The 57,671-nt window shown below is 47.6% G+C and carries 54 protein-coding genes (2 of these 54 cut by a window edge); 38 read left to right on the forward strand and 16 right to left on the reverse strand.

Annotated features, from left to right (window positions below; translation table 11 throughout):
- From alr to BGM27_RS07375, 6 genes are all read right to left on the reverse strand, one after another.
- Positions 1-586: the start of an alanine racemase gene (gene alr, locus BGM27_RS07350; RefSeq protein WP_007408361.1), read on the reverse strand. 596 nt of this gene lie to the left of the window's left edge; only the first 586 of its 1,182 coding nucleotides appear in the window; its start codon is at positions 584-586; the stop codon falls past the left edge of the window.
- A 176-nt stretch (positions 587-762) separates the two neighbouring features.
- Positions 763-975, reverse strand: coding sequence for a spore germination protein (locus tag BGM27_RS07355; protein ID WP_003153181.1), 213 nt, complete (start codon positions 973-975; stop codon positions 763-765).
- 125 nt (positions 976-1,100) lie between these two features.
- Positions 1,101-1,313: a spore germination protein gene (locus BGM27_RS07360; protein WP_007408362.1), complete on the reverse strand. Its 213-nt coding sequence runs from the start codon at positions 1,311-1,313 to the stop codon at positions 1,101-1,103.
- Between the two features lie 127 nt (positions 1,314-1,440).
- Positions 1,441-2,559, reverse strand: a complete 1,119-nt coding sequence (locus tag BGM27_RS07365; protein WP_032863662.1) for an NADH-dependent flavin oxidoreductase — start codon at positions 2,557-2,559, stop codon at positions 1,441-1,443.
- A gap of 93 nt (positions 2,560-2,652) precedes the next feature.
- Positions 2,653-2,790, reverse strand: coding sequence for a hypothetical protein (locus BGM27_RS07370; protein ID WP_162839613.1), 138 nt, complete (start codon positions 2,788-2,790; stop codon positions 2,653-2,655).
- Positions 2,791-3,086: 296 nt separating this feature from the next.
- A complete protein-coding gene (locus BGM27_RS07375) occupies positions 3,087-3,719 on the reverse strand; it encodes a helix-turn-helix domain-containing protein (protein WP_007408365.1) in 633 nt (210 codons plus the stop codon).
- A gap of 146 nt (positions 3,720-3,865) precedes the next feature.
- Here BGM27_RS07375 and ytaF point away from each other — a divergent pair, with 146 nt between their 5' ends.
- The 10 genes from ytaF (at position 3,866) to prpB (ending at position 13,439) form a co-directional block, all read left to right on the forward strand.
- Positions 3,866-4,489, forward strand: coding sequence for a sporulation membrane protein YtaF (gene ytaF, locus BGM27_RS07380; protein ID WP_007408366.1), 624 nt, complete (start codon positions 3,866-3,868; stop codon positions 4,487-4,489).
- A 308-nt stretch (positions 4,490-4,797) separates the two neighbouring features.
- Positions 4,798-5,115 carry a hypothetical protein gene (locus BGM27_RS07385; protein WP_014721488.1) on the forward strand — a complete coding sequence of 106 codons (318 nt, stop codon included), beginning with the start codon at positions 4,798-4,800 and terminating at the stop codon, positions 5,113-5,115.
- Between the two features lie 18 nt (positions 5,116-5,133).
- Positions 5,134-5,760 carry an N-acetylmuramoyl-L-alanine amidase family protein gene (locus tag BGM27_RS07390; RefSeq protein ID WP_007408369.1) on the forward strand — a complete coding sequence of 209 codons (627 nt, stop codon included), beginning with the start codon at positions 5,134-5,136 and terminating at the stop codon, positions 5,758-5,760.
- An 87-nt stretch (positions 5,761-5,847) separates the two neighbouring features.
- Complete coding sequence (locus BGM27_RS07395; protein ID WP_007408370.1) at positions 5,848-6,585, forward strand: glycerophosphodiester phosphodiesterase; 738 nt, start codon at positions 5,848-5,850, stop codon at positions 6,583-6,585.
- Between the two features lie 140 nt (positions 6,586-6,725).
- Positions 6,726-7,907 carry an acetyl-CoA C-acetyltransferase gene (locus tag BGM27_RS07400; protein ID WP_007408371.1) on the forward strand — a complete coding sequence of 394 codons (1,182 nt, stop codon included), beginning with the start codon at positions 6,726-6,728 and terminating at the stop codon, positions 7,905-7,907.
- A gap of 19 nt (positions 7,908-7,926) precedes the next feature.
- Positions 7,927-8,778 carry a 3-hydroxybutyryl-CoA dehydrogenase gene (locus tag BGM27_RS07405; protein ID WP_007408372.1) on the forward strand — a complete coding sequence of 284 codons (852 nt, stop codon included), beginning with the start codon at positions 7,927-7,929 and terminating at the stop codon, positions 8,776-8,778.
- Positions 8,779-8,807: 29 nt separating this feature from the next.
- A complete protein-coding gene (locus tag BGM27_RS07410) occupies positions 8,808-9,941 on the forward strand; it encodes an acyl-CoA dehydrogenase (protein WP_007408374.1) in 1,134 nt (377 codons plus the stop codon).
- Between the two features lie 23 nt (positions 9,942-9,964).
- Positions 9,965-11,062 carry a citrate synthase gene (mmgD, locus tag BGM27_RS07415; RefSeq protein WP_007408375.1) on the forward strand — a complete coding sequence of 366 codons (1,098 nt, stop codon included), beginning with the start codon at positions 9,965-9,967 and terminating at the stop codon, positions 11,060-11,062.
- A gap of 25 nt (positions 11,063-11,087) precedes the next feature.
- Positions 11,088-12,515, forward strand: a complete 1,428-nt coding sequence (locus BGM27_RS07420) for a bifunctional 2-methylcitrate dehydratase/aconitate hydratase (RefSeq protein ID WP_023842869.1) — start codon at positions 11,088-11,090, stop codon at positions 12,513-12,515.
- 18 nt (positions 12,516-12,533) lie between these two features.
- Positions 12,534-13,439 (forward strand): methylisocitrate lyase, encoded by a 906-nt coding sequence (gene prpB / locus BGM27_RS07425; protein ID WP_007408377.1) that lies wholly within the window; start codon positions 12,534-12,536, stop codon positions 13,437-13,439.
- A gap of 28 nt (positions 13,440-13,467) precedes the next feature.
- On the opposite strand, the gene BGM27_RS07430 is transcribed toward prpB, so the two are convergent.
- Positions 13,468-13,710 carry a DUF2627 domain-containing protein gene (locus BGM27_RS07430; protein ID WP_007408378.1) on the reverse strand — a complete coding sequence of 81 codons (243 nt, stop codon included), beginning with the start codon at positions 13,708-13,710 and terminating at the stop codon, positions 13,468-13,470.
- Positions 13,711-13,863: 153 nt separating this feature from the next.
- On the opposite strand from BGM27_RS07430, the gene BGM27_RS07435 reads away from it, so the two are divergent.
- From BGM27_RS07435 to BGM27_RS07470, 8 genes are all read left to right on the forward strand, one after another.
- On the forward strand, positions 13,864-15,933 hold the full coding sequence (locus BGM27_RS07435) for a sigma-54 interaction domain-containing protein (RefSeq protein WP_007408379.1): 2,070 nt from the start codon (positions 13,864-13,866) through the stop codon (positions 15,931-15,933).
- A 122-nt stretch (positions 15,934-16,055) separates the two neighbouring features.
- Positions 16,056-16,949: a phosphate butyryltransferase gene (gene yqiS, locus BGM27_RS07440; RefSeq protein ID WP_007408380.1), complete on the forward strand. Its 894-nt coding sequence runs from the start codon at positions 16,056-16,058 to the stop codon at positions 16,947-16,949.
- Positions 16,950-16,962: 13 nt separating this feature from the next.
- Positions 16,963-18,057 carry a branched-chain amino acid dehydrogenase gene (gene bcd, locus BGM27_RS07445; RefSeq protein WP_003153209.1) on the forward strand — a complete coding sequence of 365 codons (1,095 nt, stop codon included), beginning with the start codon at positions 16,963-16,965 and terminating at the stop codon, positions 18,055-18,057.
- Between the two features lie 17 nt (positions 18,058-18,074).
- Complete coding sequence (gene buk / locus BGM27_RS07450; protein ID WP_094032254.1) at positions 18,075-19,190, forward strand: butyrate kinase; 1,116 nt, start codon at positions 18,075-18,077, stop codon at positions 19,188-19,190.
- Entirely contained in the window at positions 19,180-20,601 is a 1,422-nt protein-coding gene (gene lpdA / locus BGM27_RS07455) for a dihydrolipoyl dehydrogenase (RefSeq protein WP_007408382.1), read from the forward strand. The genes buk and lpdA overlap by 11 nt, the downstream gene beginning before the upstream one ends.
- Positions 20,602-20,623: 22 nt before the next feature.
- Entirely contained in the window at positions 20,624-21,616 is a 993-nt protein-coding gene (locus BGM27_RS07460; RefSeq protein ID WP_007408383.1) for a thiamine pyrophosphate-dependent dehydrogenase E1 component subunit alpha, read from the forward strand.
- A gap of 12 nt (positions 21,617-21,628) precedes the next feature.
- Positions 21,629-22,612: a 3-methyl-2-oxobutanoate dehydrogenase subunit beta gene (bfmBAB, locus tag BGM27_RS07465; RefSeq protein WP_003153216.1), complete on the forward strand. Its 984-nt coding sequence runs from the start codon at positions 21,629-21,631 to the stop codon at positions 22,610-22,612.
- A gap of 21 nt (positions 22,613-22,633) precedes the next feature.
- Entirely contained in the window at positions 22,634-23,896 is a 1,263-nt protein-coding gene (locus BGM27_RS07470) for a dihydrolipoamide acetyltransferase family protein (RefSeq protein WP_007408384.1), read from the forward strand.
- A gap of 44 nt (positions 23,897-23,940) precedes the next feature.
- On the opposite strand, the gene BGM27_RS07475 is transcribed toward BGM27_RS07470, so the two are convergent.
- The gene (locus tag BGM27_RS07475; protein ID WP_007408385.1) at positions 23,941-24,837 is read right to left on the reverse strand and encodes a YegS/Rv2252/BmrU family lipid kinase; all 897 of its coding nucleotides are present in this window, start codon (positions 24,835-24,837) and stop codon (positions 23,941-23,943) included.
- A 178-nt stretch (positions 24,838-25,015) separates the two neighbouring features.
- Between BGM27_RS07475 and brxB the strand changes: the two genes are divergently transcribed.
- The 6 genes from brxB to BGM27_RS07505 all read left to right on the forward strand — a co-directional run bounded on the left by brxB (position 25,016) and on the right by BGM27_RS07505 (position 29,532).
- Positions 25,016-25,453: a bacilliredoxin BrxB gene (gene brxB, locus BGM27_RS07480; protein WP_003153223.1), complete on the forward strand. Its 438-nt coding sequence runs from the start codon at positions 25,016-25,018 to the stop codon at positions 25,451-25,453.
- A gap of 245 nt (positions 25,454-25,698) precedes the next feature.
- Complete coding sequence (gene artP / locus BGM27_RS07485) at positions 25,699-26,466, forward strand: arginine ABC transporter substrate-binding protein ArtP (protein WP_007408386.1); 768 nt, start codon at positions 25,699-25,701, stop codon at positions 26,464-26,466.
- A gap of 61 nt (positions 26,467-26,527) precedes the next feature.
- Complete coding sequence (gene artQ / locus BGM27_RS07490; protein WP_003153227.1) at positions 26,528-27,187, forward strand: arginine ABC transporter permease ArtQ; 660 nt, start codon at positions 26,528-26,530, stop codon at positions 27,185-27,187.
- Positions 27,180-27,902 carry an arginine ABC transporter ATP-binding protein ArtM gene (gene artM / locus BGM27_RS07495; RefSeq protein ID WP_007408387.1) on the forward strand — a complete coding sequence of 241 codons (723 nt, stop codon included), beginning with the start codon at positions 27,180-27,182 and terminating at the stop codon, positions 27,900-27,902. Before artQ ends, artM begins: the two co-directional genes overlap by 8 nt.
- Before the next feature lie 76 nt (positions 27,903-27,978).
- On the forward strand, positions 27,979-28,932 hold the full coding sequence (locus tag BGM27_RS07500; RefSeq protein WP_007408388.1) for an aromatic acid exporter family protein: 954 nt from the start codon (positions 27,979-27,981) through the stop codon (positions 28,930-28,932).
- Between the two features lie 69 nt (positions 28,933-29,001).
- Positions 29,002-29,532 carry a L,D-transpeptidase gene (locus BGM27_RS07505; RefSeq protein ID WP_007408389.1) on the forward strand — a complete coding sequence of 177 codons (531 nt, stop codon included), beginning with the start codon at positions 29,002-29,004 and terminating at the stop codon, positions 29,530-29,532.
- Positions 29,533-29,545: 13 nt separating this feature from the next.
- Here BGM27_RS07505 and prli42 read toward each other — a convergent pair whose 3' ends face one another.
- On the reverse strand, positions 29,546-29,641 hold the full coding sequence (prli42, locus tag BGM27_RS07510) for a stressosome-associated protein Prli42 (RefSeq protein WP_007408390.1): 96 nt from the start codon (positions 29,639-29,641) through the stop codon (positions 29,546-29,548).
- Between the two features lie 93 nt (positions 29,642-29,734).
- On the opposite strand from prli42, the gene mce reads away from it, so the two are divergent.
- The 3 genes from mce to BGM27_RS07525 are packed head-to-tail and all read left to right on the forward strand — an operon-like array spanning position 29,735 to position 32,805.
- Entirely contained in the window at positions 29,735-30,163 is a 429-nt protein-coding gene (gene mce / locus BGM27_RS07515) for a methylmalonyl-CoA epimerase (RefSeq protein ID WP_007408391.1), read from the forward strand.
- Positions 30,150-31,673, forward strand: coding sequence for an acyl-CoA carboxylase subunit beta (locus tag BGM27_RS07520; RefSeq protein ID WP_007408392.1), 1,524 nt, complete (start codon positions 30,150-30,152; stop codon positions 31,671-31,673). Before mce ends, BGM27_RS07520 begins: the two co-directional genes overlap by 14 nt.
- 16 nt (positions 31,674-31,689) lie before the next feature.
- Positions 31,690-32,805, forward strand: a complete 1,116-nt coding sequence (locus tag BGM27_RS07525) for a tripeptidase T (RefSeq protein ID WP_003153237.1) — start codon at positions 31,690-31,692, stop codon at positions 32,803-32,805.
- A 113-nt stretch (positions 32,806-32,918) separates the two neighbouring features.
- Here the strand turns inward: BGM27_RS07525 and BGM27_RS07530 are convergent, their stop codons facing one another.
- Together BGM27_RS07530 and BGM27_RS07535 are read right to left on the reverse strand one after the other, a co-directional pair.
- Positions 32,919-33,755, reverse strand: a complete 837-nt coding sequence (locus tag BGM27_RS07530) for a membrane protein insertase YidC (protein WP_007408393.1) — start codon at positions 33,753-33,755, stop codon at positions 32,919-32,921.
- A gap of 32 nt (positions 33,756-33,787) precedes the next feature.
- Positions 33,788-34,069, reverse strand: a complete 282-nt coding sequence (locus BGM27_RS07535) for a hypothetical protein (RefSeq protein ID WP_003153239.1) — start codon at positions 34,067-34,069, stop codon at positions 33,788-33,790.
- A 75-nt stretch (positions 34,070-34,144) separates the two neighbouring features.
- Here BGM27_RS07535 and BGM27_RS07540 point away from each other — a divergent pair, with 75 nt between their 5' ends.
- The gene (locus BGM27_RS07540; RefSeq protein ID WP_007408394.1) at positions 34,145-35,389 is read left to right on the forward strand and encodes a DNA polymerase IV; all 1,245 of its coding nucleotides are present in this window, start codon (positions 34,145-34,147) and stop codon (positions 35,387-35,389) included.
- A gap of 108 nt (positions 35,390-35,497) precedes the next feature.
- Positions 35,498-36,907, forward strand: coding sequence for an NADP-dependent phosphogluconate dehydrogenase (gene gndA / locus BGM27_RS07545; protein ID WP_007408395.1), 1,410 nt, complete (start codon positions 35,498-35,500; stop codon positions 36,905-36,907).
- A gap of 89 nt (positions 36,908-36,996) precedes the next feature.
- Here gndA and zwf read toward each other — a convergent pair whose 3' ends face one another.
- Positions 36,997-38,466 (reverse strand): glucose-6-phosphate dehydrogenase, encoded by a 1,470-nt coding sequence (gene zwf, locus BGM27_RS07550; protein WP_003153243.1) that lies wholly within the window; start codon positions 38,464-38,466, stop codon positions 36,997-36,999.
- A gap of 208 nt (positions 38,467-38,674) precedes the next feature.
- Between zwf and rnz the strand changes: the two genes are divergently transcribed.
- Together rnz and rpmG are read left to right on the forward strand one after the other, a co-directional pair.
- On the forward strand, positions 38,675-39,601 hold the full coding sequence (rnz, locus tag BGM27_RS07555) for a ribonuclease Z (protein WP_007408396.1): 927 nt from the start codon (positions 38,675-38,677) through the stop codon (positions 39,599-39,601).
- A 75-nt stretch (positions 39,602-39,676) separates the two neighbouring features.
- On the forward strand, positions 39,677-39,826 hold the full coding sequence (gene rpmG / locus BGM27_RS07560; protein ID WP_003153246.1) for a 50S ribosomal protein L33: 150 nt from the start codon (positions 39,677-39,679) through the stop codon (positions 39,824-39,826).
- Positions 39,827-39,875: 49 nt separating this feature from the next.
- Here rpmG and BGM27_RS07565 read toward each other — a convergent pair whose 3' ends face one another.
- From BGM27_RS07565 to BGM27_RS07575, 3 genes are all read right to left on the reverse strand, one after another.
- Positions 39,876-40,649 carry an alpha/beta fold hydrolase gene (locus BGM27_RS07565; protein ID WP_007408397.1) on the reverse strand — a complete coding sequence of 258 codons (774 nt, stop codon included), beginning with the start codon at positions 40,647-40,649 and terminating at the stop codon, positions 39,876-39,878.
- A 113-nt stretch (positions 40,650-40,762) separates the two neighbouring features.
- A complete protein-coding gene (namA, locus tag BGM27_RS07570) occupies positions 40,763-41,779 on the reverse strand; it encodes an NADPH dehydrogenase NamA (RefSeq protein ID WP_003153250.1) in 1,017 nt (338 codons plus the stop codon).
- 139 nt (positions 41,780-41,918) lie between these two features.
- On the reverse strand, positions 41,919-42,242 hold the full coding sequence (locus tag BGM27_RS07575; protein WP_007408398.1) for a GlpM family protein: 324 nt from the start codon (positions 42,240-42,242) through the stop codon (positions 41,919-41,921).
- A gap of 138 nt (positions 42,243-42,380) precedes the next feature.
- Between BGM27_RS07575 and BGM27_RS07580 the strand changes: the two genes are divergently transcribed.
- Positions 42,381-43,259: a LysR family transcriptional regulator gene (locus tag BGM27_RS07580; protein WP_007408399.1), complete on the forward strand. Its 879-nt coding sequence runs from the start codon at positions 42,381-42,383 to the stop codon at positions 43,257-43,259.
- Positions 43,260-43,592: 333 nt separating this feature from the next.
- On the opposite strand, the gene loaP is transcribed toward BGM27_RS07580, so the two are convergent.
- Entirely contained in the window at positions 43,593-44,123 is a 531-nt protein-coding gene (gene loaP, locus BGM27_RS07585; RefSeq protein WP_007408401.1) for an antiterminator LoaP, read from the reverse strand.
- Between the two features lie 733 nt (positions 44,124-44,856).
- On the opposite strand from loaP, the gene fabD reads away from it, so the two are divergent.
- The 6 genes from fabD to BGM27_RS07615 form a co-directional block, all read left to right on the forward strand.
- A complete protein-coding gene (fabD, locus tag BGM27_RS07590; protein ID WP_007408402.1) occupies positions 44,857-47,115 on the forward strand; it encodes an ACP S-malonyltransferase in 2,259 nt (752 codons plus the stop codon).
- 40 nt (positions 47,116-47,155) lie between these two features.
- Positions 47,156-48,136, forward strand: a complete 981-nt coding sequence (locus BGM27_RS07595) for an LnmK family bifunctional acyltransferase/decarboxylase (protein ID WP_007408403.1) — start codon at positions 47,156-47,158, stop codon at positions 48,134-48,136.
- A 24-nt stretch (positions 48,137-48,160) separates the two neighbouring features.
- The gene (locus BGM27_RS07600) at positions 48,161-48,433 is read left to right on the forward strand and encodes an acyl carrier protein (RefSeq protein ID WP_003153264.1); all 273 of its coding nucleotides are present in this window, start codon (positions 48,161-48,163) and stop codon (positions 48,431-48,433) included.
- Complete coding sequence (locus BGM27_RS07605; RefSeq protein WP_007408404.1) at positions 48,430-49,794, forward strand: long-chain fatty acid--CoA ligase; 1,365 nt, start codon at positions 48,430-48,432, stop codon at positions 49,792-49,794. Before BGM27_RS07600 ends, BGM27_RS07605 begins: the two co-directional genes overlap by 4 nt.
- 14 nt (positions 49,795-49,808) lie before the next feature.
- On the forward strand, positions 49,809-50,546 hold the full coding sequence (locus BGM27_RS07610) for an SDR family oxidoreductase (RefSeq protein WP_007408405.1): 738 nt from the start codon (positions 49,809-49,811) through the stop codon (positions 50,544-50,546).
- 39 nt (positions 50,547-50,585) lie between these two features.
- Positions 50,586-57,671, forward strand: part of the annotated coding region (locus tag BGM27_RS07615) for an SDR family NAD(P)-dependent oxidoreductase (protein ID WP_217031218.1) (this coding region is incomplete at its 3' end). 1,308 nt of the annotated region lie beyond the right edge of the window; 7,086 of its 8,394 annotated nt are in view.

Here is a 57,671-nt window from a genome sequence, read left to right on the forward strand (position 1 = left end):
TTAAAAAGCGGAGAAAGCTGATAAACTTTTCGTGCTGCAGCATCGTCAGCTCAGTGTCCGGTTCATCCGCTGTTGAAAAATGTGTAAAGATGCCATCCCATGACAGATATGTACTCGACTTGAGCGCTTTCACCACTGCTAAAAGATCTTCTTCCGTACGCACACCCAGCCGGCCCATTCCCGTATCCACATTGATATGAATGGACAGCCGTTTCGAATCTGCTTCTTTTTCCAATATTCGATTCGCTTTTTTGATCCAGCTGACTTGAAACGCTGATAATGTTATGTTCCAAACGGCAGATTTTTTCACACAGCTGAGAGCTGTGAAGCCGAGCACAAGAATAGGTGCCGTAATTCCCGCTCTCCGTAACACAATTCCCTCTTCGACACTTGCGACAGCGAGCTCGCTCGCCCCGCTTTCCAGTGCCTGCCGCGCTACTTCCACAGACCCGTGGCCATAAGCGTTCGCTTTTACGACGGCCATAATTTTAGACGTATTCGGAATATGGCGGCGGATCGCCCGTACATTCTTTTTTATCGCATCAAGGTCAACTTCAATCCAAACTTCCCGGCAAAGTTTTTTCATCACGATTCCTTCTTTCCTTAATGAGTTTCAGTACTCATGCTTTCAATCTGCATTCTATTCACCTTGAACTGAAATCATTCAAAACAAGGGAAGGTGATCACTGATGTTTAAAAATCAAGTTTTTGGGAAATCAGTGTGTCTGCTTTATTTATGCTGAAAGGGCTGCATGGCAGCCCTTAAATTGACTTTACAATATTCTGATCTGAAAATTGATGTTCAAACATTTTGGACTGGCTTACAGCATTGTTTTGAATGACAATGCCGATATTTCCCCCTCCGGCACCGAAAACAGTTTTTGATGCAGTCAGCGGACTGATGGATATGGCGCCGCCAACATTGACAACTCCGTTTCCTGATACGTTGTTTATCGTAATCGGGCAACCGCTCATTCTATTTTTTCTCCTTTCTCTCACAGTCTACTAACTATATGTACGCTGTGATATGGAATAAGATTAAACAAAACGGCAAAAAGAATCCGGCTGCTGCCAGCCGGAAAGGGAGGGAAATACGGATGTCATAGTGTTTTCGTTACATTTTGATCAGAGTATTGAGAGCTTGAAGATTGAGATGTGCTGGATTGATTCATTTGCAGGACCATCCCTGTATTTCCCCCACCTGAGCCGTAGACGGTTTTTGATACGGTTAAAGGACTTATCGAAAACGCACCGCCGACATTGACAACCCCGTTTCCGGAAAGACTGTTAATCGTAATAGGAAAACCAGCCATCATATACGGTCTCCTTTCTATTAATCTATTTACTATATGTACGCTGTGTGTTAGAAATAGGAGTAAACAAAGCGGTAAAAACTTGTAAATCTAAAAAAACTGCCGGACATCCGGCAGTTTTTTTAGTCTACTTTTCAAACGGCACCCAGCCGCCTGTATTCTGAATCATTTCCCATAACGGTTCAGGAAGTCGGTATTTCTCAATTTCAGATGCTTGAATGGCTTTTTCGATTTCCTGTTCGCGGCCTTCTTTGACCAGCACCGCCCATTCGGGGTTAATCAAAATGACACGTCCCAGAGCCACCAGCGGAATTCCGCTTTCTAATACAGCAAGCGCTTCGTCCGCGGTATAGATGGAACCGACGGCCATCAGCGGCACTTTATGGCCGACGCGTTCGTTTAATAAATCCATCCGCGTCCGTGAAGTATCCGCTCCGCGGCGGGCTTTGGAATTGACATCCATCAGTGAAATATGCAGATAATCCAAGTTCTCTTCCGCAAGCGCGTCAGCGAGCATGAATGTTTCTTTCATTGTAAGCCCCGGTGTTTCCGGCTCTTCCGGTGACAGGCGGTAGCCGAGAACGAATGGATTTTCAGCGTGTGTATCAATTGCCTGTTTGACAGCGTCAACGACTGCAAGCGGGAACGCAAGGCGCTTTTCATCGCTTCCGCCCCAGCGGTCTGTGCGCCGGTTTGTTTTCGGTGAATAAAATTGGTGAATCAGGTACCCGTTTGCCCCGTGAATTTCAACACCGTCAAAGCCGGCTTCAATCGCTCTGCGTGTCGCTTCGCCGAATGCTTTCACGATGTGCTCAATTTCTTGTTCGGTGAGAGCCCGGGACGTTTGTCTCCCGTCTTCTTCTGAGCCGCTCGGACTGACGACGTCGTTGTTTGGCACGAGTTCAGGAGGGCATTCCAATCCTCCGTGGTGAATCTGCACAACGGCTTTCGCTCCTTGAGACTGGATCGCCTGAGCGAGTTTTTTCAAGCCGGGAATGTGAGAATCATCATAGATGCCGGGCTGGCCTGGAAACGCTTTGCCGTCTGGCGTTACGTTTGCACATGCCGTAATGACCATGCCCATTTCTTTTGAACGGGGAGTAATGTAGCTTAATTCACGATCGGAAATCGTTCCGTCATCATTTGATGAATAGTGTGTCATCGGTGCGACTGAAATACGGTTTGGTATGGTGACGCCGCTTTCGAACGTAAAAGGTTCAAACAGCGGTTTATAAGTTTGCTTCATCATTTCGCCTTCTTCCTTAGGAGTTTAACTCGTCCGTATTCTAGCTTATGTTTTAATTGTGTGCAATTATTTTGCTTGTTCTTCTTCCTGAGGTTATGACCGGCTGAACCATCTAAACGAATGAAACGGTTTTCTCCGTTCCTTTTCAGGATCTTTATATCCTCCTGAAATTTGATGGCCGATCGAGCTGAATATGACAGCGGCGGCGAAGAGGAGAATGATTTTTTTCATATGCATATCTTCTTTCTTATCTTTTACAAGGTTATTTATAAGCATACGCTTGTGCGAAAAAACCGTCAATTTGTTTTTATTTATTCTTTTTTCCACTTTCCTGCGGCGAATATCGTTCCGATCTGAATCACAACACTTAACAGAGCGCACACTGCCACAACTGTGTTGCTGTCCATAGAAGACACCCTCCTTTTTGTTAGGTTGATGTATCATATGACAGCTGTCTCTGTTTTGACAAAACCGTAATGCGGTGTTTCATATTTTTCAACACAAAAAGGGCGCTTTTTTAAGCGCCTTTACTTTTTTTTCAGCCGGTTCAAAGCGATTTGAACGGCGATGGCGTCATCCAGGTAGCCGATCGGAAACATGTAATCCGGAATGACGTCGGTCGCTAAAATATAATACAGCAGCGCGCTCCCGAGAATCGCGCGGTCTTCAGCCGGTGTTGATTCATCCATATACTGATGATGCATGTTTTTCAAATGATCAATAAAAGGGCCGACGCTTTCTTCATTGTCCATTTTCTTTTGAAACTCATCGCAAATCAGACGATGGCCCTGCTGGGTTTTGGCATATTGTTCATATCTGGTCAGTTCGCGCTCAATTTGCTCCCGGGAAAAAGGCTGATCAAACATCTCGGCCATATTCAGCATATCCTGAATCGCGTGCATCGGGTCTTGCGGCGCAGCTTCTTTTTCATGGCCGATGTCTATGCCTGACGCCTCAAGCAATTCCTCCAGCGGGGTGCGGAGATGTTTTGAAAATTCCTGAAGATGCTTTAAATTGGCCTTCTGCTTGCCGTTTATAATCCGGGAGATGGTGGCCGTATCAATGTTTGTTAAGGCGCCGAGTTTTCTCATGGAGAGCGAGTGCTTATCAAGCAGTGATTTTAAAAGGGGCCCCAGTGTCGTATTTTTATTTTCTGTCAAGGGTGTCACCTCGTTTCCGCCGGAATGATGATCATTAATCAATAATTTTTGCAGAAAAGGTACCTTTTCTGTGCTGCTGAATAGGATAGTGTAGATTCAACGGCACAACATGTTGAAAAGACATCAAAGAATGGAGAGAAACAAACATGGCTTGGTTATTGATTTTAGGTTTGGCAGTGTCCTCGAGCATTGATAATTTAGGAGTGGGGATGTCATACGGCATCAGAAAAATCAAAATATCGCATGCGTCAAATATGATGATCGCTTTTATCTGTTTTGTATTCAGTTATATCGGAATTTATTTCGGCAAATGGATTTCAGCCGTTTTACCGGGCTTTCTTCCTGTATTGCTGGCGGCGTTTATTTTATCTGTCATCGGTATCCGCATCATTCTGCTGGCTGTGCCGAGAAAAACAGCGCGTGTTGGCGCGTCAGGAAAAAAAGGCCGTTTTGCCGGTCTGCTGCAAAATCCGGAGGCAGCGGATGCTGACGGTTCGGGAGAAATCGGTATATTGGAATCCATGGTTCTCGGGGTGGCCGTATCCGCAAATGCGCTGACCAACGGATTAAGCGCGGGGTTGATCGGGCTTTCTCCCGCTGCCATTTCCATCACTGCGGCGGTCGGAAGCTTTTTGACCATATGGATCGGCTGCTCGCTTGGAAAAAAAGCCGCGTCATTGCGCATCGGTTCTTTTCACGTCGGACAGTTCAGCACGGTGCTGAGCGGAGTGATTATTCTCATCATTGCCGCCAATACGCTGCTCTTTTAAGTTGTCCCGTTCATTTTATGAAAAGCTCAAAATAAATATGAATGTTTCTATTCGGGAGAGCGCATGACGCGGCTCTCTTTTTTTGCCGATCTGATATTTTTTCAAAATGAACAGAAAGTCGTCCGTTTCCGTTAAATTCTGCATATTCGGCCTTCAGACAGAACCTTTTTCATAGACTGATCAGCTTGTTTTCTTTCTAAGTTCAGGTAAACAGCAGGTCAGATAGCCTTCATTCCAAATATGGAAAAGCGCTGGAGGAATGGAGGCTCCCTTTACAAATCGGCTATTCTGTTCAAAGATAAAGCCGAATGAGAAAACGTGAGGTGATCTGTGTGAAGTCTGTCATACTTCTGATCTTCACCGCATGGCTGTTATCAGGCTGCGAGTATACTGCGGAGGCTGATGCGGCGCCGTCATTTACACAGGAAGGAACATTTATAAAAGCGGCCGGAAACGATACGATCGCGGTCGAAATTGACGGAGAAAGGCAAGAGGTGAAGGTGCCTTTCGCTAAGCGGTTTGAATGTCAGTCTCTGCCTGAACATACGGCGGTGCAAATCACCTATAAAAAAGAGAGCAACGGACAATTACGGCTTGAGGAACTGAAAAAAGAAACAGATATGTGAAAACGGGGAGGAAAAAACGTGGGTTTACTGACAAAAAGCGCTGCTGCCTTCGGTGCCGCTCTTCTTCTGCTTGCGCCGTCTGCTTATGCAGCTGAACCTTTGCAAGGGAAAACCATTTATATCGATGCCGGACATGGCGGAGAAGACAGCGGGGCCGGCGGAAATGGACTGCTTGAGAAAAACATCAATTTAGCGGTGTCAAACAAGGTGATCGCCAAATTGGAGACAGAAGGCGCAAAACCTGTTGCTTCAAGGACTGACGATACTTTTTTACGTTTGGACGAGCGGGTGGCGAAAGCAAGCGCCAGCCAATCCGATTTATTCGTCAGCCTCCATACGAATTCAGCCGTCTCAACGGCATCGGGCACGGAAACGTATTTTAATTCGACATATGAAGGAGCAGACAGCGAAAGGCTTGCTTCCGACATCCAGCAGCAGCTTGTCACGTCTTTAGGGATGAAGGACAGAGGCGTAAAAGAAGCTCCTTTTTATGTCATTACATATTCAAAGATGCCGAGTGTGCTGGCTGAATTAGGTTTTATCACAAATCCTCAAGATGCGGACAAGCTGAAAAGCGATAACGGACAAGAGCACGCCGCGGACGCCGTTGTAAAGGGAATCGAAACCTATTACAGCGGACAGTAATTATAAAATATGTGTAAATAGCGCCCTCCTTATGTGCATAACGATTATAATAGAGAAAACCGATGACAAACACCTGAGGTGACACATATGACGAATATTTTTGCCCACCGGGGGGCGTCGGGCGACTGCCCTGAAAATACGATGCCCGCATTCAAAAAAGCGATTGAGGACGGGGCTGACGGAATCGAACTTGATGTACAGATGACAAAAGACGGCCGGATCGTGGTCATTCACGATGAAACCCTCGACCGCACGACGTCTTTGAAAGGATTTGTGAAAGATACGGCGTATGACAAAATCAGAACCGCCGATGCCGCCGGAAAATGGAAAGATGCTTTTAAAGGTGTCAGAATTCCGCTTTTGTCAGATGTGCTGCGTTTTGCGGAACGTGGTGATTTTCTGATAAACATTGAGCTGAAAAACAGTGTATTCCGTTACGAAGGAATGGAAGAAGAAGTGATTAAAAAAGTCAGATATTACGGACTGGAAAAGCGCGTTATTTTTTCTTCATTTAATCATGAGAGTCTTGCGGTTTGCCACGCCTTGGCGCCTGAAATTGAACGGGCGGTGCTGACAATGGATGTGCTGTACCGGCCTGAACGGTATCTTGCCGCCATTCCCGCTTCGGGTTATCATCCGAAGCTCGGTACGCCGGCGGTGAGCGCTGAAGTGATCAAACATCTTGCAAAACACCAAGCGGCGCTCCGTCCGTTCACCGTCAATCGTCCTGAGGATATGAAGCAGCTGATGAAAGCGGGAGCAGACGCAATTTTTACCGATTATCCAAAGCTGGCTGTTTCTATAAAAGAAGAATGCCGCAGCTGAGAAGACTGTTCAGACAGTCTTCTTTTTTTATGGGCGGGAAAAAGGCGGTGCACTCATAACTCGGTCAGCCGGTTCATATATTGTAACAGGGCGTTTTGTGTAAGCGTTATCTTTTATCTTATTGAAAGTGAGGCAAAATTGTGGGAAAAACGGTTATCGTCAGTGCGGCAAGAACGCCGTTCGGAAAATTTGGCGGCGCATTAAAAGAGGTAAAGGCAGCCGAGCTTGGCGGCATTGCCATAAAAGAAGCAATCAAGCGCGCCGCTATCAGTGAAAGCGAAGCGGAAGGAGCGGTGATGGGAATGGTCGTCCAGGCGGGTGCCGGGCAGATTCCGGCACGGCAGGCTGCAAGATATGCCGGGCTTCCGTGGTCCGTTCCGGCTGAAACCATTAATAAGGTCTGTGCATCAGGGCTCAGGGCCGTTACCATCTGTGATCAAATGATCCGGGCGAAAGATGCGGACGTGCTGATTGCAGGCGGAATGGAAAGCATGAGCAACATTCCGTACGCCATTCCGGCCGGCCGCTGGGGTGTGAGGATGGGGGACGGGGTGTTTCAGGATTTAATGGTTCATGACGGGCTGACCTGTGCGTTCGACCAGGTGCATATGGCTGTCCACGGAAGCACTGCGGCCAAAAAGTACGGCATTTCCCGGGATGAACAGGATCATTACGCTCTTTTGAGCCAGAAACGCGCGGCTGAGGCGGCCGAGGCGGGCAAATTGCGTGAAGAAATTGTCCCCGTCACCTGGACCGGCAAAAAGGGCAAACAGCATACCGTTGAAGCGGATGAGGGGCTGCGCCCTGATACGAGCCTTGAGCAGCTTGCAGCGCTCAAGCCAATTTTTACAGCCGACGGAACGGTTACAGCCGGAAACGCTCCCGGTGTAAATGACGGGGCCGGAGCATTTGTGCTGATGTCAGAGGAAAAAGCCGCGAAGCAGCATGTCAGGCCGCTCGCAGCGATACTTGGCTTTGCGTCAGTCGGACTGGAAGCGTGCGAGCTGGCAAGCGCGCCGGGAGAGGCCATCAGCCGGCTCTTGACAAAAACCGGACTGTCCGTTGACGATATTGATTTGTTTGAAGTAAATGAAGCATTTGCGTCCGTCGTGCTCGTGAGTGAAAAAATAGCCGGGTTCAGCCGGGAAAAAGTGAATGTAAACGGAGGGGCAATCGCGTTCGGCCACCCGATCGGCGCAAGCGGAGCGAGAATCATCATGAGTTTAATATACGAATTAAAGCGTCGCGGAGGGGGTTTAGGCGTAGCTGCTATATGCAGCGGAGCGGCTCAAGGAGATGCCGTCCTGCTTGAGGTGTACTGATCAAAGGAGGGAGCGCCGGATGAAGATGAAAACAATCATGGTCGCAGGTGCCGGTCAGATGGGAGCAGGCATCGCGCAGACGGCTGCAGAAGCAGGGTTTGCCGTCAAGTTATACGATTGGGAGCCGGAAACGGTAACAAAAGGTCTTCACCGCATAAAGACAAACCTGGAGAAAGAGCAGGCAAAAGGACGGAAGTCACGGCAGGAGACAGATGCCGTTTTCAGCCGTATTTCCCCGGCAGAACTCACAGAAGCGGAAGATGCTGATTTTGTAATTGAAGCCATTGCCGAAAACAAAAAAGCAAAAGCAGAATTGTTTGACACACTAGATAAAATCTGTCCCCCTCATGCCGTATTGGCAAGCAATACGTCTTCTCTTCCCATTACGGAGCTTGCCGCGGCCACAAAAAGGCCTGAAAAAGTAATCGGCATGCATTTTATGAATCCGGTTCCTGTCATGGAGCTTGTCGAAGTCATCAGAGGACTCGCCACATCGGAAGAAACGGCGGAAACAGTAAAGAAGCTTGCCGTCCGGATGAATAAAACCCCTGTCGAAGTCAATGACTTCCCGGGCTTTATATCTAATCGCATATTAATGCCGATGATTAACGAAGCCGTTTATTGCCTTTACGAAGGAGCAGCTTCAAAGGAAGCGATTGATGAGGTGATGAAGCTCGGCATGCGGCATCCGATGGGTCCTTTAACATTAGCTGACTTCATCGGGCTGGATACGTGCCTTTCCATTATGGAGGTTCTCTATGCGGGACTCGGAGATTCGAAATACCGCCCATGCCCTCTGCTCAGAAAATATGTCAGCGCCGGCTGGCTCGGCAAAAAAAGCGGGCGCGGTTTTTATGAGTACGGCAGATGACGTAAAGATCATGAGGGGAGACGGCAGCCATGCATTTTACAGAAGAGCACATCATGATGAGAAAAATGGTGCGTGATTTTGCCCGCAAGGAAATCGCGCCGATGGTTGAGCTCATGGAATCAACAGATGAATTTCCGGAGCGGCTGATTAAAAAAATGGGCGAAGCGGGATTGATGGGCATTCCCGTCCCGGAAGCTTACGGCGGGGCGGGTGCTGATACAACATCTTACATTTTAGCGATTCATGAAATATCAAAAGTCAGCGCGGCCGTCGGCGTCATTTTATCCGTCCACACATCGGTAGGGACAATCCCGATTTTGCATTTTGGGACAGAAGTCCAAAAACAAACGTATATTCCGAAGCTGGCAGCGGGCGAATATATTGGGGCTTTTGCGCTTACTGAGCCTCAATCCGGATCTGATGCGGGCAGCCTGAAAACAACGGCCGTGCGAAAAGGCGGTTCATATATTCTGAACGGTTCAAAAATCTTTATTACAAACGGCGGAGCGGCAGATCTGTATCTGACATTCGCCATAACCGATCCGGGTAAAGGGAGAAAGGGAATTTCAGCGTTTATCGTTGAAAAAAACACACCCGGTTTTTCTGTCGGAAAAAAAGAAAAAAAGCTCGGACTATTAGGTTCCAATACTGTCGAATTGCAGTTTGACCAAGCGGAAATTCCGGTTGAAAACCGGCTCGGCGAAGAGGGTGAAGGCTTTTCAATCGCCATGAAAAACCTTGACGTCGGACGGATCGGCATAGCGGCCCAGGCGCTCGGGATTATCGAAGCGGCGCTCGGCTGCTCGGTGGAGTACGCCAAAACCCGCAGCCAGTTCGGCAGACCCATTGCTTCGAATCAGGCCGTTTCATTTAAATTATCTGACATGGCGACGAATGCGGAAGCTGCCAAATTATTGGTCTATCATGCTGCTGATCTGTATCAGCGAGGGCTTCCGTGCGGAAAAGAAGCATCTATGGCGAAGCAATTCGCGTCCGATGCGGCGATGAAAGCGGCGGTGGAGGCTGTGCAGATTCACGGCGGCTACGGCTATATGAAAGAGTATCCCGCGGAGCGTTTATTTCGGGATGCGAAAGTCACGCAAATCTATGAAGGAACCAATGAGATTCAAAGGCTGATTATTTCTAAGTATCTTCTTCAATAAAAAGTGCGCAAAGGAGCGAAACCATGGAATCTTATTCTCCCGGTTTAGATGGCGTCATAGCGGTGGAAACGGGGATTTCTTTCCTGGATACACAGCAGGGCAGTATTTTAATCAAAGGCCACGATCTGATTGAGCTTTCTAAAACGGCCGGCTATATGGACATTGTTCATCTCTTATTGGAAGACAGACTTCCTGATGCGAAAGAGAAGGCGGCGCTTGAAGAAGACGTTCGGCGCGGCGGGCACCTTCCCGAGGAAATCTTGCACATATGCCGTCTGCTGCCCGAACATACTCACCCGATGGACGGACTGAGGACGGGTTTGTCCGCGCTTGGAGGCTTTGACAAGGACATCGATGACCGCTCATCTTCCGTAAATCAGCACCGCGTACGCGGACTGATAGGCAAAATGCCGAATCTGACGGTCAACAGCTATCGAGTCATCAACGGGCTGGAGCCTTTGGCGCCGGTCGGAACCTTATCATACAGCGCAAACTTTTTATATATGATTACCGGAAAAACACCGTCATCTTTGGAAGAAGAAATCTTCGACAGGTCGCTTCTTTTATACAGTGAGCATGAATTGCCGAACTCAACGTTTACGGCCCGTGTCATCGCTTCGACGCAATCGGATATTTACGGCGCGCTGACCGGAGCCGTCGCCTCGCTTAAGGGAAATCTTCACGGCGGAGCGAACGAAGCGGTTATGTACATGCTTGAGGAAGCGAAGGATACAGACGGGTTTACACAATTATTAACTCAAAAACTCGCAAACAAAGAAAAAATTATGGGCTTCGGCCACCGTGTCTACATGAAAAAAATGGACCCGAGGGCGCTCATGATGAAAGAAGCGTTAAAAAAGCTGTCTGATCTTTCAGGTGATTTCCGTCTTTATCATATGTGTGAAGCCGGCGAAACCGTCATGCGGGAGAAAAAAGGCCTTTATCCGAACTTAGATTACTACGCAGCGCCGGTCTATTACATGCTCGGCATCCCGATACCGCTGTATACGCCTATATTCTTCAGCGCACGGACGGTCGGATTGTGCGCCCACGTCATTGAACAGCACAGCCGAAACCGGCTTTTCCGCCCGCGTGTCCGTTATACCGGAGCGCGCCTGTAAACAGATGAGAAAGGAAGATGAAAACATGACAGAACCCCGCCGAATGGACGCTGTAATCGAAGAGATTTCTGACTACGTGCTCCATCAGGAGATTGACAGTTCAGAAGCTTTTACTACGGCAGGACATGTGCTTCTTGATACGATAGGCTGCGGAATTTTGGCGCTCAGCTATCCCGAATGTACAAAGCTGCTCGGCCCGATTGTCCCGGGAACCTCCGTGCCCAACGGCAGCAGAGTCCCGGGCACGCCTTTTGTTTTAGACCCGGTCACGGCTGCTTTTAATATCGGCTGTATCAACAGGTGGCTCGATTATAATGATACGTGGCTTGCGGCGGAATGGGGTCATCCGTCTGACAATCTCGGAGGCATATTGGCTTGTGCGGATTATATATCCAGAGTGCGGATTTCAGAAGGGAAAGAACCGCTTACCGTGCGCGATGTGCTTTGCGCAATGATCAAAGCGCACGAAATTCAAGGAATTCTCGCTTTGGAAAACAGCTTAAACAGAGTGGGGCTTGACCATGTGCTGTTTGTGAAAGTGGCGACTGCGGCTGTTTGCGCACAAATGCTGGGCGGCTCAAGAGAGGAAATCAATAACGCCGTATCTCACGCTTGGATTGATAATTCAAGCCTCAGAACGTATCGGCATGCGCCGAACACCGGATCACGCAAATCATGGGCGGCCGGCGACGCGACGAGCAGAGGCGTATATTTGGCCCTTATGGCGCAAAAAGGTGAAATGGGGTACCCGACGGCTCTGACCGCATCTGGGTGGGGATTTCAAGACGTATTGTTTAACCGGCAGGAGATGAAGCTTGCCCGCCCGCTTGGGTCCTATGTGATGGAGAATGTTTTGTTTAAAGTATCCTACCCGGCTGAATTCCACGCCCAGACAGCGGCGGAATGCGCGGTCCGGCTTCATCCGGAGGTGAAAGACCGCATCGAAGACATTGATAGGATCACGATTATGACCCATGAGTCGGCAATCCGGATTATCGATAAAAAAGGGCCGCTTCACAATCCGGCTGACCGGGATCACTGCCTCCAGTATATTACGGCAATCGGGCTGCTTTTCGGAGATATCACGGCGGATCATTATGAAGAGGAAACGGCGTCTGACCCGCGAATTGATACATTGCGGAGCAAAATGGAGGTGACGGAACACAAAGCGTACTCAAAAGATTACTTAGACCCGAATAAGCGATCCATATCAAATGCCGTACAGGTGCATTTTACAGACGGCACGGCTACGGGACGGATTGAATGTGAATACCCGCTCGGGCACCGGTTCCGCAGAAAAGAAGCCGTTCCGAAGATTCTTGCCAAGTTTTCAGCAAACATCAGCACTCATTTTTCATTGAAGCAGCAGCGTAAAATCGAAGAGGCCTGCGAACACTGCGGCCGAATGCAGAAGCTCAGCGTCAGTGAATTTATGGACTTATTTCTCGTATAAAATAGGAGGGTGACAAACATGACGTGGATCGTCAGCAAGCAGTCGTCTCAAGAGGAGCTTGCAGAGCGGTTCCGTACGCTGATGGCAGCGCCGGATCTATTGCAGATCCCCGGCGCTCACGATGCGATGGCCGCTCTTATCGCCAAGAAAACGGGGTTTTCGGCTCTTTATTTATCAGGCGCGGCTTACACGGCGAGCAGAGGGCTGCCCGATTTAGGGATCATCACGTCGGCGGAAATGGCTGAACGGGTTAAAGATTTGGTCCGCTCGTCTGATCTGCCCGTCCTTGTCGATATTGACACGGGTTTCGGAGGAGTGCTGAATGCCGCCCGGACGGCGAAAGAAATGTATGAAGCGCGCGCGGCCGCCGTCCAGATGGAGGATCAGCGCCTGCCGAAAAAATGCGGACATCTGAATGGGAAGCAGCTCGTGCCGATTGAAGAAATGGCGCAAAAAATCCAAGCGGTCAAGCGGGCCGCGCCGACTCTTCTTGTTGTTGCGAGAACAGACGCCAGGCAGCAGGAAGGATTGGAGGGGGCATTAAAAAGGGCGTCCGCTTATATAAAAGCGGGTGCTGACGCTGTTTTTCCGGAAGCGCTCCAATCCGAAAGTGAATTCAGAGCGTTTTCCAAACAAATCAGTGTGCCGATTCTCGCAAACATGACTGAATTCGGAAAAACGCCGTATTACAGTGCTGATGAATTTTCCGATATGGGCTGTCAGATGGCCATTTACCCGGTCACGTCACTCAGAACGGCGGCCAAGGCTTTTGAGCGCATTTTCCGCCTTCTGAAAGAAGAAGGCTCGCAAAAAGAGGGGCTTTCTGATATGCAGACGAGAAAAGAACTATATGAAACGATCGCTTACGATGACTATGAAGAACTGGATCAATCCATTGCCAAAACAATACTGCCGGACGACTGAAAAAGCCCTTTTTTTGCAAGGGCTTTTTTTACAGCTTTTTTTTCCTGAACCGCGGGCTGACTTGATTGCGTTTCCGATCTCTGTACAGAATAAATCCGGCCAGAACATAAAGGCCGAACAAAAAAAACGCCAATCCGGCCGCCCCCTGAAGAAAAAGGGACGGAAACGGGGAAAACGCATGCCCGAATAATGCATCTCTCATCAGCTTAATGCCGAGCGCCGCGACAGCGCCGGGGAGGACCAGAATTAAAAGCGCAACAAGCCGGCTCATATTCAGAAAACCCCTTTACGATATGTTTTCCTTTATTGTCCAATCGAAAAAATATTTTGTCAAGAGATCAAAACGTGGTAACATAGGGGTTGTGCAAATTATTGCAACGGGAAATACAGGTGTGCAAATTTTTTCATATAAAGGGGTATCGGGATGCAGAAGGTGCTGATTATAGGTGCTGGTAAAGGAGGCACGGCGCTCCTACAGATTTTGATGAAAACAAAGCTGATCCGGATTATTGCGGTGGTTGATCAAGATCCGGAGGCGCAAGGGCTGCAAGAAGCCCGGAGATATGGAATTGCAACCTCATCAGATTGGAAACCCTACATAACTGAAGATATAGATATTATCATCCATACAACAGGCGATAAAGCGGTCATGGATGAGCTGCTCCATGAGAAAAAAGAACAAACCATCGTCATGCCGGGAAAATTGGCGTACATGGTGTTTCAGCTGATGGAGGAAAAACAGCAGCTTATCCAAATGCTGAAGTCGCAGACGTATAAGCATGACCGGATTTTTAATTCAACGCACGACGGCATGATTTTTATAGACGTCAACGAAACGATCATTTTATTTAATCAGATGGCAGAAAAAATGGTCGGCCAAAAACGGGAGGATGTCATCGGCCGCCAAATTAAAGATGTAGTGCCGAACACAAAGCTGCCGCGGATTCTGGAAACGAGAGAGCCGGAATATAACCAGAAGCAGCTTCTCGGAAAGCACCTGCAGATTGTCACGACAAGACTGCCGATCATTGATGAAGGCGGAAAACTTCTCGGCGCGTTATGCGTGTTTAAAGATATCACCGACGCAGTTGAACTGGCGGAAGAGGTCACGAACTTAAAACAAATCCGCACCATGCTTGAAGCGATTATACAATCGTCAGATGAGGCCATTTCTGTCGTTGATGAAAACGGCATCGGAATGTTAATCAACAAAGCGTATACAAAAATGACCGGGCTGTCAGAAAGCGAAGTCATCGGAAAACCCGCTTCCACCGATATCTCAGAAGGGGAGAGCATGCACCTGAAAGTATTGGGGACAAGGCGGCCCGTGCGGGGTGTGAGAATGAAGGTCGGCCCCAATAAAAAGGATGTTATCGTAAATGTTGCCCCCGTTATTGTGGACGGTATTTTAAAAGGCAGCGTCGGCGTCATCCACGACGTGTCAGAAATTAAAACGCTGACTGCTGAGCTGAATCGGGCGCGCCAGATCATCCGCACGCTTGAAGCGAAATACACGTTTGACGACATTATCGGCACGAGTGAACAAATGCTGGTCGCCCTTGAACAGGCGAAGCTCGGGGCGAAAACGCCGGCGACGATTCTGCTGCGGGGAGAATCCGGCACAGGAAAAGAACTTTTCGCCCACGCCATCCATAATGAAAGCGACCGAAAATACAATAAGTTCATCCGGGTCAATTGTGCGGCCCTGTCTGAATCACTGCTAGAATCCGAGCTTTTCGGCTATGAGGAAGGCGCGTTTACGGGCGCGAGGCGCGGGGGCAAAAAAGGACTTTTTGAGGAAGCGAATAACGGCAGCATTTTCTTAGATGAAATCGGAGAGCTGACCCAAAGCACCCAGGCAAAGCTGCTCAGAGTTCTGCAGGAAAAAGAAATTATCAGAGTCGGCGGCGCTAAAGCGATTTCTGTCAATGTCAGAATTATCGCAGCGACAAACGTCAACATCGAAAAGGCCATGGCGGAAGGCGCGTTCCGTGAAGACCTGTATTACCGGATTAACCGCTATCCGATCTCAATCCCGCCGCTTCGGCAGCGCAAAGAAGATATTGAAGCGCTGAGCATTCGGCTCATTGAAAAAATCAATCAGGATTACGGCCGCAATGTAAAGGGGCTCACGCCGAACGCGCTGCGAGCTTTATCAGCCTACAGCTGGCCGGGAAACGTCCGGGAGCTTGAAAATGTTCTCGGACGGGCAATGATATTTTTAGAGCCGCACATGGAACGGATCGAACAGCAGCATCTGCCTGTTTTTGAATCAGAGCTGAATGAAAAAAACGGCACCCAAAGTGATTTTCCGGATGTGGAAGGGGAAAAGCTGTCTCAGGCTGTTGAAAAATTTGAAGCGCACGTCATTCAAAAAACGCTTGAAAAGCATAAATTCAACCGAACCAAAACGGCAAAAGCGCTTGGTGTCAGTATTCGGAATCTGTACTACAAAATGGATAAGTACGGCCTTGCAAATGACGGCATGCAATAAATTGCAGAGAAAGCGCAAACAGCTGCATGTTTTCTTGAAGAAAGCCGGAATAAACCCTCCCGCATATTTGGCACGGAACTTGCATTGTTAAAAGCGGATTCGCACAAGGAAGGTGGTACAAAATGAAGCTGAGAGACCTAGTTGAAAAAGCCGCGGCAAAAAACGCAAAAACCATTGCAGTGGCCCACGCAGCAGATAAAGAAGTGATCCAGGCCGTCAAAATGGCGGCAGAACACTTGTCGGCACGATTTTTACTGACGGGTGACAGCGGAAAGCTGAAAGAGCTTCTCGCAAATGAGCCGAAGTTCAATGCTGAAATCATCCACGCCGATTCATCCGAAGAATCTGCGGCAAAAGCAGTGCGCGCAGTGCGTGAACAAGAGGCGGACGTTTTAATGAAAGGGAATCTCCCGAGCTCTACTCTTCTGAAATCGGTTTTAAACCGCCATGAAGGGCTTCGTTCAAAAAGGGTGTTATCACATGTAGCTGTTTTTGAGGTGCCGGACTATGACCGGCTGATGTATGTGACTGATTCAGCGCTGAACATTGCCCCGTCTCTTGAAGAGCTCGGGCATATTCTGCAAAATGCGGTTCATGTCGCACATTCAGTAGGGAATCCTATGCCGAAAGCCGCAGTCCTTGCCGCTATTGAAACGGTTAATCCGAAAATGGAGGCGACGCTGAACGCGGCTGCGATCGTCCAGATGTGCAATAGAGGACAGATTACCGGCTGCATTGCGGACGGACCGCTTGCTTTGGATAATGCCGTATCCCAAGCGGCTGCGCTGCAAAAAGGGATTTCCGGAAGCGTAGCGGGCCAGGCGGATATTCTCTTGGTTCCTTCAATCGAGGCCGGAAATATGCTTTATAAGTCAATGATTTATTTTGCGAAAGCAAGTGTTGCTGCCGTCATCGCCGGTGCAAAAGCGCCGATCGCATTAACGAGCAGAGCGGATACCGCAGAAAATAAACTGTATTCAATTGCGCTTGCGATTTGCGCATCACAAGAACAGTAGGAGGAACGAACCAATGGAAATTTTTAAATATATGGAGACTTATGATTACGAACAATTGGTATTCTGCCAAGATGAACAATCCGGATTAAAAGCGATCATCGCGATTCATGATACGACGCTCGGCCCCGCACTCGGCGGAACAAGAATGTGGACATATGACAGTGAAGAAGCGGCGATTGAAGATGCACTAAGACTTGCAAAAGGCATGACTTATAAAAATGCGGCTGCCGGTTTAAACTTAGGCGGCGGGAAAACCGTTATTATCGGAGACCCGCGCAAAGATAAAAATGAAGAAATGTTCCGCGCGTTCGGCCGGTACATCCAAGGCTTAAACGGAAGGTATATTACGGCGGAAGACGTCGGCACGACCGTTGAAGATATGGACATCATTCATGATGAAACAGACTATGTAACCGGAATTTCTCCGGCATTCGGTTCATCAGGAAATCCGTCTCCCGTTACGGCGTACGGCGTCTACAAAGGGATGAAAGCCGCAGCGAAAGCGGCGTTTGGCACTGATTCACTGGAAGGTAAAACAATTGCCGTGCAAGGCGTGGGAAATGTGGCTTACAATCTATGCCGCCACCTTCACGAAGAAGGCGCTTCTTTAATCGTAACGGATATCAATAAAGAATCTGTTAAACGTGCCGTTGAGGATTTCGGCGCCCGCGCAGTTGATCCCGGCGACATTTACTCACAGGCGTGCGATATTTATGCCCCATGTGCTCTCGGCGCCGTCATTAACGATGACACGATTAAACAGCTGAAGGCGAAAGTCATTGCGGGAGCGGCCAATAACCAGCTGAAAGAAACACGTCACGGCGATACCATTCATGAAATGGGAATCGTGTACGCTCCGGATTATGTCATCAATGCAGGCGGCGTCATCAATGTGGCCGATGAGCTTTACGGCTACAATGCTGAGCGGGCTTTGAAAAAAGTTGAAGGCATCTATGCAAACATTGAGCGGGTGCTCGATATTTCCGCGCGTGACGGCATTCCGACATACTTAGCGGCCGACCGTCTGGCTGAGGAACGAATTGAGCGCATGCGCCGTTCAAGAAGCCAGTTTCTGCAAAACGGCCAAAGTATATTAAGCAGACGATAGGAATTTGATCTGGAGGTATGAAAATGTTCGAAAAGGAAAAACGCATTCTCATTCTGAATCCAGGCTCAACATCAACGAAAATCGGTGTCTTTCACAATGAACGCTGTATCTTTGAAAAGACGCTGCGGCATCCCGAAGAAGAGCTGAAAACATTTAACAGCATCATCGACCAATACGAATTTCGAAAAATAAGCATTCTTGAGTCTTTGCACGAACAGGGCATCAACATTTCAAAGTTCGATGCCGTTTGTGCCAGGGGCGGCCTGCTCAGACCGATTGAGGGCGGCACATATGAAGTGAATGACGCCATGATCACTGATTTGAAAAACGGCTACAACGGCCAGCATGCTTCTAATCTGGGCGGAATTATTGCCAGGGAAATAGCTGACGGATTAAATATCCCCGCGTATATCGTCGATCCGGTCGTGGTGGATGAGATGACTCCGCTCGCTAAAGTATCAGGAATGCCTGAGATCAAGCGGAAAAGCATTTTCCATGCTTTGAACCAAAAAGCTGTTGCCCGTCAGGCGGCGGCGTCCCTCGGCAAACGGTATGAACAGATGAAGATGATCGTCACTCATATGGGCGGCGGCACCACAGTCGGTGTCCATGATTGCGGACGGGTGACGGATGTCAACAACGGGCTTCACGGAGAAGGACCCTTCAGCCCGGAGCGCGCGGGAACTGTTCCGGCGGGTGATTTGGTAGAAATGTGTTTTTCCGGCAAGTATTCAAAAGCCGATATGATGAAAAAACTTGTCGGCACGGGCGGACTCTCCGGCTACCTGGGGACAACGGACGCGGTGAAGGTGGAAAAACGCATTCAGGCCGGAGATGAGCATGCGCGTCTCATTTATGACGCCATGGCTTATCAAGTAGCAAAAGAAATCGGGGCGGCAAGCGCCGTTTTAAAAGGAAAAGTAGACATTATCGTCCTGACGGGCGGATTGGCGTACGGGAAAAGTTTTGTATCTGCCATCAGATCGTACATAGATTGGATTTCGGATGTACTGGTGTACCCGGGAGAAAATGAACTGCAATCTCTCGCGCAAGGCGCGCTTCGGGTTTTAGCCGGTGAGGAGCAGTCAAAGCAATATCAGATCGGCGAAGGAGTGAAAACAAATGGCGACTGAGTATGATGTGGTCATTCTGGGCGGCGGCACGGGCGGTTATGTAGCCGCCATCAGAGCGGCCCAGCTCGGCTTAAAAACGGCCGTTGTAGAAAAAGAAAAGCTCGGCGGAACATGCCTGCATAAAGGATGTATCCCGAGTAAAGCGCTGTTAAGAAGCGCGGAAGTGTACCGAACCGCAAAGGAAGCGGCAGCATTCGGCATTGAAACGGAAGGTGTCTCCCTCAGCTTTGACAGCGTGCAAAAACGAAAGCAGGGAATCGTTGACCGGCTGGCCGGCGGTGTCGCCCACTTGATGAAAAAGGGGAAGATTGATGTATTCAACGGGTACGGACGTATGCTCGGCCCTTCCATCTTCTCACCTCTTCCCGGTACGGTTTCCGTCGAATACGCAAATGGTGAAGAAAACGACATGCTGATACCGAAACAATTGATTATCGCAACCGGTTCAAGGCCGAAAATGCTGCCGGGTTTAGAAGCAGACGGTACATATATTCTGACATCAGATGTAGCGTTAGAGCTTGAACGTCTGCCCCAATCCATGATGATCGTCGGCGGCGGTGTCATCGGAATTGAATGGGCATCCATGCTGAACGATTTCGGCGTCAATATCACTGTGATTGAATATGCGGACCGCATTTTGCCGACGGAAGACCGTGATATTTCAAGCGAGATGGAAAAACTGTTAACGAAAAAAGGAATTAAGATCGTGACGGGTGCGAAAGTGCTTCCGGATACATTGGAAAAAGCGGACGGCGTTTCAATTGCCGCTGAAAAGAATGGAAAAAAAGAAACGTATCATGCGGAACAAATGCTTGTTTCCATCGGCCGCCAGCCGAACATTGAAGGGATCGGGCTTGAAAACACGGATATTGAAGCGGAAAACGGTTCTATCATCGTGAACGAAGCCGGGCAGACGAAGGAATCGCACATTTATGCGATCGGTGATGTTGTCGGCGGGCTGCAGCTTGCGCATGTGGCCTCCCGTGAGGGCATCATTGCCGTTGAGCATATGGCGGGCCTTAATCCGGCTCCGCTTGATGCCGCTCTTGTGCCGAAATGTATTTATTCAAATCCGGAAGCGGCGAGCGTCGGTCTGACAGAAGAGGAAGCTCTTCGAAAAGGGCATGAACTGAAGATCGGGAAGTTTCCGTTCATGGCGATCGGAAAGGCTCTTGTATACGGAGAAAGCGACGGCTTTGTCAAAATCGTCGCCGATCGGAATACAGATGATATTCTCGGTGTTCATATGATCGGCCCGCACGTCACCGATATGATCTCTGAAGCGGGGCTTGCCAAGGTGCTCGACGCGACGCCTTGGGAAATCGGCCAGTCCATACATCCGCATCCGTCGCTTTCAGAGGCGATTGGAGAAGCTGCGTTAGCCGCAGACGGAAACGCGATTCATTTTTAAAAGGAAAGAAGGAGGGGTTTGAATGACTACAAACCGCCATCAAGCATTAGGGCTCTCTGACGAAGAAGCCGTTGAAATGTATAGAACCATGCTATTAGCCAGAAAAATCGACGAAAGAATGTGGCTCTTAAACCGCTCGGGCAAAATTCCGTTCGTTGTTTCATGTCAAGGACAGGAAGCGGCGCAAGTAGGCGCGGCCTATGCCTTAAACCGTGATACCGACTATGTGCTTCCGTACTACAGAGATATAGGGGTTGTGCTTGCATTCGGTATGACTGCAAAGGATTTGATGATGTCGGGTTTTGCGAAAGCAGCTGACCCGAACTCAGGCGGAAGGCAGATGCCGGGCCACTTCGGGCAAAAGGAAAACAGAATCGTAACGGGCTCATCCCCTGTTACGACGCAGGTGCCTCACGCAGTCGGAATCGCGCTTGCGGGACGCATGGATAAAAAGGATATCGTCTCTTTCGTTACCTTTGGAGAAGGATCTTCCAACCAGGGGGATTTTCACGAAGGGGCAAACTTTGCCGCCGTGTATAAACTGCCGGTCATTTTCATGTGTGAAAACAATAAGTATGCCATTTCTGTCCCGTATGACAGACAGGTGGCGTGCGAGAAAATATCCGACCGGGCGGCAGGCTACGGCATGCCGGGAGTCACTGTTGACGGAAACGACCTGCTGGAAGTTTACCGGGCCGTAAAAGAAGCGCGCGAACGGGCGTCTAAAGGCGAAGGCCCTACATTAATAGAAACGGTTTCCTACCGTTTGACGCCGCATTCCAGTGATGACGACGACAGCAGCTACAGAGAACGCGAAGAAGTAGAAGAAGCAAAGAAACAAGATCCGCTTCTTTTATACAAAGCATACTTGCAAGAAGCCGGGCTTCTAGGTGAAGAAGAAGAAAAGACCATGCTGGATGACATCATGGCTATCGTAAACGAAGCGACAGACGAAGCGGAGAAAGCGCCATACGCATCTCCTGAATCAACGCTTGATCACGTTTATGCGAAGTAGGGAGGAATACTTATGTCTGTAATGTCTTATATTGACAGTATTAATGCAGCAATGAAAGAAGAAATGGAAAGAGATCCGCGCGTGTTTGTTCTCGGGGAAGACGTCGGGAGAAAAGGCGGCGTGTTTAAAGCCACGGCGGGTCTCTATGAACAGTTTGGAGAAGAGCGGGTGATGGATACGCCGCTTGCTGAATCAGCGATTGCCGGTGTCGGCATCGGCGCCGCGATGTACGGCATGCGCCCGATTGCCGAGATGCAGTTTGCCGATTTCATTCTGCCTGCGGTCAACCAAATCATTTCAGAAGCGGCAAAAATACGCTACCGTTCAAACAATGATTGGAGCTGTCCGATGGTCATCAGAGCGCCTTACGGCGGCGGTGTACACGGCGCGTTGTATCATTCCCAATCTGTAGAGGCCATTTTTGCCAACCAGCCGGGCCTTAAAATTGTCATGCCTTCAACTCCTTATGACGCAAAAGGGCTGTTGAAAGCTGCAGTCCGTGACGAAGATCCGGTGCTGTTTTTCGAACATAAGAGAGCGTACCGTCTGATTAAAGGCGAAGTCCCTGCGGATGATTACGTCCTTCCGATCGGAAAGGCGGATGTAAAACGCGAAGGCAGCGACATTACTGTTATTACGTACGGATTATGCGTCCATTTTGCTCTGCAGGCTGCCGAGCGCCTTGAAAAAGACGGAATTTCCGCACACGTATTAGATTTGCGTACGGTTTATCCGTTAGATAAAGAAGCCATCATTGAAGCAGCGTCTAAAACAGGAAAAGTATTGCTGATCACAGAAGATACGAAAGAAGGCGGTATTATGAGCGAGGTCGCCGCCATTATTTCTGAAAACTGCTTATTTGATTTAGACGCGCCGATCAAGCGGCTTGCAGGTCCTGACGTTCCGGCAATGCCTTATGCGCCGACAATGGAAAAATACTTCATGATGAATCCTGACAAAGCAGAAGCCGCGATGAGAGAATTAGCGGAGTTTTAAAGACGTAAGGAGGTTTTTGACATGGCGATTGAACAAATGGCTATGCCTCAGCTCGGAGAGAGCGTGACGGAAGGGACGATCAGCAAATGGCTGGTATCCCCCGGTGATCAAGTGAATAAATATGACCCCATCGCGGAGGTCATGACAGATAAAGTGAATGCGGAGGTGCCGTCTTCTTTTACCGGTACGATTAGAGAACTTGTAGGAGAAGAAGGCCAGACTCTTGCAGTCGGCGAGATCATCTGCAAAATTGAAACAGAAGAAACGGAAACCGAAGAGGCGCCGAAGCGGGAAGAAGAGCAGAATAGCCCTTCAGACACTGATGCAAACCGTCAAGGTAAAGATCAGTCAAATAAAGCGCGTTATTCGCCGGCCGTGCTCAGATTAGCGGGAGAACACGGCATTCAGCTTGAAAAAGTTGAAGGAACGGGTGCAGGCGGAAGAATTACGCGAAAAGATATTCAAAAGATCATTGATTCGGGAATGAAGCAGAAGTCGGAAGCACCGGCGCCGGCTGCCGTTCAAACAACGCAACAAGCGCCGAAACAACAGCAAAAACAAGCGCCGGCACCCGCTCTGTCAGCCGGTGATATTGAAATTCCGGTTACAGGCGTCAGAAAAGCCATCGCCGCCAATATGCATAAAAGCAAAACAGAAATTCCGCATGCCTGGACGATGATGGAAGTCGACGTCACGAACATGACGGCGTACAGAAACAGCATTAAAGACTCATTTAAACAGAAAGAAGGCTTTAATTTAACATTTTTCGCTTTCTTTGTAAAAGCGGCGGCGCAGGCTCTCAAGGAGTTCCCGCAGATGAACAGCATGTGGGCGGGAGACAAAATCGTCCAAAAGAAAGACATCAACATCTCCATTGCCGTTGCCACGGAAGATTCGCTGTTTGTTCCGGTTATTAAGCATGCTGATGAAAAAACGATTAAAGGCATAGCCAGAGAAATAACAGACCTTGCGAAAAAAGTGAGAAACGGAAAACTTACTGCGGAAGATATGCAGGGCGGCACATTTACCGTCAATAACACGGGATCTTTCGGCTCAGTTCAATCTATGGGCATTATCAACCATCCGCAGGCGGCGATTCTTCAGGTAGAATCTATCGTCAAACGTCCGGTTGTCATGAATAACGGGATGATCGCCGTTCGTGATATGGTTAATCTTTGCCTGTCTTTAGATCACAGAGTGCTCGACGGGCTCGTGTGCGGCCGATTCCTCGGACGCGTCAAAGAGATCTTAGAAAACATTGATGAACATACTTCCGTCTATTAAAAAAAACTCCTTTTGCCCGGGCGGCAAAAGGAGTTTTTTTATTTTCATTGTGAATCCTCGGGAACAATCATAGTGAGATGATGTTTTTTCACTTCGATCGTACAAGGTGTTGTTCCGTATACCTCGCCATCTGTATCCGCGTCCATCTCACGTCCGGTTTCGATTTCAATCCTGGAGGCCTGAATATAGGACAGCTCCCCTTTGAAATCATCAAACGAACCCTGCTCCATCGTCATCAGCTCCCGCAACGCGGCAAGGCTTGTGTTGCGGCAGATTAACACATCGGCTAAGCCGTCCTGGAGGCTGGCATCAGGCAGGGGAACTCTGTTTGTCCCGATATAATGCCCGTTCATGACAAGCACCATTACGGCTTCGTCTTCTTTCACCTCGCCGTCAATCGTCAATTTGACAGGAAACGGGTTCGCGCTTGTCATCGTCCGCAAGGCGCTCGTGAAGTAGCTGATTTTACCAACCCATGCTTTTTCAGTTTCATTAATATGGCTTGATGCTTCGGTGATCAGTCCGATGCCCCAGAAGTTCAGAAAATAGCCGTCATCCGTTTTACAGACGTCAATCATCCGTTTATGTCCGGCCGCGAGCACTTCAGCGGCCTTTTGAAGGTTTTGCGGGATGCCGAGCGCCCGGGAGAAATCGTTGCACGTTCCTCCCGGCAAAATGCCGACAGCGGGTCTGTGATCAAGCTTGCTGATGCTGTTGATGCATTGATGCACAGTGCCGTCTCCGCCTAAAATATATAAATGGTCAACTGAACTGTCGAGATTTTCACAATACTGACGGGCATCATCCTGATGTTTGGTCGGTTTAATCAAAAGTTCATCAGCTGACTGGGCCAAAATGGGGACGACCGTGCCGAGCGTTTTATCAATCTGTTTTTGACCGGCGTTTCCGTTATAAATTAAAACTGCTTTCCGTTGGCTCATATGACTGCTCCTTTATTTCAGACAATCTCCTTAACAAGTTTCCCGTTTTTAAAGGGTCATAAACTTACATCGGGAACATAAAAGGGACAAAAAACAATTGGATATGAGCGGTGTCATTTGCCGATAGGGAGGTTCCTTGCTATCATAAGAAGAGATGATCAAAAAGGAGAGGTCCCAATTGAATATGGATTTTAATTTATTTATGAATGATGTCGTGCGTCAAGCCCGCCAGGAAATCACGGCCGCCGGGTATACAGAGCTGAAAACCGCTGAGGAAGTGGACGAAGCGCTTTCGAAAAAAGGAACGACACTCGTCATGGTCAACTCTGTGTGCGGATGCGCAGGCGGTATTGCACGGCCTGCCGCGTACCATTCCGTACATTACGATAAACGCCCGGATCAGCTTGTGACGGTATTTGCCGGACAGGATAAAGAAGCGACAGCCAAAGCGAGAGAATACTTTGAAGGCTATCCGCCGTCCTCTCCGTCATTTGCCATTTTAAAAGACGGGAAAATCATGAAAATGGTGGAACGCCATGAAATTGAAGGCCATGAGCCGATGGCCGTCGTCACAAAACTGCAGGAAGCATTTGAAGAATATTGTGAAGAAGTATAAGTGAAAGAAAAACCCCGGAGCCAAGCGCTTGCGGGGTTTTTTTATATGGCATCTGTATAAATATAAATATTTATACATCGGCGTTCAGCTGTCACTAACCTGAAAAACAATGACTATAATAAACACAGAAAGGAAAATATATTTTTCAAAAATAGTATTGCATCACAATTAAAAAGTGTTTAAAATACAAGTTAACGAATAAATATTCAAATTTAAGAGATCAGTAGATATGGGGGAAATGAATCATGAAGAAATGGCTGTTGGTATTAGCTGCCGCATGTATCACCTTTGCGCTGTCCGCTTGCGGATCAGGCAATTCAGGCTCAGAGGGCGGAAAGAACAAGCTGATTATGGGTACATCGGCTGACTATAAACCATTTGAATATAAAGACGGCGATCAGATCACCGGGTTTGACGTTGATCTGGCAAAAGCTCTGGGCAAAAAGACCGGCTATGACGTTGAGGTGCAGGACATGGACTTCAACAGCCTGATTACAGCCTTGAAGTCCAAGCAGGTAGATATGATTTTATCTGGAATGACACCTACACCGGAACGGAAAAAGCAAGTTGATTTTTCTGATATTTATTATACTGCTAACAATATGATCGTTACGAAAAAGGGAAGCAGCATGAAATCCCTGAATGATCTGAAAGGCAAAACCGTCGGTGTTCAGCTCGGCTCCATTCAAGAGGAAAAAGGCAAGAAGCTCGCTTCGAAATACGGTTTTCAGCTCGAAGACCGCAACCGGATCTCAGACTTAACCGAAGAGATCAAATCCGGGCGTTTTGATGCCGCGATTATCGAAGACATCGTAGCACAAGGCTATTTCAGTTCAAATCAAGATCTGCAGGGCTTTGCGTCAGCAGATGCGAAATCAGACGAATCGGGTTCCGCGATTGCGTTCCGCAAAGACAGTGATCTGACAGCGAAGTTCAACAAAGCGCTGAAAGAAATGGAGAAAAACGGAGAAATCGAAAAACTGAAGAAAAAATGGTTCACCAACGAGAAATAAAAGAAAGCTCAACTTTTCGTTGAGCTTTTTATCTTGAATAAAGACAAAGGAGATCACACGTATGAATTTGGATTTCTCAGCGACAATCCCCCAAATTCCTTTTATATTGGAAGGTCTTGCGGTCACATTAAAAATTGTGCTCGTTTCAGCGGTCATCGGTCTTGTATTAGGCATCGTGCTCAGCTTATTTAAAATCAGCACGATCAGTCCGCTGAAATGGATTGCGGATTTTTATACTTCGATATTCCGCGGCACGCCGCTCGTGCTGCAGCTGATGATCATTTATTTCGGTATGCCGCAGCTTCTGGGCTTTCAGATCGATCAATTTTGGGCGGCGGTCACCGCATTATCGCTCAATTCAGCCGCTTACGTCTCTGAAATTATCAGAGCGGGAATCAACGCAATTGACAAAGGACAAAAAGAGGCTGCCGTCGCTCTCGGCGTGCCGTACGGAAAAATGATGAAAGATCTGCTGCTGCCGCAGGCGTTTAAAAACATTTCTCCGGCTATTATTAACGAATTAATCACCTTAACGAAAGAATCGGCGATCGTCACAGTTATCGGTCTTGGCGACATTATGAGACGGGCCTACCAGTCCGGTGCCGCAACATACAACTATTTAGAACCTCTTATTGTGGCGGGCTTAATCTATTACGTGCTCGTTTTGATCTTAGCATTCATCGGAAAAGGCGTAGAAAGGAAGCTGAAAGCCAATGATTAAGGTCGACAACCTGTCAAAATCATTCGGGAAACATGAAGTACTGAAAAACATTTCAACACAGATCGAAGAAGGGGAAGTCGTCGCTGTCATCGGTCCTTCCGGTTCCGGCAAATCAACGTTTCTGCGCTGCTTAAATCTGCTGGAAAACCCAAGCGGCGGAACGATTGCCATTAAAGAAAATGAAATTACCGCAGCTAAAACGAATAAACTGAAAGTGCGGGAAAATATCGGCATGGTATTTCAGCATTTTCATTTGTTTCCTCATAAAACGGTGCTTGAAAATATCACATACGCGCCGGTCAGCGTGAAGAAAGAGTCTAAAAACGAGGCGGAGGAAAAGGCGTGCGCCCTCCTTGAAAAAGTCGGACTGCTTGACAAACGGAACGACTATCCGAACCGTTTGTCAGGCGGACAGAAGCAGCGGGTCGCCATCGCGCGGGCGCTTGCCATGAATCCTGACATCATGCTGTTTGATGAACCGACCTCGGCTCTTGACCCGGAAATGGTCAAAGAAGTTCTTGAGGTGATGAAAGAGCTCGCGCAGACGGGCATGACGATGGTGATCGTAACGCACGAAATGGGATTTGCCAAAGAAGTGGCAGACCGCGTATTATTCATGGATGAAGGGACGATCGTGGAAGACGGGCAGCCGGAAGAATTTTTTCTTTCTCCGAAGTCAAAAAGAGCACAGGACTTTTTAGAAAAAATATTATAAAATATAACTGGAAGAAAAGAAGAAGAATGCTCTTCTTCTTTTTTTTGAGAAAGAAACAAACAGAATGGAGCAAGCAATGTTTAAAATCGGTTACCGCACACTAAAGACCGCACTTGGAACGGCGCTGGCCATTTATTTAGCCCAGCTGTTGCATCTGCAAAACTTCGCATCCGCAGGAATCATCACCATATTGTGCATCCAGATTACGCAAAAGCGGTCGCTTCAGGCCTCGTGGGCCCGATTTGCCGCCTGTTTATTGGCGATCGTCTTCTCATATGTCTTTTTCGGGCTGATCGGCTATTATCCGTTTGCGATCGGAATATTGCTGGTGCTGTTCATTCCGACTACAGTCGTTTTAAAAATAAACGAAGGGATCGTCACCAGCTCAGTAATCATTCTTCATTTATATATGTCCGGCGGCATTACGATGGCGTTTATCTGGAATGAGTTCCAGCTGATCACCGTAGGTATCGGCGTCGCGCTGTTAATGAATCTGTATATGCCGAGCCTCGACAGAAAACTCGCGGCGTACCGGAAAAAAATCGAGGACAACTTTTCCGTCATCTTCGCCGAAATCGAACGGTATTTGTTAACTGGTGAGCAAGATTGGTCGGGGAAGGAAATACCGGAGACGCATCAGATGATTCAAGAGGCGAAAAACCTCGCCTATCGGGACGTGCAGAATCATATTTTGCGCCATGAAAATCTTTACTATCATTATTTTAAGATGAGACAGAAACAATTTGAAATCATTGAACGGCTGCTGCCGAAGATTACCTCTATTTCAATAACGGTGGAGCAGGGCAAAATAATCGCCCATTTCATCCATGAATTAAGGGAAGCCATTCATCCCGGCAATACCGCTCATAAATTTTTAAAAAGACTTGCAGAAATGAGAACGGAATTTGAAGAAATGCCGCTCCCGGCAACGCGCGAGGAGTTTGAAGCGCGGGCGGCTTTGTTCCACCTCCTCGGTGAGATGGAACAATATCTCGTGATTAAAAGTTATTTCAAAGGCATCAAGCTGTAAAAAACATATGGATCAATCGCATGAGTCCTCCTTTCATTGGTCATTCTAATGAAAAAAGGAGGGGAGCCCATGCGATTTTTTTTATTGTCAGCCGCCCTGCTGCTGTCTCCGCTTTGGCCGCTTGGCGCGAACCCTTTGCCGGGTGACCCTTATATTATCGTCAATAAAGCCACAAATGCGCTTGCTGTTGTGAAGGATAACCGAATACAAGGCATTTATCAGGTGGCGACGGGAAAAACGGATGATTTGACGCCTGAAGGAGAATTTACGGTAACGGTCAAAGCCGTCAATCCGTATTACCGGAAGAAAAATGTGAAGGGAGGCGCGCCGGAAAACCCGCTCGGCGTCCGCTGGATCGGTTTTGACGCGAAAGGAACTGACGGCAGGATATACGGCATTCACGGAACAAACAGAGAAGAGCTGATCGGGGGGTTTGTATCAAACGGCTGTATCCGTATGAAAAACCGGGATGTCATCCGTATTTTCCGGATTATCCCTCCCGGAACGAAAGTATTGATTACAAAAGAAAACCGCTCATTTGAGGACATTGCAATAGAGCGGAAAGCCCTCATAAAAAAGCAGGAAACCCCCTTGCAATGAGGCGCCTGCTTTTTTACCGCAAATACATCATAATGCCTGAGAGGAGGGTTGAAAGTATAAATACGCCCAAAATGACGATGACGGCGCTTTTCATAAATTTTTGAGACATTGTTTCACTCCTTAAGATTACTGTCTATCATTTTAACGTGTTTTGCTTGTATGAACAAGCCATATCCTATGGCGGAAAGCAGGTGGCCGCGCTATGAAAAAACTTGATCATGTCGGCATTGCCGTCAGCTCTATTGAAGCCGCGAGAGGATTTTACGAACGGATGCTCGGGCTTACGTATATCGGAGACGAGCTGGTAAGCGGCCAAAATGTGAGAGTTGCTTTTTTAGAAGCGGGAGGCACAAAACTTGAGCTGATTGAGCCGCTGTCGGACGCGTCTCCCGTCAGCTCTTTTTTACAGAAAAGAGGCGAAGGGCTGCATCATTTGGCATTCCGCTGCGCCGATATGAAGGAAACGATCAAGGAGCTTGAAGCATGCCGCATGACTTTGATCCATCATGAACCGCAAAACGGAGCGGGCGGGAAGAAGATCGCATTTCTCTCTCCAAAAGAGGCGAACGGGGTCCTGATTGAGCTTTGTGAAACAATTGAAAAAGGAGAAACTCAAGATGAGCATGAGTGATCATATCAGACACTTAAATGAAAGACGTTCCTTTTTAACAAACGGCGGCGGAGCGGAAAAAAATGAAAAACAGCACAAAAAAGGCAAGCTGACGGCAAGAGAAAGAATTGACTATTTATTGGACGAAGACAGTTTTTCAGAGCTGCAGCCGTTTGCCAAAAGCCGCATGCCCGGATGCCAGAATGCTCCGGGAGACGGCGTTGTTACCGGATACGGCACAATTGACGGACGGCCCGTGTATTTGTTTGCCCATGACTTTACCGTACTCGGCGGGACGCTCGGCGAGACACATGCGGAAAAAATCGCGGCGGTAATGGATCTGGCGGCGAAAAATAAAACCCCGATCATCGGGCTGAACGACTCAGGTGGTGCGAGAATTCAAGAGGGTGTGGTATCATTAAATGGATACGGTCATATCTTTAGGCGCAACGTCCTTTACTCGGGAGTGATTCCGCAAATTTCTGTCATCCTTGGGCCGTGTGCCGGCGGTGCTGTTTATTCACCCGCATTGACGGATTTTGTGATTATGGCGGAACATACGTCGCACATGTTTATTACAGGCCCGAAAGTCATTGAACAGGTGACGGGTGAACAGATTGACGCGGAAAGTTTAGGCGGTGCGGGAATACATAATGTGATAAGCGGAAATGCCCACTATTCCGCACGAACGGAAAAAGAGGCTCTTTCCGCTGTGAAAACCCTGCTTTCTTATCTCCCGCACGGCGGACAGACGGCATTGCCCGTTAAAAAGGAAGACGCCAGACCGTTATTAAACACCCTCGTTCCCGCGGACAGTTCGAAACCTTACGATGTGTTACAGGTAATAAAAGAGCTGGCGGATGACGGAACGTTTTTTGACATTCAGCCGTATTTTGCCAAAAACATTGCTGTCGGTTTTCTGAAACTCGGACGGCGTACAGTCGGTGTTGTCGCAAACCAGCCGAAACACTTGGCGGGGAGCCTCACGATTGATGCCGCTGACAAAGCGTCGAGATTCATCCGTTTTTGTGACGCGTTTCATATTCCGCTATTGACGATCGCTGATGTTCCGGGATTTCTTCCGGGCTTTCAGCAGGAACATGCGGGAATCATCCGTCACGGAGCAAAATTGCTGTATGCTTTTGCCGAAGCGACGGTGCCGAAAGTGACGCTCATCATCAGAAAAGCCTACGGAGGCGCCTATGTCGCCATGAATTCGAAAGGGCTCGGGGCAGATCTTGTATTCGCCTGGCCCAATGCGGAAATCGCCGTGATGGGAGCGGAAGGCGCGGCGTCGATTTTATACAGCAGAGACATACAGGCTTCTGACGACCCGGAGAAAACGAAGCGCGAAAAAAAAGCCTTATACGAAAAGGAAAACGCCGGTCCGTATAAAGCGGCGGCCTGCGGAATGGTGGATGATATCATCCGGCCGGAAGACTCGAGGAAAAAATTGATTCAGGCATTTGACATGCTTGCGCATAAGGAAGAGGAAAGACCGAAAAAAAAGCACGGTAATATACCGCTTTAAACGGAGGGAACTGAAAATGGTAAACGAAAAACGTCTGCTTGAAGAATTTCTTGAACTCGTTCAAATTGATTCAGAGACAAAACATGAAGCGGAAATCAGCAAGGTGCTCAAACAAAAATTCACTGATTTAGGGTTGAGCGTAAAAGAAGATGATACAAAAGAAGTGACGGGGCATGGAGCCGGCAACTTAATCTGTACGTTAAAGGGCACAAAAGATGCGGATACGATTTATTTCACATCGCACATGGACACGGTTGTCCCGGGCAAAGGCGTTAAGCCGATTGTGGAAGACGGCTATGTAAAATCCGACGGCACGACGATTCTCGGCGCTGATGATAAGACGGGTCTTGCCGCAATGTTTGAAGCCATTAAAGTGCTGAAAGAACAAAACATCGAGCACGGCACCATTGAATTCATTATCACGGCCGGAGAAGAATCGGGATTAGTCGGGGCAAAAGCAATGGATCGTTCAGACATTACCGCGAAATACGGTTTTGCGCTTGATTCAGACGGAAAAGTCGGTAACATTATTGTAGCCGCGCCGACACAAGCGAAAGTGAGAGCAACCATTTTCGGGAAAACGGCTCATGCGGGGGTAGAACCGGAAAAAGGCATCTCCGCGATTACCATCGCATCAAAAGCAATCTCAAAAATGCCGCTCGGCCGCATTGATAAAGAAACAACGGCTAATATCGGACGTTTCGAAGGCGGCACGCAAACCAATATCGTCTGCGACCAGGTTGATATTCTGGCTGAAGCGCGTTCATTAGTGCCTGAAAAAATGGAAGCGCAAGTGCAGAAAATGAAAGAAGCTTTCGAATCTGCTGCAGCTGAGATGGGAGGCCGCGCGGAAGTGGACATCGCGGTTATGTATCCGGGTTTCAAATATCAGGACGGCGATCAGGTTGTGGAAGTCGCGAAAAAAGCGGCGGCAAAAATCGGCCGGCCGAGCGAACTTCAGACAAGCGGCGGCGGAAGTGACGCAAACGTCATTGCCGGCCACGGCATTCCGACAGTCAACCTGTCAGTAGGCTATGAACAAATCCATACGAAAAATGAAAAAATGCCGATTGAAGAGCTCGTCAAAACGGCGGAAATGGTCGTTGCCATTATCGAAACAGCGGCCAACTAAAAACGAAGCACCCAGTTGATTGGGTGCTTTTTTCATTCTTCATGATAATTGGTTTAAAGCCTTGCAGATACAAGAAAAAAACCCTGCCGGATAGTTCGGGCAGGGTTTCAGTATTATGATTTGGCGGGCTCCGCCTGAGCCGCAGCTTGTTTCTTTTTATGATGCGTCTGCTGTAAAAGTACATTCTGCACTGTCAAAAACAGTCCGCTTGTAAACCAGTAAAGCGGCAGCGCAGCCGGTACGTTAAGTGAAAAAACGGTCATCATGACAGGGAAAATAAAGACCATGATTTTTGCTGACTGCATCGCGGCCGGATTTTGAGCAGCCGGTGAATATTTCTCGTTTAATTTTTGGGAAATATAAGCTTGTAAGAAATACATGGCCCCCGCGCACAAAGATACAAGAATATCAGAATGCCCTAAGCTGAACCACAGAAATGAGTGTGAAGCGATTTCCGGCGTTGAGCGGATGGCGTAATAAAAACCGATCAAAATCGGGAATTGCACCAGCATCGGAAGACATCCCATTGCCATCGGATTCAGATTGTGCTCACGGTAAAGCTTCATCATTTCCATTTGCAGTTCTTTTTGTTTCTCCGCATCTTTCGTTTGTTTCATTTTAGCCTGAATGCTGTCGACCTGCGGTTTGATCACAGCCATTTTTTCCTGGAACACCCGCTGTTTCTTAAATTGGTTCACAAACAAAGGCAATACAACGATCCGGACGATAATCGTCACCAGAATAATCGACAGTCCGTACTCACCGTGGAACAGGCCCGCCACGCCTTTTAAAAGTGCCGAAAACGGCTCGATCAGGTAATCGTGGAAAAAACCGATATTCCCGAGGCCTCCCGTCTGAGTCTGAGATGTCGCCGCAAAAGCCGAGCGGCCTGTGCACAGTACGATAAAAAACAATCCGAATGCAATCCATTTTTGATATGTTTTAGACAATTATGTCTCCTCCTTTTTATCTTCACTTGCCGTTATAAAAGGAGGAAGCTGACATCTTCATCATCATTCGCCGGTGAATTCATGCGGATGACTTTACGTATCCAAGTTGTAATGCGATGATATATAATAATAAGAAAGTCTGTTCGGTTCAGCTGAACGACTGCTTGATGTTCATCTATTCGTTTCGTTCTCCAATGCTCGCCTGCGCGGCGCTCACGCAAAAGAAAAGCGATGCCGATCGCGGTCAGAGCGGGAAGAATAATTGTGAAAAAATCGACTAAAAATAAAAAGTCATTCATTGACTCAAGAATCATTTTATCACATCCATTCAGCTCTTATTTTACTACATATATATAAGGTTGTCTATGAAAGGAAAGGAGGCGCCGGGAGTGGCCGGAAAAGGGAGAATTATATTTCATATCGATATGAACAGTTTTTATGCCTCCGTAGAAATGGCGTATGATCCGTCTTTAAGAGGAAAACCTATCGCCGTTGCCGGAAACGTGAAGGAACGGAAAGGAATCATCGTCACCTGCAGCTATGAAGCGAGAGCGCGGGGCGTAAAGACCACCATGCCGGTGTGGCGGGCAAAACGCCTCTGTCCGGAACTCATCGTCGTGCCTCCGAATTTTGACCGCTATCGGAGTTCGTCAAAAGAAATGTTCAGCATTCTGAGGGAGTATACGGATTTAGTCGAGCCTGTTTCTATTGATGAAGGATACATGGATATTACGGACACACCGCACAGCCACAGGGCGTATGAGACAGCCGAAGACATTCAGGCGAGACTGCAAAAAGAGCTTTTGCTTCCGTCAAGCATCGGCATCGCCCCGAATAAATTTCTCGCTAAAATGGCTTCTGACATGAAAAAACCGCTCGGCATCACCATTTTAAGAAAAAGAGAGCTGCCGGACGTATTATGGCCTCTTCCGATTGAAGAGATGCACGGTATAGGAACGAAAACTGCGGAAAAAATAAAAACGCTCGGCATCAAAACGATCGGTGATTTGGCAAAAGGAGATGAACATGCGCTGAAAACGCTTCTCGGCATAAACGGCCCGAGGCTGAAGGATAAAGCGAACGGCATCCATCCTGCAGAAGTCAATCCCGAGCGGATATATGAATTTAAAAGCGTCGGCAACTCATCCACCCTGTCGCATGATTCGGCTGACTGGGATGAATTAACGGGCGTGTTTGACCGGCTCGCGCTGTCTGTGAGCGAACGGCTCCAGCGTAAGGAGGTCATGGCCTGCCGGCTGTTCATCATGATTCGGTATGCGGATTGGAAAACGGTCACAAGAAGCATGACCCTCAGCAATCCGGCTGATCAGAAAGAAGACATCATGGAAGCGGCGATGGAACTGTTTGACAAGCACTGGAACCAAAATCCGGTAAGGCTTCTCGGCATCACCGGAACGGAACTGGTTGAAAAACAGCAGGCATATAAACAGCTTGATCTGTTTTCATTCAAGGAGGACGCAAAGGATGAGCCGATTTTTCAGATGATGAACGAGCTGAATGAAAAGTACGGCCAAAACCTGATCAGAAAAGGCGCCGTTATAAAAAAAGAAGAAAGCAAAACAAGGGGAACGAGCTTTAACAGAGACTTTTTTCAGGATGAAAAGAAAAGGTGAATAACTTGAAAAAAGGGGTTATGTATGATAATTTCTTTAGTATAAATATCATTTTATTTTAATTTAAATTTTAAAATGGTTAAACGTTTGAAGAAGGGACGTTAGAATATGTCAAAACAACAAATCGGAGTTATCGGTCTTGCGGTAATGGGTAAAAATCTGGCTCTTAACATCGAAAGCCGGGGATTTTCTGTGTCTGTATACAACAGATCAAGCAGCAAAACGGAAGAGTTTTTAGAAGAGGCAAAAGGCAAAAATGTTGTCGGTACATACAGCATTGAGGAGTTTGTCCAGTCTCTTGAAACACCCCGTAAAATTTTATTAATGGTTAAAGCGGGAACTGCAACGGATGCGACGATTCAATCTCTTCTTCCTCATCTGGAAAAAGACGATATTTTGATTGACGGCGGAAATACATACTATAAAGATACACAGCGCCGGAACAAAGAGCTTGCCGAAAGCGGCATTCACTTTATCGGAACGGGTGTATCAGGCGGTGAAGAGGGAGCGCTGAAAGGGCCTTCTATTATGCCGGGCGGCCAAAAGGAAGCGCACGAACTCGTGAAACCGATTCTAGAAGCCATTTCTGCTAAAGTGGACGGAGAAGCTTGTACGACATACATCGGCCCGGACGGAGCGGGGCACTATGTAAAAATGGTGCACAACGGTATCGAATACGGTGACATGCAGCTGATCTCTGAGTCATATTTCATTTTGAAACAGGTGCTCGGATTGTCTGCCGAAGAGCTTCACGAAGTATTCGCTGAGTGGAACAAAGGAGAGCTTGACAGCTATCTGATCGAAATCACGGCTGACATTTTCACTAAAAAAGATGAAGAAACGGGCAAACCGCTTGTTGACGTGATCCTTGATAAAGCAGGCCAAAAAGGAACGGGTAAATGGACAAGCCAAAGCGCTCTTGACTTAGGCGTGCCGCTTCCGATTATCACTGAATCTGTTTTTGCGCGTTTCATTTCCGCAATGAAAGAAGAGCGTGTGAAAGCAAGCAGCCTTCTGTCCGGACCAGACGTTAAGCCGGTCACTGAAAATAAAGAAGAGCTGATTGAAGCGGTCAGAAAAGCGCTCTTCATGAGTAAAATCTGTTCTTACGCACAAGGCTTCGCCCAAATGAAAGCCGCGTCTGAAGAATATAACTGGGATCTGAAATACGGTGAAATCGCGATGATCTTCCGCGGCGGCTGTATCATCCGCGCGGCGTTCCTGCAAAAGATCAAAGACGCATATGACCGTGAACCGGAGCTTGACAACCTGCTGTTAGACAGCTACTTCAAAAACATTGCAGAAAGCTACCAAGGCGCCCTTCGCCAAGTGATTTCACTTGCCGTAGCCCAAGGCGTGCCGGTACCTTCGTTCTCAAGCGCACTTGCGTATTACGACAGCTACCGTACGGCAGTGCTTCCTGCAAACTTGATTCAAGCGCAGCGTGATTACTTCGGCGCGCATACGTATGAACGCACAGATAAAGAAGGCATTTTCCATACTGAATGGATGAAGTAATGAAGAAGCCCCCGCAGTTATTGCGGGGGCTTTTCTGATATCAAAAACCGCGGACCGTCATGAACGGCGCCGCGGTTTTTGATGTTTTCTTATATATTCCACCAGTGGAGACCGTCTTTTTCAAGAAGATCGTCCGAAGCTTTCGGTCCCATTGACCCGGCTTCATAATTCGGAGAAAGGGTTTTGTCGGCTGCCCACGTTTCGGAAATCGCATCGACGAAATTCCAGGAAAGCGCCACTTCGTCCCAATGCGCAAAGTTTGTCGCATCACCGAGCAGACAGTCATGGATTAATTTTTCATAGGCTTCCGGTGTGTTCATTTCATCACTGCAGTTGCTGCAGTAGTCCAGCTTAATCGGCTGAGCATGAGCGGCTCCGCCTAATTTTTTAGCGTTCAGATATAGTGTGATGCCTTCATCCGGCTGAATATGGATGACAAGCAGGTTCGGATTTACATTCGTTTCATTGCCGTAATAAAGGTTCATCGGAATGTCTTTAAATTGAACGACGATTTTCGTTGATTTTTCTTTCATCCGTTTTCCTGTGCGGATATAAAACGGAACGCCGGCCCAGCGGAAGTTATCGATCAACAGCTTTCCGGACACGAATGTTTCCGTATTGGAATCCGGTGCTACATTATGCTCATCTGTATAGCTTGGTACAGAGTTTCCGTCAATCGTTCCCGCTTGGTATTGTCCGCGGACGAAGTAGTCGCTCACTTCGTTTGGGGCGACAGGGCGGAGAGCTCTCAGCACCTTCACTTTTTCGCTGCGGATTTCTTCCGTGTTCAGTTTAATCGGCGGTTCCATAGCCAAGAGAGCGACCATTTGTAAAATATGGTTTTGAACCATATCACGGAGTGCGCCTGATTTCTCATAATATCTCGCACGATCCTCAACGCCAAGATCCTCACTTGACGTAATCTGGATGTTTGAGATGTAGCGGTTATTCCACAGCGGCTCAAACAGCGCATTCGCAAACCGGATGACTTCGATATTTTGAACCATTTGTTTGCCTAAGTAATGGTCGATCCGGTAAATTTGATCTTCCGTGAAAGCTTCGCGTATTTCTTTGTTAAGCTCTTTCGCACTCGGCAGGTCATGGCCGAACGGTTTTTCAATGACGAGACGGGACCAGCCATTTGTCGCTGTGACACCTTCGTTTTTAAGTGATTTTGCGATAGTGCCGAAAAACTCAGGAGCCATCGCCAAGTAAAACATTCTGTTGTTCGGGATTTCATATGTATGTTCAAGCTGATCAAGCAGGACATTCAGCTCCTGATAGGAACCCGGATTCGTTACATCAAACGGATGGTAATAAAAATGAGATGTGAAATCGTCTATGTCTTTTTGCCCGGCAGAAGAAACAGACGTTTTAACGGTTTCCCGGAGGTCCTCGTTTGACCAAGGTCTTCTTCCAACACCTACAACTGCAAACTCTTCACCAATTTGACCATTTTTATATAAACGGTGAATGGATGGGTAAAGTTTTCGTTTTGCCAAATCCCCTGTGGCACCAAATATTACAATTACTGCTTTTGGTTTGTCGTTTGTTTTCACTTAGAGTACCTCACTTTATCTGAAGCATGGTTTAAAACCCCGCATATTTCCTTCATTTTAAATCTAAAATTCGTTGAAAGCAAACATTTCAGCCTGTTTTTTGCGGTTTGCGGAAAAAAATTAATCAGGCCGGAGAAGGCCCGGGTGAATTCACATTTTCAGCCTGATCCTGTATCCTTAGTAGTACAAAGATCTAGGAGGAAGCATTGTGGAATTATTATTTTTAGGGACGGGGGCCGGCATGCCGGCAAAGACGAGAAACGTAACGTCCGTCGCGCTGAAGCTTCTTGAAGAAAGGCGTTCCGTATGGCTGTTTGATTGCGGAGAAGCCACTCAGCATCAGATATTACATACAACAATCAAACCGAGGAAAATTGAGAAGATTTTCATCACCCACCTTCACGGCGACCATGTTTACGGTCTTCCGGGTCTGTTGGGGAGCCGTTCATTTCAGGGCGGTGAAGAAGAGCTGACGATTTACGGGCCAAAAGGCATTAAAGCCTTTATCGAAACAAGCCTGAACGTGACGGCGACTCATCTGACGTATCCTCTTACCGTACATGAAATCGAACAGGGGACGGTTTTTGAAGATGAGCAATTCATTGTTACCGCAGCATCCGTCATTCACGGCGTGGAAGCGTTCGGCTACCGGGTTCAGGAAAAGGATATTCCCGGCGCATTGCAGGCCGGCAGATTGAAAGAAATGAATATCCCGCCCGGACCCGTCTATCAGAAAATCAAAAAAGGCGAAACGGTCACACTTGACGATGGCAGAATCATTAATGGGCGGGATTTTCTGGAACCCCCGAAAAAAGGAAGAATCGTCGCTTTTTCCGGGGATACGAGGGTATCAGAGCGGGTAACGGAGCTGGCGCGCAATGCGGATGTGCTTGTTCATGAAGCAACATTTGCAAAGGAAGATGCAAAGCTCGCACATAATTATTATCACGCGACGACAGAACAGGCTGCGCAAACGGCAAAAAAAGCAGGTGCCAAACGGCTGATCTTAACTCATATCAGCGCAAGGTATCAGGGTGAATCGCCGATAGAGCGTCTCGAACATGAGGCGAAAGCGGTATTTGAAAACAGTAAGATCGCATTTGACTTCATGGAGGTCACTGTGGAGCGGTCTTAAAAAATGGACGCTTGACATTTTTTTCTGATGAGATATAATAAAACGTAATAATTACGATTTGGAGGGGTGAAAATGATGCGTGTGAATGTTACATTGGCCTGTACAGAGACAGGGGACAGAAATTATATTACGACGAAGAACAAACGGACGAATCCGGACCGGTTAGAAATGAAAAAGTATTCACCCCGGTTGAAAAAGTATACGTTGCATCGTGAGACAAAATAGATCACGATAACAAAAGCCATTGTGCCGTTGCACAATGGCTTTTGTTTTATCAGTTTACCGCCTGATAGGCAGGAGCATTCATTTGCTGGCGCACCGCGCACCAAACATCATAAATGGCAAGGTGGACGATGTGCGGTTCATCGTGGTGAATGGCATGAGAACTGTTTTTGGCCTGAATCCATCCGCTTTGATAAGAGACATCAAGCATGCTTCTGTGCAGTTTCACCCATTGTTCATGAGCGTGCTTTAAACGCTCATCCCGCTCTCCCGATGATAAAATCAACAGCGGCATATCGCCGAAATGAATCTGCTGATGCTTGATCTGCCTAAGGCTCGTCAAAAATTCCGCGTGTGATCCTTCCAATTTGAACTGTTTCAAATAGGCGGCCTTCATTTCTTCGGGAAGAAGCGGAAGCACTTTCGTCTCCTGATCCTCAGAAACCGGATCAAGCAGCACCATCCCGAGAATATCCCGGCGGTTCCGGCTCGCCCAAAGTCTGCTGATAATCGTGCCGTATGAATGCGAGACGACAAGGTAAGGAGGCTTGACGCCGGCCTTCAGAAGAAGAGCGTTTAATTCCTGTACCATATGGTCCGCCGTTCTCTTGTTTCGGCTTCGTCCGCTTTTGCCGATTCCGGCTCTGTCATATGTGAAAACCCCAAATTCTTCATCTATGTCAGCGAGTAATGATGTCCATGTTTCAGAAGAAGTGCCGTAGCCGGCTTCAAAGACGATCGTCACTTCGCCGGCGCCTTTACGGTGTTTCGTATAAAACGGACACCCGTCAATCAGATATGTCCTTTCCATCCATGCTGCTTTCATTGGAGTCATCTCCTCTAATTGGTTCTATAGGGAAGACGGAGAAGCTTCGGCAATCGTTTCTCGAAAAATAAAAAAAGAGACAGCCGGATCGAAAAACTCCGGCTGTCTCTTCATCACCATGCTCTGTCGTATTGAACCGGTGACGGTATTTCAGTATTCAGCTGCTTCGCTGCACTCCTTGCAAAGTGCGGATCGCGCAGAAGTTCTCTTGCGACAAAAATAAGGTCAGCGCGGTTGTTTTGCAGAATTTCTTCCGCCATTGTTCCCGTCGTTATCAAACCGACGGCGCCTGTTGCGATTTCGGCCTGTTCACGGATTTTCTCTGCGAAGCTCACTTGGTAGCCTGGGAAGACATTAATATCAGCTTGAACGAGTGCGCCTGAGCTGCAATCAATGAGGTCGACTCCCTGTTCTTTCATCCACTTCGCAAAACCGATATGATCTGCAATGTCCAGCCCTTTGTCTGTATAATCCGATGCAGAAATACGGACAAATAACGGGCCGTCCCAGACTTCCTTGACGGCTTCAATGGTCTCGCCTAAGAAGCGGTAGCGATTTTCATGTGAGCCTCCGTATTCGTCTGTACGGTGATTGGACAGAGGGGACAAAAATTCGTGCATTAAGTAGCCGTGTGCCGCATGAAGTTCAATAATGTCAAAGCCGGCTTCTTTCGCGCGCGCCGCTGCCTGTTTGAATTCCTGAATGGTTTCTTTAATTTGTTCTGTCGTCATTTCAGCCGGTGTTTTGGACTGCTCATCGAACGGAATGGCTGACGGAGCGTAAATGTCTCCCTCAAGCTCAGCTTTACGTCCGGCGTGCGCAAGCTGAATGCCGATTTTAGATCCTTGCGCTTTCACTTGTTCCGTCAGTTTGGCAAAACCTTCGATATGATCATCGCTCCAAATGCCCAAATCCTGATCGGAAATGCGCCCTTGAGGATTAACGGCTGTCGCTTCCACGATAATCAGGCCGACCTGTCCGATTGCACGCGATATGTAGTGCGCCATATGAAAAGGCTGCAGTTTTCCGTCCTTCTCATGTGAGGAATACATGCACATCGGTGCCATAACAATACGGTTTTTGATCGTTACATCTTTAACGGTCCATGGTGTGAATAATTTTCTGGCCATTTATTTCGCCTCCCGGAATGTTTTTAGACATTGATTATAACAACTCATGATCATTCAGTCATATAAACTGCTCACAACTGAACACATCGTTCTTATTGTTCTGGACGGGCATTTTTTTATACACAGCGTGGCCGTATCTTCATAACAGGCATTTACAGCCGATCATATAGCAAATATAGATGAGAAACGCACCGATGACTGCGTGGCCTCCTTTGAACCAGTTTGTCAGGATGAAAATACAGCTGATGAAGATCACCGCGCCGAAGGCACCGAATATTCCGTTTTTTTGAGCGGCTCTGAAATCGTCGGCGCTCATATTTTTCAGCTGCAAGTGAATATTCAGTAACGTCATAATCGGCAGCAATGTAATAACGCCTGATAAAAATAAGTATTTCGATTTGCTTAAATACGCGGCGGCCACCATAACGGTGCCGCCGATAAAAAATTGAATGAGAAAACTCATGCTGAAACGCTCACCTTCTGTTTGTTATCAAGTATAATGATGGAAACATTGCCATTTTATTTTTGATTGATGTATAAGTAAACTAAATATAACTAATGCATTGGATAATAAAGAATGATATCTGGGAGATGAAGCCGGTTGGATTTAAAGAAGCATTTAGCCTTTATTAAAACGGTTGAAAGCGGCAGCCTGACCCAAGCCGCTGCCATATTGAATTACACACAGCCGAACATCAGCCAAATGATCAGTAAATTAGAGGAAGAGTACGGTTTTCCGCTTTTGATCAGACAGCGGCATGGAGTGAGGCCCACCGCAAATGGCTTGAAAGTGTTACATATTATGAAGGAAATTCAAAAAAACTATGAAAAACTGTCTCAAACCGTTGATAATATTAATGGGTTAGAAAGAGGGGAAGTCCGGCTCGGCACTGTTACGAGCGTGGCGGTAAAATGGCTGCCGAAAATTTTGAGGGAATTTAATGAGCTGTATCCTTCCATTAAGGTGCATTTGTTTGAAGGAAATTCTACTGAACTGGAAGAATGGCTGAAAGATGACCGGATTGATGTGGCGATCGGGACATCCCACAGCGAGAAGTGGCATTTTTACCCGTTGGCCGAGGATCCGATTGTAGCGGTGATGAGCCCGCAGCATGAATTGGCGCAATGTGAAACGGTTCCGTTACATGTCATGGAGTCCGTCAAATGTATCGTGCCTTATCCGGAGACACATTTTGATGTGCTGAAAGTGCTGAAGGAAGAAAAGATTACGCCGCGGGTCGCTTATCAAATCAGAGGGGATGAAGCGATTATTGCAATGGTGCGGAACAATCTGGGGATCAGCATCTTGCCGCAGCTTTTGGTGAATGATTGTGATGTGCTCATCAAACGGTTCGACCGGTATGTCTCCAGGCAGCTCGGCATTTTGACAGCTCATACAAAGGAGACGCAGACACCTTCTGTCCAGAAACTGATTCAATGCATACAAGAATGGGTTGCGGTCCGTCAGGCTTCTGTCTGAAGAAGCCTGATGTGCGTTTAAGCCGGTTCAGCATAATAGAACAGCATAAAATATGTCACCGGTTCATCCGAGGAATTAAAATAACTGTGCGGCATCGCCCGAAGTCAGCACATGCTTTTCGTCATCAAGCTCAACCGTCAATTCACCGCTCTTGATTAAAATGTATCTTCCCCTAAATGTGATTTTGCCTCATGGGCGCAGCCCGGCTTCAGGTCAACTATGTCAAAAAGTTTGACCGTGACGGTGGTGAGCGGGGTTATTTCGGTGTCGGGCTTTCGTTTGTATATAAAAAGGGCATCAACGGCACATGCTGTTGATGCTTTTTTTGAAATGCTAGGGTTTGGAGAGCACTTCAATTCCGACGTTGACCATTTTGTCCAGTCCCATAAAAGACAGGCAGATTTTGGCGCGTCTTTTTCTTTTATCGATCTTTTTAATAATGCCTTCCATTCCTTTAAGAGGCCCTGAGGCAACGGTTACTTTTGAATTTTCAATATAGACTTTTGAATAATCTACAGTGTCTCCTTCTCCGATCAGCCTAATGATAGGGAGGATTTCTTCATCCTTAATTGTCGTGAAATAGGTTTTACGCTCTTTGGAATAATATGCGCCGTTATTCACGATTCTGCATGAAATGGGGAGTTCTTTGATTTTATGAAATGTCCGCTCTGTCATCTTCGTTTTAAACAACACATATCCCGGAAACATCTTTTTGAGTGCCTCGTATTTGATTCCGGCTTTTCGTTCTGTGACTTTTTTCTTGGGTATGATTGAGTAGAGAGCCTGCTCATCAAACTGCAGACGCAGAAATTTTTGAACTGTTTCTTCTTTTCCGGACTCTACAAAAAGTGCGTACCATTTCATGACTGGGTCCTCCTTAGAATAATAAGAAATTATTATACAAAGAAAGTATTTAATGGATAGTATTTAAAGTGATTAAAAATTTTTCTAATTCGTCTTTTTTTTACATAATATATGAAAATGAAAAATAAGTATAGACCCAATTGACAGAGAAGCGATGAATTTTCTTTGACATGAATAGGGTTCAGGGAATTATCTGACATTTATCCCGAAACAATTATGCCGACTGTCCACCTAACATAAAACTGTGGAATAAATGTCAGAAAATAACGAAATAAAGCCTTGACATTATTATCTATAAATTGATATTATTCTCTTTAAATAGCAACTATTTGTTAAATTTATTAAATTGATGTAAAGCACCTATTAAATTTCAATCGCTGTTTCGGCACGTTGAAGAGGAAATAGGGATTATAAAAATGATTGTAGTGTATATATCTACATATACATGATAAGGGAGAAGTGTGCCGTCATGGCTGTTTTCGGGCATATTGGCACTGCAGCTTGTCATGCGAAACATTCAGTAAACAAGCAAGATGTCTTTATATAAATTATGTTAGAAAAGGAAAACACAATGCGTTTGCGATTTTTAAACCTGTGCTGAATCGCAAACGCGTTTGTGTTTTTATTTTTATGCCGGTGTTTACACCAGTCAATATATGAAATAAGAGACGTTTTTGTATGGAGATCCACATGTGATGTACAAAATTGGCGATGCGGAAAGGATGAGGATAAGATGCTTACGTTTGTGTTCCCGGGGCAGGGTTCTCAATTTAAAGGAATGGGAGCCGGACTGTTTGATGAATTTCAAGATCTGACACGTCAGGCTGATGACATATTAGGCTACTCTATAGAAGAATTGTGTCTGGAGGATCCGAATCACCAGCTGGGGAAAACGCAATTTACCCAGCCGGCGTTATATACGGTGAGTGCACTCAGTTATTTAAAGAAAAGGAAAGAGTCCGGCAGAGAGCCTGATTACGCCGCAGGGCACAGTTTAGGAGAATATAATGCGTTATTTGCGGCCGGCTGCTTTGATTTTGAGACCGGTTTGCAGCTTGTGAAAAAAAGAGGGGAGCTCATGAGCAAGGCAGCTCCCGGAGGCATGGCGGCGGTTTTGGGGTTTACCGCTGAACAAGTAAAAGAGGTTCTATCCGATTATCATCTGACCGGCATTGATATCGCTAACCACAATTCACCTTCGCAAATTGTGATCGCCGGAACGAAACAAGACATTGAAAAAGCGGGCCCCGTCTTTGAAAAAGCCGGCGTGAGAATGTACCTTCCTTTAAATGTGAGCGGCGCCTTCCATTCCCGCTATATGAAAGATGCTGAAAAAGAGTTCGCGGATTATTTAGAAGAAACGGCGTTTTTGCCTCTTCGTTTTCCGGTGATCTCAAATCTTCATGCCGCACCTTATAAGAATGATGAAATCAAAACAAATCTGACTTTGCAAATGACCAATCAGGTAAAGTGGACGGACACGATACGCCGTCTGATGGGACTTGAAAATAATGAAATTGCAGAAGTCGGGCCCGGGGAAGTGCTGACAAAACTGACGAGTCAGATTAAAAAAGATGCCGTCCCATTACCTATGCCGAAAGAAGAGTCTGATACTGCTGATGTTAAAGCATCGGCAGCTGATCCGCAAAAAACGGCGGGAATGAGATTAGGGAACGAAGATTTTAAAAAAGATTATAACATCCAATATGCTTACATGACGGGCTCCATGTACAGGGGAATTGCTTCGGAACAGATGGTCATTAAAGCGGCAAAAGCGGGAATGCTGGGCTTTTTCGGAACGGGCGGATTGAGTATCGAACGGATCGGACAGGCCATCGGAACCATCCGGTCTGCACTGCGGCAAGGGGAAACATTCGGAATGAATCTTCTTCATCATATGATGTCACCTGACAAGGAAGTCAGAATGATAGATTTATATTTGAAAAACGGCATTCATCTTATTGAAGCATCGGCATTTATGGGCATAACCCCCGCTCTTGTTATATACAGGGCAAAGGGATTAAGCAGGAATCATGACGGGTCGGTGTCAGTTCAAAACAAAATCATCGCGAAAGTATCCCGGCCTGAAGTCGCTGAGGCCTTTCTGAATCCGGCTCCGGCTCATGTGCTGGAAAGACTTGTGTCTGACAATCGGCTGACAGCCGGGGAAGCGGCGCTTGCAAAAGAAATTCCGATGGCTGATGACATTTGCGTTGAAGCGGATTCAGGAGGGCATACCGACCAAGGGATTCCGTATACATTAATGCCTGCCATGATCAGACTCAGAGACCGCATGATGGAGAAGCACGGTTATACGAAAAAAGTAAGAATCGGCGCAGCGGGCGGCATCGGCACTCCGGAAGCGGCTGCTGCCGCGTTTCTGCTCGGTGCCGAATTTATCGGAACCGGTTCTATTAATCAATGCACGGTCGAAGCCGGGACAAGTGATTCAGTGAAAGATCTGCTTCAGGAAGCGAACGTGCAGGATACGTCATACGCTCCCGCGGGAGATATGTTTGAAGCGGGAGCAAGGGTGCAGGTGCTGAAAAAAGGCCTGTTTTTCCCGGCAAGAGCCAATAAACTCTTTGACTTGTACAGACAATACAATTCTTTAGATGAAATAGATGAAAAAACGAAAACATTAATTGAAGAAAAGTATTTCCAGCGCAGTTTTGAAGAAGTGTATGAGCAGTTGAAACGTGATAAATCTCCTGAGCAGATCGCCAAAGCCGAACAGAATCCGAAACACAAAATGGCGATGGTATTTAAATGGTATTTTTCTCATACGACAAGGCTCGCTCTGGAAGGAAAAAGCGAAAGTAAAATAGATTACCAAATTCATTGCGGTCCTGCGCTCGGCGCGTTTAATCAATGGGTGAAAGGAACCCCGCTTGAAAATTGGAGAAACAGGCATGTCGATCTGATCGGCAAACAGCTCATGGAAGAAACAGCCGGCCTTCTTGCGCAAAGGCTGGTATCGATTACAGGCTGAGTATGACTAGCCATTACATTTTTTCTGCGGAGGACAGACCATGCTGATTGAAAATCAGGAATTAACGATGAGCCATGTCGGGTTAGGGAATTTGAATGAGTATGCGCTGCTGCTGTTATTCGGCAACGCACACAGTCACCATTTAACGGACGGAACAGGATTCCGGCCTGATCAGATGGCCGATCACCAAGGGCTGATTTTGTATCCGGCTTATTTTATGACACATCTCAAAGTTCCTTCAGATAAGCCTCTTGATCAGTACCGATTATGGGACGAGGTTTCCGTCGGAGTCGATATCTCCCGGTTTGGAGAAACCATATTAGAATCTGATTATTTGTTCGGGCCGAAAGGAGCGGTCAGCTCTGATAAAAGCGAGTGGGACCGGGGACGGTTTCCTTCTATGAAAGCCAATAGTTTAATTGTCGTCGACGTCACACAAACAGAAGGTTCGACGCGCAAAGTCTCAGCGCCTAAGGCTGAATGCATTGCGGAACTTTCTAAGCTAGCCAAGCCGCCTTACGCGCTGATGCGGTCAAAGAAAATCAGAACGGACGCCTTCGGAATGAAGCCGGGCAATCTCAAAACAGCAGACCCCGTTTCATATCGGGTTCCTGTTGATCAGGATGCTGCGCCCGGGCATGCCATGGTGTTTGCGAAATTCAGCAAGATAATGGATGCGGCGGAATTTGAATGGATGACGCGCCGGTCGAAGCCGGGTTTTCCGGTTTCAATCGCGCGGCATTTATTTTTGCTTGAAAGAGAGACGTATTATTACGGAAATTGTTTTGCAGATGAAGAGCTTGATATTTATATGACGGGACACATTGAAGAATGCGATCCCGACTTTCACGGTGAGTCCCTCGGTATGATCTCAGTGGCGAAAATCAGCTATCAGATTGAAGTCTATATGAAAAGAAATCATACATTGTTGGCCATTTCCAAGGTGGACAAGCTGCTGGCGGTGCCGACCTCTTCACAAGATCATATTCCGGATTATAAGCGGGTCATCAGAAGTTTATAAAATGAAGAATGGAGCTGAAAGCAAATGGAACAAACCAAGGAAATGAAGCAGATCATCGCACAAATCATTCAGGACATTCAAGAACAGCAGTCATATCGGGCCGTCGAAGCGGGGGATGATGTGAGAGTCATAGAGGATCTGGGCTTCTCATCACTGGATATCGCTCAATTAGTCGCACAGATGGAGATGGAAACCGGAGTAGATCCTTTTTCCCAAGGAGAAACGATTTCCAGCATTACAACCGTCGGCAGCATTTGTGATATTTATCAAAAATATATGGACAGTGCTCAATCATGAAAACAGAAAGCGGGGGAGATATCAGCTGGGTGACTGATAAGCTTAGGGAAACGCAAGACAGTGAGTTTCTCATTTTTAAAGGGCAGACTTTTACGTATGATGATTTGCTGACACGAATCAGCTTTTTTCAGAAAGAACTTGAACAAAACGGAATACGTGAAGGAGAATGTGTGGCGCTTATCGGGGATTATTCCCCGAACGCCATTTTTTTGCTGATGGCGCTTTTGTTAAACCGAAATATCGTTGTCCCTCTCAGCAATGAATCAAGGGAAAAGCATCTCGATATGTTTGAAGACGCGAAAGTGAATCAAATCATTGAAATAAATGAAAATGACAGCTGGACGCTTCGTGCAGGTTCTGAAAGCGCCTCTCACCCTCTGCTTGATGACCTGCGCGAGAGAGGGGAGTCAGGCATTATTATTTTCACATCGGGAACTTCCGGCAAAAGCAAAGCATCCGTGTTAAGCGCCGGCCGGCTGCTTGAAAAATATAAAACGGCGAAGAGAAAACCGCTGCGTACGCTCATTTTTCTGAAATTGGATCATATCGGCGGCATTAATACGCTGTTTGCGATTCTGTTTAACGGGGGGACCATCGTCACATCAGACAGCAGAACGCCGGAGTCCGTTTATCAGGCGGTCGACAAGCATGCTGTCCAAGTGCTCCCCGCCACCCCGACCTTTTTAAACATGCTGCTGATGTCCAAGGCGGATGCCGGCTATAACCTCTCTTCACTCCGGCTGATCACTTACGGCACAGAACCGATGCCCAAATCAACGCTGCGCGGCATTCACCGGCTGTTTCCGGATGTACGGCTGAAACAAACATATGGATTAACTGAACTGGGTATATTCTCAACGAAATCAAAAGACAGCCAATCCACTTGGATGAAAGTGGGCGGTGCCGGAACAGAGACCAAAATTACCGGAGGCACGCTTTGGGTACGTTCTGAGTCGGCGATGCTCGGCTATTTAAACGCACCGTCACCTTTCGATGAAGACGGCTGGTATGACACCGGTGACCAGGTGGAAACAGACGGCGAATATATAAGAATCCTTGGAAGAAAGAGTGAAATCATTAATGTGGGCGGAGAGAAAGTGTTTCCGGCAGAGGTGGAAAGCGTCTTTCTGGAGATACCGAATGTCCGGGATGTTCTCATAACGGGAAGAAAAAATCCGATTACGGGCGAGATTGTCGCAGCAGAGGCCGTGCTTGAAAAAGAGGAAGATATCAAATCTTTCAGAAAGCGGGCCGTAGCTCATTGCAAACAGAAGCTGCAGCCATATCAGATACCGCAGATCATCTCTGTTACAGATCGGAAACTGTCTAATGACCGATTTAAAAAAATAAGAAACGTGTAAAACAGGAGGCAAATATGAATAACGGAAAAGTAGCGGTCGTCAGCGGAGGAAGCCGGGGGCTCGGAAAAGCGATTGTACAGACGCTTTTGGATGAGGATTACAAAGTAGCCGCTTTCAGCCGCAGTGAATCTGATTTTATTAACACATTGAGAGAGAGTGAAAAGTACCGCGGCCGCTTTTATTGGGAAGCGGCGGATGCGGCGGATGATGCCGCCATGAAACAGTTTGTTCTTCAAGTATACCGCAAGTTTTCCAGAATAGACGGCTTGGTCAATAACGCCGGTTTGAACCTTGATCAGCTGCTGCCCCTGACCAATGATGAAGACATTGACCGCATCCTCAATCTGAATATCGGCTCAGTCATCAAGCTGACCCGAAACGTATCCCGTGTCATGCTGAAACAAAATTCCGGATCAATCGTTAACATAAGCTCCATTATCGGCTCAAGAGGATTTAAAGGCACTTCAGTTTACAGCGCATCCAAAGCGGCTCTTGACGGCTTGACGCGAAGCCTGGCCAGGGAGCTCGGGTCTAAAGGAATCCGTGTCAATTCACTTGCGCCCGGTTTTGTGGACACCGATATGACGAAAAATATGCCGGAAAAACAAAAATCGCAGATTATCAGAAGGACGCCGATGGGGCGTTTAGGCGAAACAGACGATATGACCGGACTCGTTCGTTTCCTGCTTTCTCCTGAATCGTCCTTTATGACCGGACAGACAATGGCAATAGACGGCGGATTAACTTGTTAAAGCACAGAAAAATTCTTTTGTACAAGGGATGGTATCCTCATGAAATGTATTAACGAATTTTTAAGAACGGTAATAGCGCAAAAGCTGGGTGCCGAGGTGACCGAAGCGGAAGATAAAACCGCTTTTTTTACTCTTGGCGTGACGTCTCTCATCAGTGAAGAAATCATGACCATATTGCATAAAGAATTTACCGGCCTTTCTGAAACGCTGCTGTTTGAATATCCGAACATTGAGAAATTGAGTGAGTTTTTAAGTGCGCAGAAACGAAATCCCGAAAGCGTTCTTGAATTCAAAGAAACGGAGCCTGATACGGGAAGCCGGCAGGAAGAAGAATTGCTTCCCGTACAGGCGGCTGAAAAGGTGCCTGTACAGGAAACGGACGGGAGCTCTGATATTGCGGTTATCGGAATGAGCGGGATGTTTCCGAAAGCGGAAAACCAGCATGATTTTTGGAACAATTTAATGGAAAATAAAGATTGTGTCACTGAAATCCCAGAGGACAGATGGGACAGCTCTTATTACTCGGAAGAGAAAACGGCAGAATACGCGTCATACAGTAAATGGGGAGGTTTTATTGATCATCCGGATCAATTTGACCCGCTGTTTTTTTCTGTTTCCCCGTGGGAAGCTGATTTAATGGACCCTCAGCAAAAATTGTATGTCACGTGCTGCTGGGAAGCGATGGAGGATGCCGGTTACGGGAATCCGGCGGCGAGGCCGACGGATCAAATCGGTGTATTCGCCGGAGTGACCTGGAATGAATATTCATTAATTGCACACGAAGAAGGTTTCCTCAAAGATCAGTACAAAGGCCCCGGCTCCTTATATTGGGGCATTCCGAACCGGGTTTCTTATTTCCTTGATCTCCATGGCCCGAGCATCGCTGTTGATACGGCGTGTTCTTCATCGCTTGTCGCCGTCCATCAGGCTTGTCAGGCCATTATGTCGGGCGACTGTGAAATGGCGCTTGCCGGAGGCGTCAACCTCAGCTTACATCCGCAAAAATACATGTTTTTAAGCCAATCGCATTTTCTGTCTTCTGAAGGAAAATGCCGCAGTTTCGGTGAAGGCGGAGACGGTTACGTGCCCGGTGAAGGTGCGGGAGCCGTTTTGTTAAAACCATTGAAAAAAGCGATTGCGGACAACGACCACATCTACGGTGTCATTAAGGGGTCCGCCACTAATCACGGCGGCAAAACGACCGGGTATACGGTGCCGAATCCGGAAGCGCACCGGGACCTGATTTTATCCGCTCTAAACAGAGCCGCGGTAAGTCCGGCGGATATCAGCTACATTGAAGCTCACGGAACCGGCACGGCACTCGGCGATCCGATTGAGATACGCGGCCTGTCTATGGCATTTGATAAACAGACCGATGAGAAAAACTACTGCGGAATCGGCTCGGTGAAATCCAATATCGGACATTTGGAAGCGGCTGCAGGGATCGCCGGTTTAATCAAGGTGCTTTTAAGCATGAAACATGAAACGCTTCCCGCCAGTCTGCACTCCGAGGAACTGAACCGCAAGATTTCTTTTTCTGATTCGCCATTTTATGTCGTCCGAAACAACCGGCCGTGGCCGGCTGAAGGAGATAAACCGAGAATCGCCGCAATCAGTTCATTCGGCGCAGGAGGCTCTAATGCCCATCTGATCGTAGGTGCTTATCAGCCAAAACGGCAAGCGGACGGGAATACTGAGCAAAAACCGCATGCCGTCGTATTAAGCGCACATTCCGAACAGCAGCTGAAAGAATATGCCGGGAAATTAAGCTCTTTTCTTGCCCGATTGGAAAACCTGCCTTCTGCCGGCGGATACAGTCTGGAAAATATCGCTGCCACCTTATTGTCAGGCAGAGAGCCTTTCTCCTTCCGGCTTGCTGTCATTGCATCATCCCTTTCTGAGCTGAAACAGCGATTGGACGGATTTGTAAGCGGTCACAGCGACGGCAGGCATATGTACTTCGGAAAAGCGTCACCCGGGCGGCCGGACGTTTCAGGCCAATCCGTTTCAGATCCTGAGAAATTTGCCGCGCTGTGGGTGAAAGGCCTTCAGTGTTGCAAAAAGCCGGAAACGCCGTATCAGAAAGTTCCGCTTCCTACGTATCCGTTTTTAAAGGAAACGTCCTGGCTGACCGATCAAAAAAAGCGGTATACAAAAAAGCCCCAAAATATCAAAAGGCGTGAAGCGCTGCATCCTCTGCTTGATGAGAATATTTCATCCGCCCGGAAAGGGACGTTTCAAAAGATATTTTCCAAGGATGAATATTTCTTTAAAGATCATTTAGTGAACGAAAAATATGTGCTTCCCGGAGTCTGTCATCTGGAAATGGCGGCATACGGCGCGGGATTGTGGGGAGAACGCCCGGTCGTCTCTCTTCAAAGTGTGTGGTACATGGAGCCGATTGTGACAGGGACAGACCCAAGATCCGTCATGATAGAGTTTGAAGCAGAAAAAGAGCGTATAAGCTATGTCATTAAAGAAAAAGGAGCGGACGGCACCCTCTTTTCGCAAGGAGAAGTGATTTGTAAAGAAAAAGGAGCGTCTTTTGAGGCCCCGGCCTTTCAGCTCCCGGCGCCATTTGCGCAGAGAACGGAGCCGGAAGACATCTATCACTCGTTCTCTGAGGCGGGAATCGTGCAAAAGGACAGTTTTCAGGTCATCCGCGAATTCTCTTATACAGAAAGGAAAGCACTGGCCAAATTAACGCTCCCGTCACACTTGGAAGCCGATTTTAAACAGTACATCCTACATCCGTCCTTAATGGATGGCGCTGTTCAAACTGCAATGGCGCATGTGCTGCAATTTCAAAAAGAGCCTGTGCTTATCGTACCGTTTTCCTTCGGAGAAATACAGCTGCTTGAACCGTTAGCGAAAACCGTATTTGTGCATGCGGAGGTAAAAGCGGCCTCTGTTCACCAATTTGATCTGCATATTTGTGATGAGCGCGGCGTGCTGTTGGCGGCAGTGAAAGATTTTATCATAAAAGAGGTGCAGGAAAGCGCCGGGTTTAACCAAAAAGCCGGCGTCACGCCGAAGAAAAGCTGTGAAACGGAATTGCTTATGACACCGGTTTGGAACACCGTCACCATTCCGGAAACCGGCATGTCTTTCATGCGTGAAGAAAAAATAATCGTCATCGGGGCCGGGCCGGATTTTCAGCAGGCTTTGAAAGAGATGTATTCCGATGTCCGTTTTCCGGACATCACTTCTTTGGACAGCGCGGAACAAATGGCTGAAACATTGAAAGCGCAAGGCTCTTTTCAACACATGATATGGGCGGCGCCGGATCATCCCATTCCATCCGTTTATGATGCGGATACGGCCGAGGGACAGGAGCACGGGGTCATGCAGCTTTTCCGGCTGGTAAAAGCGCTTCTGCTTCTGAATTTTGACACGGAACAACTATCATTGACAATCTGCACGTTTCAAGCACAGCCGATTCATGAACATGATGAGGTCAATCCGAGTCATGCAAGCATACACGGATTAGCGGGGTCGCTCGCAAAAGAATACAGCAATTGGAGCATCCGGCTTCTTGATTTGGAATCTCAAAGGGGAGACCGGCATCTCCCCGATGTCTTCTCTTTACCGGCGGACTCCGAGGGAAATCCGTGGGTCTTTCGTGCAGGTCAGTGGCACCGACAGCAATTGGCCGTCTGCCAGCCTCATGCAGATGAGCCTTCATTATACCGGCACGGCGGGGTTTATGTGATTATCGGCGGAGCAGGCGGAATAGGAGAAGTATGGACTGAATATATGATTCAGACCTATCAGGCGAAAATTATCTGGATCGGGAGACGGAAAAAAGATACACAGATTGAAAGAAAGCTGAAAAGACTTGCGGCTTTAGGCCCCGCACCGCAATATTTCAGCGCGGATGCTGCCGATTATGACTCTCTCAAACGGGCGTATGACACCATTGTAAAGGAAAATGGAAAGGTCCGCGGAATCATCCATTCCGCCATCGTGTTATCAGACCGCAGTTTTGCCAATATGGAAGAGGATCAGTTCCGCGCGTCACTTTCTGCAAAAACTGATGTGAGCTTGCAGATTGCCCGGGTAGCTGAAGGGGAACCCCTGGATTTCTTGCTGTTTTTCTCTTCGATGATGTCGTTTCAAAAAGCGCCGGGACAGAGCAATTATGCCGCCGGGTGCACGTTTAAAGACGCTTTTGCTAAGCGGATCTCACAGAAAGCGCCGTATGCCGTAAAAGTTGTCAATTGGGGCTTTTGGGGAAGTGTCGGCGTTGTCGCTTCAGAACAATACCGGAAACGGATGGAGCGGGACGGAATCGCTTCTATTGAGGCGCCCGAAGCGATGAAAACGCTGGAAACCCTGCTTTCCGGACCTCATGACCAGCTGGCGCTGATCAAAACGACAGATCCGGTTTTTATGAAAGACGATCTGAAAGAACAAGTAACGGTTTATCCGGAAAAGATTCCTTCCGCACTCGGACAATTAGCGGTTAACATCACGCAGAATGACGAAGCTGAGCGGTTAAAAGCATCAAGTGTCATGAGCTGCATGAGAGAGATGGAATCCCTTATTGAAAAAATGCTTGTATCAACCCTTTATGAGATGGGAGCCGGGCTTGATCAGGCTTTGCCGTTATTTCAATCGGCTGCCGGCATAACGGAACAATACAGCAGATGGCTGAAAGAGAGCTTTGTCCTCTTGACTGAATTAGCGCTTGCTCCGGAAAAAACGGATTTAGGGCAGGTGTGGGAGGAATGGGAGCGGAAAAAAGAGACTTGGCTGCGCCAGAAAGACATGAGGGCGCATGTCAGATTGGCAGAAGAGACATTGCGTGTGCTTCCAGACATTTTAACCGGAAAGCTTCCGGCAACGGAAGTGATGTTCCCTGACTCCTCCTTCCGTCTTGTGGAAGGCATTTACCGCAATAATATCATTTCTGATTTTTTCAATGACAAGCTTGCTGACACATTGATTGCAGTTTTGAAGGAACGTCTGGAAAAAGACCCGCAGGCGAAAATCCGCATTTTAGAAATCGGAGCCGGAACGGGCGGGACGAGCGCCGCGGTCATGAGAAAATTGAAACCGTATGAAGCGCATATTGCCGAATATTGTTTCACGGATATTTCTAAAGCATTTCTTTTACATGCAGAAGACATATTCGGTCCGGAATATCCTTATGTCACTTATAAAATATTCAACGCTGAGCAGCCGGTATCAACAGAAGCGCCGGACATCGGCACGTATGACGCAGTGATCGCGACCAATGTGCTTCATGCGACAAAAAATATCCGCTCTACGCTGCGCCATGCGAAAGCAATGCTGCAAAAAAACGGCCAGCTGTTAATAAATGAGATCAACAGCCGCACCATATTCAACCATGTGACGTTCGGCCTTCTTGAAGGCTGGTGGCTGTATGAGGATCATGATTTACGGATTCCGGGCTGTCCGGGGGTTGATCCGGCCGGCTGGGCGGAAGCGCTTTCGCTTGAAGGATTCGTCCATCCTCTGTTTCCGGCTGAAACCGCACACGACTTAGGCCAGCAGATTATAGCGGCTGAAAGTGACGGAATGGTCAGGCTTGCCCTCACGCAGGCCTCAGAAGAGAAGCCGGAGCGCCGTCCGTATGACGCAGAAGGTCTTTCGGATGATACTTTGCATTTCAGCCTGAGAGAAAAAAGCGTTGAACTGATGAAGAAGGTAATCGGTGAAGCGCTTAAAGTGCCGGCGCATCGTCTTTTATCCCATGAACCTTTAACCGCATACGGATTGGATTCCATACTGGTCGTCAGACTGACCAACGCGTTAAAAGACGTCTTCGGTTCTGTCAGCAGCACTTTATTTTTTGAATATCAAACCATTGATGAGCTTGCTGATTACTTTCTGTCTTCCCGTAAAGAAGCGCTCGAGCGGCAATTCGGGAATGGACGGGCTCATCCCGAAAACGCCGGACGGGTGCAGGCTCCCGCAGAAAGCGCCGCGCCGATTCCAAACGTAAGAGAACGGGGCATCGCATATCTGACGGAATTAATAGGAAAAACGCTGAAGATTCCGAGCGGGAGAATGGATCCGTCGGTTTCCTTAACCGCATACGGTTTGGATTCTATTCTGGTCGTCAGGCTCACAAATGCCTTTCGTAACGTGTTTGACCAAATGACCAGCACCCTCTTTTTTGAATATCAGACGATAGAAGAAATCGCGGATTACCTGCTTCTTTCTCAGCCGGAAGCATTTATGAAAGCGATGGGTGTGCGTGAGGCACAGCTGGCTGATCACACAGATAATCTGAATGTAAAACAAAACAAGATTCCTCAAAACGAGGAAGGCAGCAGGACGAACGGAGATCCCTATATCCAGGATATCGCTGTCATCGGTCTGTCAGGCCGGTATCCGGGCGCCGATCACGTTGATGAGCTGTGGGAAAATGTAAAAGCCGGCAGGCATTCTATTACTGAAGTGCCGAAAGATCGCTGGGACTGGAAAACGTTTTATAACGAGGAACGCGGAAAATGGGGGTCCATTTATTCAAAATGGGGCGGTTTTCTCGATGACATTGATAAATTTGATCCGCTGTTTTTCCGTATATCTCCCGCGGAAGCTGAAAGGATGGATCCGCAGGAAAGGTTGTTTCTGCAGACTGCTTATTCAAGCATTGAAGATGCGGGGTACACCCCGGCCACGCTTTGTGACAGCCGGAAAATCGGAGTCTTTGTCGGTGTGATGAACAGCAATTACCCGACAGTTCCCAGCGACTGGTCTATTGCAAACAGAGTATCGTTTTTGTTCAATTTCCAAGGGCCGAGTATGGCTGTGGATACAGCCTGCTCTTCTTCTTTAACAGCTGTCCATCTCGCCGCAGAAAGCCTGCGGAGCGGAATGAGTGAAACAGCGATTGCCGGCGGAGTCAATCTTATCGTTGATCCGGCCCACTATGAGCGGCTGTCCGCTTTTTCAATGCTGTCTCCCGGTGATAAATGCAAATCTTTCGGAGACAGTGCGGACGGTTTTGTTGACGGTGAAGGAGTAGGGGCGATTGTGTTAAAGCCGCTTGCTCAAGCGGAGAAAGACGGCGATCATATTTACGGCGTTATCAAAGGAAGCATGCTGAACGCAGCAGGCAGGACAAACGCTTATATGGTGCCGAATCCGAAA

Origin of the sequence: Bacillus sp. FJAT-27001, assembly GCF_019039175.1 — a bacterium.
Classification (GTDB): domain Bacteria; phylum Bacillota; class Bacilli; order Bacillales; family Bacillaceae; genus Bacillus; species Bacillus velezensis.

Bases quoted from the DNA above. Each gene is read 5' to 3' on its own strand.
- BGM27_RS07355 (WP_003153181.1), bottom strand. From the start codon at position 975: ATGAGCGGTTGCCCGATTACGATAAACAACGTATCAGGAAACGGAGTT.
- BGM27_RS07360 (WP_007408362.1), bottom strand. From the start codon at position 1,313: ATGGCTGGTTTTCCTATTACGATTAACAGTCTTTCCGGAAACGGGGTT.
- BGM27_RS07365 (WP_032863662.1), bottom strand. From the start codon at position 2,559: ATGAAGCAAACTTATAAACCGCTGTTTGAACCTTTTACGTTCGAAAGC.
- BGM27_RS07370 (WP_162839613.1), bottom strand. From the start codon at position 2,790: ATGAAAAAAATCATTCTCCTCTTCGCCGCCGCTGTCATATTCAGCTCG.
- ytaF (WP_007408366.1), top strand. From the start codon at position 3,866: ATGGCTTGGTTATTGATTTTAGGTTTGGCAGTGTCCTCGAGCATTGAT.
- BGM27_RS07385 (WP_014721488.1), top strand. From the start codon at position 4,798: ATGAGAAAACGTGAGGTGATCTGTGTGAAGTCTGTCATACTTCTGATC.
- BGM27_RS07395 (WP_007408370.1), top strand. From the start codon at position 5,848: ATGACGAATATTTTTGCCCACCGGGGGGCGTCGGGCGACTGCCCTGAA.
- BGM27_RS07405 (WP_007408372.1), top strand. From the start codon at position 7,927: ATGAAGATGAAAACAATCATGGTCGCAGGTGCCGGTCAGATGGGAGCA.
- BGM27_RS07410 (WP_007408374.1), top strand. From the start codon at position 8,808: ATGCATTTTACAGAAGAGCACATCATGATGAGAAAAATGGTGCGTGAT.
- mmgD (WP_007408375.1), top strand. From the start codon at position 9,965: ATGGAATCTTATTCTCCCGGTTTAGATGGCGTCATAGCGGTGGAAACG.
- BGM27_RS07420 (WP_023842869.1), top strand. From the start codon at position 11,088: ATGACAGAACCCCGCCGAATGGACGCTGTAATCGAAGAGATTTCTGAC.
- prpB (WP_007408377.1), top strand. From the start codon at position 12,534: ATGACGTGGATCGTCAGCAAGCAGTCGTCTCAAGAGGAGCTTGCAGAG.
- BGM27_RS07430 (WP_007408378.1), bottom strand. From the start codon at position 13,710: ATGAGCCGGCTTGTTGCGCTTTTAATTCTGGTCCTCCCCGGCGCTGTC.
- BGM27_RS07435 (WP_007408379.1), top strand. From the start codon at position 13,864: ATGCAGAAGGTGCTGATTATAGGTGCTGGTAAAGGAGGCACGGCGCTC.
- yqiS (WP_007408380.1), top strand. From the start codon at position 16,056: ATGAAGCTGAGAGACCTAGTTGAAAAAGCCGCGGCAAAAAACGCAAAA.
- bcd (WP_003153209.1), top strand. From the start codon at position 16,963: ATGGAAATTTTTAAATATATGGAGACTTATGATTACGAACAATTGGTA.
- buk (WP_094032254.1), top strand. From the start codon at position 18,075: ATGAAAATGTTCGAAAAGGAAAAACGCATTCTCATTCTGAATCCAGGC.
- lpdA (WP_007408382.1), top strand. From the start codon at position 19,180: ATGGCGACTGAGTATGATGTGGTCATTCTGGGCGGCGGCACGGGCGGT.
- BGM27_RS07460 (WP_007408383.1), top strand. From the start codon at position 20,624: ATGACTACAAACCGCCATCAAGCATTAGGGCTCTCTGACGAAGAAGCC.
- bfmBAB (WP_003153216.1), top strand. From the start codon at position 21,629: ATGTCTGTAATGTCTTATATTGACAGTATTAATGCAGCAATGAAAGAA.
- BGM27_RS07470 (WP_007408384.1), top strand. From the start codon at position 22,634: ATGGCGATTGAACAAATGGCTATGCCTCAGCTCGGAGAGAGCGTGACG.
- BGM27_RS07475 (WP_007408385.1), bottom strand. From the start codon at position 24,837: ATGAGCCAACGGAAAGCAGTTTTAATTTATAACGGAAACGCCGGTCAA.
- artP (WP_007408386.1), top strand. From the start codon at position 25,699: ATGAAGAAATGGCTGTTGGTATTAGCTGCCGCATGTATCACCTTTGCG.
- artQ (WP_003153227.1), top strand. From the start codon at position 26,528: ATGAATTTGGATTTCTCAGCGACAATCCCCCAAATTCCTTTTATATTG.
- artM (WP_007408387.1), top strand. From the start codon at position 27,180: ATGATTAAGGTCGACAACCTGTCAAAATCATTCGGGAAACATGAAGTA.
- BGM27_RS07500 (WP_007408388.1), top strand. From the start codon at position 27,979: ATGTTTAAAATCGGTTACCGCACACTAAAGACCGCACTTGGAACGGCG.
- BGM27_RS07505 (WP_007408389.1), top strand. From the start codon at position 29,002: ATGCGATTTTTTTTATTGTCAGCCGCCCTGCTGCTGTCTCCGCTTTGG.
- prli42 (WP_007408390.1), bottom strand. From the start codon at position 29,641: ATGTCTCAAAAATTTATGAAAAGCGCCGTCATCGTCATTTTGGGCGTA.
- mce (WP_007408391.1), top strand. From the start codon at position 29,735: ATGAAAAAACTTGATCATGTCGGCATTGCCGTCAGCTCTATTGAAGCC.
- BGM27_RS07520 (WP_007408392.1), top strand. From the start codon at position 30,150: ATGAGCATGAGTGATCATATCAGACACTTAAATGAAAGACGTTCCTTT.
- BGM27_RS07525 (WP_003153237.1), top strand. From the start codon at position 31,690: ATGGTAAACGAAAAACGTCTGCTTGAAGAATTTCTTGAACTCGTTCAA.
- BGM27_RS07535 (WP_003153239.1), bottom strand. From the start codon at position 34,069: ATGATTCTTGAGTCAATGAATGACTTTTTATTTTTAGTCGATTTTTTC.
- gndA (WP_007408395.1), top strand. From the start codon at position 35,498: ATGTCAAAACAACAAATCGGAGTTATCGGTCTTGCGGTAATGGGTAAA.
- rpmG (WP_003153246.1), top strand. From the start codon at position 39,677: ATGCGTGTGAATGTTACATTGGCCTGTACAGAGACAGGGGACAGAAAT.
- BGM27_RS07565 (WP_007408397.1), bottom strand. From the start codon at position 40,649: ATGAAAGCAGCATGGATGGAAAGGACATATCTGATTGACGGGTGTCCG.
- namA (WP_003153250.1), bottom strand. From the start codon at position 41,779: ATGGCCAGAAAATTATTCACACCATGGACCGTTAAAGATGTAACGATC.
- BGM27_RS07575 (WP_007408398.1), bottom strand. From the start codon at position 42,242: ATGAGTTTTCTCATTCAATTTTTTATCGGCGGCACCGTTATGGTGGCC.
- loaP (WP_007408401.1), bottom strand. From the start codon at position 44,123: ATGAAATGGTACGCACTTTTTGTAGAGTCCGGAAAAGAAGAAACAGTT.
- fabD (WP_007408402.1), top strand. From the start codon at position 44,857: ATGCTTACGTTTGTGTTCCCGGGGCAGGGTTCTCAATTTAAAGGAATG.
- BGM27_RS07595 (WP_007408403.1), top strand. From the start codon at position 47,156: ATGCTGATTGAAAATCAGGAATTAACGATGAGCCATGTCGGGTTAGGG.
- BGM27_RS07600 (WP_003153264.1), top strand. From the start codon at position 48,161: ATGGAACAAACCAAGGAAATGAAGCAGATCATCGCACAAATCATTCAG.
- BGM27_RS07605 (WP_007408404.1), top strand. From the start codon at position 48,430: ATGAAAACAGAAAGCGGGGGAGATATCAGCTGGGTGACTGATAAGCTT.
- BGM27_RS07610 (WP_007408405.1), top strand. From the start codon at position 49,809: ATGAATAACGGAAAAGTAGCGGTCGTCAGCGGAGGAAGCCGGGGGCTC.